The organism is Micromonospora sonchi (assembly GCF_014646235.1).
Classification (GTDB): Bacteria; Actinomycetota; Actinomycetes; order Mycobacteriales; family Micromonosporaceae; genus Micromonospora; species Micromonospora sonchi.
The window spans coordinates 220,263-266,098 of sequence record NZ_BMNB01000003.1; the positions used below are offsets into that span (position 1 = coordinate 220,263).

A 45,836-nucleotide genomic window follows, 5' to 3' on the forward strand; every position below is an offset into this window, starting at 1 on the left:
CCCGGGCCGCCCTCATCAGGGGCTACCGGTGGGAGTCCGGCGAAACCGAACTCACCCAAACCGTGGACGCCAACACCACCTCCGGCACCACCCGCCGGGATTTGATCGTGCTGCGGCTGACCCGAAACCCGTGGACCGTCGCCATCGCTGTCATCAAAGGCACCCCCGCAGCGTCGCCTACCACCCCGTCACCCACCTACGGCACCAACACCGCCACCGGCGTGTGGGAACTGCCGCTGGCGGTGGTCACCGTGCCGTTCAATACGGCGACGGTCGGGGCAGGGCAGTGCGTGCAGATCGCCTGGTATGTGGGCGAAGACGGGCAGATGGTGTCGCCGACCTCTTCGACGCTGCCGCCCGGCAATCCGGGTCGGCGCGTGTACGAAAACAGTACCGGCGTCATTCGGGTGCACAACGGCACGGCGTGGCGCAAATACGCCATCGACCTCGAAACGTGTCCCGGCACCATCACCGCCGACGGCACCACACTCGCCAACATCACCTCCACCACTTTCGTCCCGGGCAGTCCGGTGGTCGGCAGGGCTTTCGTGGCCCCACCGTCGGGCGGCATTTGGGTGACGGTGGGCGGGTCGATCGCCCAGTCCGTGGCCGGATCCAACACCCGCTTGAGTTGGGAGGTGCGGCAGGGCGGCACGGTCGGCGCCGGCACGGTGATTTGGAGCCCGTCGTCGGTGCGCGGTATCTCGTGCGGGCAGGCGGTCGTGTCGGGTGGCCCGTCGCAGCTGTCGGCATCGGACCGAGATTTGGCGGACACGCTGATTCCGGGAACCACCTACAACATCCGCACCATGCACACGGTCACGTCCGGCACCGGCGGCGTCACCTACCGCAAGTTGATGGTTGAGCCGGTGCTGTGACGGCACCCGAATCGAGATGAAAGGGAGACGGCATGTTCCGCATCGAGCAGTGGGAAGGCGAGGAGGTCGGCTGGGTTATCGGCCGCCACAGCGTGCCTGAGCGTGACCGTCAGGAGTTGCTGGACTACAACCTGGCGGACGGCAACGTGTACTCGCAGGACGATCCCACCCCCGACATCATTCCGGAGCCGCCGAAGGCGGTGTTCCGGTTCGTGCCGGGCACGCCGGAGCCGCCCGCCGAACCCGAACCCGACCCTGAGCCGGACCCCGAGCCGGACCCGGACCCGGACCCGGAGCCGTAGGCCATGTTCGAGGGTGCCTGTGTAGGTGGCCCGCTCGACGGCCAGCAGGCGGTCAGCCGCTGCCCCGACGGCCTGCTGGTGGCCGACAAGCCTGCCGGCGTGTGCTGGCTGTACGACTGGCGCGACGGCCGGTTCCAGGTCCGCGAAGAGGAACCCCGACAACTCGACACTGACCGGGCCGTGTCCGCCGCCCTCAGTGATGGCTGGGACGTGATCGCCCTACCGCAGGGGGTGCCCGATGGCGGCACGTAACCCCAACCCGGCCCGCATCTCCGACCCGCTGTGGCGGATGTGGACCGAATTCGACGCAGCCGAACCAACCGCCCTGCTGGGTGGGATCCTCGCACTCAAGCCCGGCTACCACTCATACCGGTCGCGGCTACCCGGCAGCGACTACTCCTCAGGCCGTGATGTGGCCGCCGACAAACGGGGATCGGCGGAGTTGGCGTCGGCAATCGACCTGACCATGTCAACGGCGGCGATGATCCGCTACACAAGGCGGCTCGATGTGGCTGCCCGCGCCCGGGATCCGCGTCTCTACACCGACCGTGGGCCGGTCCTGCGGGAGTTCATCGGCACCAAAGACGGCCGGACCGTCTACTGCTATGTGCTGGTGGGCGGCCGGGCACTCGGCGTCGGGGCAGACGCCGGCCCCGACCCGGGCCGCGACAAGTCACACCTGTGGCATCTGCACCTGTCTGTCATCCGCCGATTCGCAGCCGACGCCGCCGCCTTGGACGGGCTGCTGTCCGTGATGCACGGCGAAACACTGGACGCGTGGCGGCGACGCACCGCCCCTCCGACCGCACCCCCAACTGTGAAGGACGCCAGCATGCAGCTCACCGACAAGATTCGGCTCATCGCCGACCGGGATGTCACCTACTCGCAGCCCACCACCACTGTGGAAGGGGTGCTGGCGTCCACCAACTACTACGTCATCCAGGGCCGCGATGTGCTGCTGGCGCAGCTCGCCGCGAGCCGCCTGCGTGAGGAGGCGATCCTCGCTGCGGTCACCGGCGGTGACAGTGATGCGGTGCTGCGGGCGGTCGCCGAGCAGGGTGACCGGATTGTGGCGGAGGTGCGGGAAACGGCTACCGCCGACGCCGACCGTGACACCGCGCTGGCCGAGCGGTTGGAGGCGTACGCGTCGGGGCGGCTGACGGCCGAGCAGGTGCTGGCCGAACTGCGGGATCTGCTGCCGGCGAAGACGCCCGCTGAGGAACCTTCGCGGGGTTGCCGGCCTAGGCCGGCAACGGTCGGCCCCTGCGGGCCCTCAACCATTGAGGGCTGACGTACGTATCAACGATTGACGGGAAGCACGCATGGAGATTCCACCGGCGCTGCTCGGCACAGGCGGGCCGGTTGGAGTCCTGCTGTTTGGGGTCGTTCTCATCTTGACCGGCCGTCTCGTGTCCCGCAGCGTCTACGAGGACCGGATCAAAGACAAAGACGCCCAGATCGTCAGCCTGCAAGCCGCGTTGACGGCAAGAGACGAGCAGGTGAAGGTACGTGACGAGCAGACCCAAAAACTGCTCGCGCAGTCTGATCTGACGGTGCAACTGCTTCAATCCCTTGCTCGGGAGGCGGGCCGTAATGATCTGGCGTCGTAAGCGCAGGCCGTCGCCTGAGGCAGTGCGTGCCCGCGAGCAGGCTGCTGCGGCGCGGCAGGACTTGGCGGCGGCACGCGCTGACGACGACCAGGTTGATCAGGTGGCGCGGCGGTTGCGGGAGTTGCGGCGGAAGAACCATTACACACCCCTTGGGAGGGGTCATGACCCAAAACAAGATCTTCGGTAGGGAGCCGGCTCTCATCGTCGGCGCGGTCGGATCCATCCTGACCGTTCTCGCCGCTCTCAACACGCCGGGCATTGACGCCGGAGCGGCAGCGGCAATCACCGCGTTCATCGCGTCGGCCATCATCGCCCTCACTACCCGCCCCTGGGCGCCGGCCCTGTTCACCGGCGTCATCGCAGCCGCTGCGGCGTTGGTCGCCGAGTACGGCATGTCAGTGCCTGACGGTGTGACTGGTGCGGTGTCCGGTGCGGCGCTGGCCTGGTTCGCCCTGGCTGGGATCCGCCCGCAGGTGGAGCCGGCAGGTGACGTGCCGGCCGAGTCGGAGGCGTGACGGTGGGGCTGCTGGTCGCGCTGCTGTTGATCGCTGCCGTCGTGCTCGCTGCCGTCCACGCGTTCGGGGTGCCGTCGCGGGTCAACCTCGGCTGGCTCGCCATCGCCTGTGTGATCGCAGCCGTCTGGATGATCCCGGCGGTCGACCGCCTGTAGCTCCTCCCCGGAGGCGGGGCGCCCTCACCCCAGCGAGGGTCGCCCCATGCCGGCCACCCGTTCCGCGTTCTGCCGCCACAAAGCGGACGCGGGCGGGTGGCCGGCTTCTCGCTGTTTTCAGGCCGCCGCCGTGGTGGTGGGGTGCGGCCAGGTGCGGTCGCCCAGCTCGACGTCGGCGCGCAGGCGGAAAACGCATGGCCAGTAGGCGCCGCAGTCTCGGCAGCGGCGGGGCTCGTCATCGCATCGGCCGTGCCGTACCGCGAGCAGCCGCCAATGCTCCCGATCCACACCGGTACATGTACCCGTTGGCGGCGCACACGGAACCGGCCCCACCTCCCGTCTCGGCGGGCTGGTGGGGCCGGATTTCGTCGTGTCACGAGCAGACAGCCGACTTCCACGACCGGAAAGCGATCTCCACCCGCTGCAAGGCGCTCGCCGCTTTCGTCGCAGCCTCCGTGTCGATACCGCCGTGCAAGCCGAGCTGCAAGTTCACGAACGCGACCTCCATGTTGTAGGCGGCGATCGCCGACGCCAGTTCCTTCGACGGCTGGCTGTCATAGCCGGACACGTTGTCTAGGAACGTCTTGCCCCGGTCGGCTGCCATCTGGATCTGGCCTTCGTTGGCTTCCGCCCAGTCGTCGGCGGTCTTGGGCACAAACAGGTCGGTCTGCCACGCGTTGTAGGCGCGTTCAGCGCTGACGCATTCGACTTCGACGGCGGCTGGTCTGGTGCTGGCGGGTGCGCTGCTGGGTGTCGTGTCGGGCTCGCTGCTGCCGCATGCGGCGAGCGTGGCGGCTATGAGGGCGGTGAGGGTGAGCGCGGCTGCGCGGGGTAGGCGTGTCATGCGGGCACCGTATCGGTGGCCGTCGAGTGGAGTGTCAGCATCGGTCACATGCTTGACTGCGCGCCGGTCGGTTCGCGCCGCATCTCCCACCACTCGTGTTCGACGCCGGCCGCAGTGGATATCCCACGCACGCCGGTGCGGTACCAGCCGTCAGCCTCATGCAGCGGAATCGGCTGCGCGAACAGGTAGGTGATCGCAGGCAGGCGGCTCGGCGCGACGATGGTGGCGTGCCGGTGCCGGTAGGCCGCCGCGTACAGGCCATGGCCGCGCCAGCCGGGGTGTTCGTAGTTGTCGCAGCAGCGCAGCAGGCCGTCTTGCTCGATGCAGGCGGCCCATGCTGCCGGTATCCACCTGCCGTCATACAGCACGGTGGCGACCGTCCACGTCTTGCCGGGTGGCTCGTCCAAGCGGTGTTCCGCATCGGCCCACATGCGGGCAAGCAGGGCGGGATTGGCGCGGATCTGCCCGATCAACTCCTCGTAGCGGCGGTGGCCGGGCGCCACGTTCACCACCTCGTACCGCACCCTGCCACCTACGGCAGTCGCGCGATTTGCACGTCAACGCCAGCGCCGCGCATCGTTGCCGCCAAATCCTCTAGCCACACCAGCGCCGCCCGACGCGGATCCTCCCCCGCCGGATGCTCGTAGATCGTCCAGATCAGCGGGCCGGCGTACACGGTGTCGTCTTTCGCCCCGCGCCGCCACGTGGCGGCGACGCTGGCGAGTTGCGGGGCGCGGTCGAGGATGGATTGGATCTCGGCGTGTACTTGGGTGCGGTCGAGTTCACCGGGGCCGATCATCGGTTTGATCAGGGCATCGGCTGCGGCGATCTCGACCTGCATGAAGTTCCAGGGCATGGGCGTCTCCGATCTCATACCGTCTGCTCACGGTGCTCTACTGTCGCAGAGGGCCGACACGAGGTGCTTCCACCATCTCGTGCCGGCCCGTCTCGGGTCAGCGGTCAGGCGTCTCGGCGCTGTACGCGGCGGCCCCCTCCCGCACCATCTGCTCCACGGCCCTCTCAGCGAACTCCGAGAGCCCGAAGTCGTCCAGGTGTGTGCGCATGTACTCCTCGCGCACATCGCGCTGGGTGCCCATGATGGCAACGAGGGTTGCGTGTGCGGGGGGCGGCACTACCTCTGGGGCCCGCTCCTGGCTGATTTCGTGGTCGATGAGTTTTTGGATGGCGGCGAGGGTGTCGTCGGCGAGCATGCCGCGAATCGTGGCGGTGTCGGCGAGGTCGATCGGGCAGGTCATGGTGTCCATCCTGGATGGTGGTGGGGGCGGGTGGCGGGTCGTGTCAGTCGAGCATCTGCATCCGGTCGGTGAGCCGCTGCATGCGCTCCGCGTCCGTGGTCGGGTCGGTGGCGAGCACCATTTCCGGGGTCATGCCGGAGGCGATGAGGGGCAGCGCCTCCGCCGGCAGGCATCCGATGTTGGCCCACTGCGCGGCCACCTCGGCGGGCTGCCCGCTCTCCATCCACTCGCGGGCGGCGCGGGAGGTGCGCAGTTGGGTCGCGGCGGCGTAGTAGGTGCGGGTGTAGTGGCGCAACTGCTCCAACCTAGTCATCGGCTACCCCTTCACTCGCCGTCGCTGGCCTGGTCGATCCACGCGTACACGGTCTTGCGCTCCACTCCGATCTCCTTCGCGATCTGGCTGACTGCACCCCTGCCCTGCGCGCCTGACCGCACACGAGCGTGGAACTGGATTGCCTCCCTCACCTGCTCCACGTAGCGGGCTGCCGCGTGCCGCTCCACCCGCAGCGCCTCCGCCTGCGCTGACCAGTCGGTGATGCACTGGACCACCTGCATGCCGGAGCATCCGGCACCGACCGAGATCAGGGTGTGTACGTGCCCGGCCCGGGTTACGGCGTCGGTAACGGCCATGCGGGCGACCTCGTTGCGGCGGGTCACTTCGGCCGGGTCGGTGTTGGGGCCGGCGGCGAGCCGGTCCCGCATCGCTTCGATGGCCCGGTCGAGTAGGGCGGCCCGCTGCGCTTCGGTTAGCTGCATGTTCTTGCTCCTGTCTGGTTGGGGCCGGTCAGAGGCAGGCGGTGCAGACCCGCTCCGTGGATCCGATGGAGGTGGCGATGTTGCCGCAGGCGCAGGTGGGGCCGGCGAGGGCGCGGCGGGCGTAGTCGATGGCTTCTTCGGGGGTGGCCTTGTACAGTTCGCCGCCCTCTTCCAGTTGGGGTGCGTACCAGGTCCAGCGGTAGCCGTTGTTGCCCTTGCGGCGGGCGAGTACGACGGTGATGCCGTCGATGTCGATTTCGTCGCCGGGCTGGTGGGTGGGGGTGGTTTGCATGGTGGCCTCCTGTGCGGCGGCGAGTTTGGTGGCGCGGCACTTGCGGCGGGCGTAGGGGGTTTGGGCGTGGTCGCACTGGGCCTTGTGGGGGATCCGCTTGGCGATCATCTCTGCCTCCCTCGCTCAACTCCTGTTCCCTCACCATACACAAGACACATAGTTTTGTGTAGCAGGTAACCGGAATGGTGTGCGAGAGAAGCCCCGCCAGCCTCAGCCAACGGGGCATCCCAGCACTCACGGTCAGACTGAGGTCAGCTCACCTCGCGCCGCAGACCGCACGAACGCCGCGAACGCGTCGGGCGCGAACGCCAGCACCGGCCCGGACCGGTCCTTCGTGTCCCGCACGTCGACCACCTCACCGATCCGCACCTCGACGCAGTTGTCGCAGTTCGGTCCGCTCTTGCTGCTCTTGAACCACCCACGCTTCATGCTGTGCTCCTCTTGCTCCGCCCGACCCTCGCCGGGCATCCCATTGGGGTGGTCTACTCGCCAACCTGGCGGCGCGCCGGCCAGTCGGGCAACTGCTCGCGCGCCCACGCCTCCTGCCTGCACCCGCCCTTACCTGGGCAGGACACACAGCAACGCCGCTCCTCATCGTGGGCTCGCAACGTCAACGCCGCCGAGAACTCCACACTGCCTGCGTCGATGGGCTCATCCAGGCGGCTCATGGCTGCCCCATCTCGGCGCGGACGGCGGACACCAGCACACGGCCTTCCCAGCAGTGGTCACGCCCGCAATCCGGCCGGTGGTGGTTGCAGTCGTGGCCGTGCGCGGACACCAGCCCAGCCGACATTTCCTGACCGACAGCAACAACGTTGATCAGCACGTCTTCGGTGGCGGGATCACCACCGGGGGTGTACCACTCGCCTCGCCGCAGCATGAGCACAGTGCCGGCCGGCACACGGAGGTCGATCCTCACCGCGCCCACCTCCGGGCTGCGGGCCGATTGGCGGCGATCCGGTTGGGGCACGCCTGCCGTGTTCGGCCGGTGTTCCGTCGTCTGTCCACGTCGTTTCCCCCTCGCGTCTGTGGGTTGTGGTGGCCGTGCCGGGCGTCCTGGGGGGTGACGCCTCGGGTGGCGACGGCGCGGCCACCACAACCTCGCGGGCTCGCAGCCGCTCTAGCGACTCGACTGTCCACGTCGAGCGGCGCGGTCATGCCCGAAACACCCCGCCCGTACAGGGGGGCCTGAGTCCACGATCGCCGATACGCTGCCGTTATGGCAGGTGTGGCATGTGGCACCACACCGCAAGCCACACGCTGGGGGGCGTAATGGATGGTTTTGGGAGCACACTGAGACGGCACCGGACAGCAGCCGGACTCGGCCTACGAGGGCTAGCGAAACAGGTTCACGTCGACTACAGCCACCTAGCGCGAGTCGAACGCGGCGAATGCCGACCCACCGCAGACCTCGCGCAACGCTGCGACACCGCACTCAACGCCGCCGGTGCACTGATCGATGCGTACCACCGCGAGCAGGCGAGCCCAGACATGCACAGACGCACAATTCTCGGCGCAATGGGCGCCCTAGCCGTCGCACCGGTCGGCCCCCTCATCGGCCTGGAAGCACTGCGGCACAGTCTCGACCCCGGCCGGAAACAAGCAGACGAGTGGGACAGGATCGTCGCCGACTACGGGCGTGACTACTACACCCTGCCAGCCGCCGACCTGGCCGAGCAGTTGCGGGCCGATCTGACGGTCCTCGCCCACCAGATCGGAGCGAGCCCAGCCGACCGTGATCTCATGCGCGTCGCCGCGCACCTGTCGGCGATCATGGCCATGGGTTTGTCCGCCGCCGGCCAGCATGGGATGGCCCGCCGGTGGTGGCGAACAGCCCGGAACCACGCCGACCAGTCGCGGGATGCGGACTGCCGGGTGTGGGTGCGGGATTGGGAGGTGGTCAACGGCACCTACGAGCAGCGTCCAACCGCCGCCATCCTGGATCGGGCCGGCGAGGCGGTAGCTATCGCAGGTAGCCGGGTGTCGGTGGGGCATGTGGGAGTGCTGTCGGGGCGGGCGCAGGCGCTGGCGGTGGCCGGTCGAGTCGCTGAGGCGAGGGATGCGTTGGCGGCGACAGCGGCGATGACTGACCGAATGCCTGCCGCTGTGGCTGCTGACGCCGACAGCATGTTCGGCTGGCCGGAGGTGCGGTTGCGGCACACCGAATCGTTTGTGTACACCCACATCGGTGATGTGGTGGCGGCGGCTGAGGCGCAAGAGCGGGCACTTGACCTGTATCCGGCCGAGTTGGGCAGGGAGCGGGCGCAGATGCTGATGCACCGGGCGTCGTGCCTGATTCAGGGCGGGCATGTCGGGGATGGGCTGCGGTTCGCCGCTGACGTGCTGGATGCGCTGCCTGCGGCAGATCACACGGCGCTGCTGTATCAGGTGGCCCGCACGGTGGTGGCTGTTGTGCCGGAGAGGGAGCGGCGCCGTGTGGAGGCTGTCGAGTTGCGGGACCGTCTCACCGCCCTGCCGGCGGGTTAGGCTTTCCCGCCATGGCTGACCTTGTGTGGACGCTCGCCGACGCCGAAACCGCCACGCGGCACACCGACCAGATCCGTGACCTGTACGCGACCGTGTACGCCGAGCCCCCGTATTGCGAGGGGCCGGAGCATGTCGCACAGTTCGGGCGCTGGTGGAAGGGCCACCTCAAGCAGCCCGGGTTCGCGCTCGCCACGGCACGGGATGGGGAACGTCTGGTGGGCGCCGTGTACGGGTACACGATGCCCTCCGGCGAGTGGATGGAACCGGACGCGGACGAGCCGCCCGCCGAGCTGCGGGAGGCGGAGAAGTGTTTCGTGGTGGAGTGGATGGCGCTGCCCGGCTACCGCAGTAAGGGTGTGGGCCGGCACCTCCTGTCGATGCTGCTGCAACCCCGCCGGGAGCCGTGGGCGGTGCTGGCCGCCAACCCGGCGGCCCCGGCGCGCAGGCTGTATGAGCGGATGGGGTGGGTGCAGCACGGGCAGATCAGGCCGCGCGCGATCCCGGACATGGATGTGTTGGTGCTGCGGCTCAACCCGTAACCCAGGCGGTCGAACTATTGAGCGCGGGGAAATAGTTCACGCCCCCGAAGCGCGGAAGCCCCCGCCGGACCAACGTCCACGCGGGGGCTCACACGTCTCCGGCTACCTGCGGCGGCGGCGGCGTTTCCGGTTTGGCCACCACGCCAGCAGCCAACCCAGCGACCCAAGCACGGCGGCGTTACGGGGCTCCTCCCAACTGGCCCAGTAGCCGGAACCCAGCCACCACACCCCGCCGACAATCAACGCCCACACCGCCGTCCAGCCGATGACGCGGGCACGATGGCGACGCCACCACCGGGACAGCCACACCGGAGCGCGACGGCGAGTGCGCCGAGCCGGACGCCCTCCGGGGCGCGGGCCACGCTGGCGGGGCACACGCGGATTCTGCGGCTGCCAGCCCGGCTCCCGGGCCTGCCGGTGCTCCTTCGCCCGCCACACCTCAATGCGGTCCGGGTTGTCCAAGTTGAAGTCGTAGTTGTAGACGGGCCGCTGCGGCTTCTGACCCGGCACGAGCGCCACCCCGTTGCGGATCCACCACTCCTCCCGGCCCGCCAACTCGTCGGCAGTCCAGTAGCCTTCCTCGATCACCCACGACCCGCCGCAGATCGTGTCGGAGAACGGCTGATCGGCGCGGTGCTGCTCCTGGCGTTCCCAGACCGTCTGCACGCTCTTACCGATGTAGCCGACAATCGGCGGCCTGCCAGGGATGATCTGCCCGGTGGTCTTGTCGACGGGCAGAGTGGGGATGCCGTACACGACACTACGACGGCGCTCCCCCGCAGGACGCTGGCGAGGAACACGACGCGAACGCTGTACGGTCACTGCGCCGCCCCCGACGCCTGGTCGAACAGGGACGGCGAACCCTTGCCGGGCACCTCGTAGAAGCCGTTCTTGATGCGCCGGAGACGCCTGTCCGCCATCAGATCAGTGAGCGCCTTGTCTCGGGTGCTGTCCTTCATCTGCTCACCCATGCGAGCCAGTTGGGCGATCAACTCGTCTTTGGTGACCTGGCCTGCTTCGTTGGCGGCCTGAACGGCGGCGTCGAAGACCACCTCACGCGACACCCGACCCGAACCGGTCATCGGCGGCGCCGGCTGCTGCGGAGCCCGCAAGTGAGCAGGCGTGGCCTGCGTGACGGCGGCAGCCTCCAACAGTTCGATGGCCTTCCCACCCGACAGCAGGTCGGCGTCCGACCGGCCAGCAGCCAGCAGCAGTTCGGCCCGCTGCTTCCGGTCACCCCACAGCGGCCCCGACTCCTGCTGCGCCTCACGCCCGAACACCCCAGGGGTTAGCGTCGACTGGCCGTCGGCGTCGACCAGCCACACGCTCATGTCGTCGCCGGTGTAATCGGCCCGCCCGTACACGTCCCGACCGTTGATGCCCTGCATGTACATCAGCCCGGCCGTGGTCTCACCGGCCGCGCAGGTGTGCTTGCCCCACACGTCCGGCAGTTCCGTCGGATCGATGGGGCAGTCCCCGTCGACCGCCGACCGGCCCGCGACATCAGTCATCGCCCGGAAGATGATCGTCTGCCCGGCCTTCAACTGCTCCTTGATGTAGGTGGAGCCACCCAGGTTGTAGGCGGCCGGAATCTGCGTGATCAGCCGCATCTTGATCCCACACTTGCGGCCCATCCCCACCAGCTTCTCCACCATCTCCAAGATGGTCGGATCGTCAATGAACGACTGCACCTCATCCAAGGTGATCACCAGCAGCGGCATGCTCTTGGTGGGTCGCCACGTCTTGATGTCGTTCGCCGACAACACGTCGTTGCGCCGGTACATCTCCTTCAACGCGGCCAGCAACATCAGCGTGATCTCGGACTTGTCGCGGGCAAACCAGTCGACAGACTTCTTCAACGACCCGTACGACTGTCCGCCCTGCGGGTCACCCACCCAGTCCAACACGAGCCCGTTGGAGTGCAGCGACGCGAGCAGCAGTTGGGCGACCAGCTCAGACTTGCCGGAGCCGGTGCACCCGGAGATGAGGTCGTGGGCGGCGCCGGTTTTCGTCCACCACTGGTACCAGATGTCTTCGCCGTCGTCGTAGCGGCCGATGCGGGACCGGCCGTTCTTCCAGTCGTTGGCAACAGTGCCGGGCCACAGCTTCGTTTCGGCGAGCGGGTTGTCGGGCTGCACCCGCAGCCACCCGGTCGACAGGTCCGACGGGTCGGCGGAGAACGACACATCGGCGTACGTGCACTTGTAGGCGGCGGCGATACGGCCGAGCAGGTTGGGTCGCTGCTCCCGCATGTTGATGGAGCCGTCGACCTTCGCAACAACCTTCGCCTTCCAGTTGGGCAGGCGGGTGCGGATGCTGGCGCCCACCTCGCAGGCGGGTAGCTGCTCGTAGTCGACCAGTTCGGTACCCGCCAATGGGCCGCCTTGGCAGCCGATGAGCATGGCCCAGGTGGTGACGGCGCGGGTCCGCACCGGGTCGGGCGCTTCGACGGGCGGGGCAGTTTCCACAACAGCGGTGGTGTCGACCTGCGGCAAGTCAGCGAACATGCGGCGTTGCTCGCAGCGGTCCCACCACGGCTTCACACCAACCGCCCAGCGGATGATGGCGGCGGCGGCGATGATCCTGCCGGCCCACGTGTTGATGTCGGTGGCAGCGAGCGCGGCAGCCCACAGCCCGCCTTCCCCTGCTGCGAGGGCGGCGCGGGTGGCGCGGCGTTTGATGTGGACGACGCGGCGGCCGGTGCGCTGTCCCCGCTCGATGCGGTTGCGGGCGACAGCCCGGCGGGTGAGGGTCCGCTTCGTCATGTAATAGGTGAGCCCGGCGGCCGGAAGCGCCGCGATGCCCAGCTCGGCGGGCGCGACGTCGGCGAGGCCGGCGAGGGCTTCGGTGGTGAACGCGGCAGCGGGCAGGGCGAGCGTCTTCGCCGTGTCGCCGTACATGCGGCGCGTCTCCCGCAGTACCGCACCCAGCCGGTTGGGCTGCTTCGGCGGCACCAGCTGCTCGCCGTGGGCGCGGCAGTGCACCGCCGGATCGCCGGGCAGCAGCCACTCGAACTCGCCGCAGCGTTCCTTGCCGCCGCCGTTGACGTTGCGCATGCGCGGGCACTGGTAGCGCAGGTGTGCGGTGCGCTGGTTGTCGCCGTCCACGGGCACGTCGTAGGGCATGCGCTTGCGGCGGTCATCAGTCGGGTCGATGTACCAGTTCTGCATCTTGGCCGCCCCCACCGGGACCGGCGTGGGGGCGGGCTTGCGGGTGTGCCCGTCGATGTTCGGCTGGGTGTGCCGGGCGCGGGCGTCGCTGTTGGGCAGCGGCGCCGGCCGGTGCGTCGTCGTTGCCATGATCTGTCTCCTCTGGGTTAGCTGTTGACGCGGTCGAAGGCGCGGGCCACGTTGCCGAGCAGCGGCGTCACCTCAGCGGTGCACGCGCGGGCGTTCGCCACCGCCGCCGCCATCGCCTCAGCCGACGCCGCCGTGTTCGCCACCACGTGCGACCGGCCGGACATCTGCACGACCCCCATCGTCTGCTCGCCCAGGGAGGCGATCCGGCCACGCAGCCGGTTCAGGGTGGCCACATACTCCTGCGTGGCCTGGTCGACGGCGGCCTGGATGGCGCGGGCCTCGGCGGCACCGGACACGACACCGGTAACAGCGGTCTGGGTGGTTGCTACTGCGGTCATGGTTCCTCCTGCGGTGATCGCCGCCACGGGTGCGGCAGGCGTGGTGCTGGTTTCGGATCGGATGGGGTCGCCGACGGTGGCGTCCACCCTGATCGGTCCCCGGTCCTCGGCCGGGCTGGCGGGTGGCGGTCCGGGGTGAGGGCCGGGCCGGGTCGTGTAGGTGTCGTCGTCGTGGACGGTGGTCGACTCCCACCGCTCCCCGTCGTTGTCTGAGCCGGTGTTGTCTCCCCCGCCCGCCTCGGCGGCCTGCGGGGCGGGGTCGGTGGGCTTCGGGTCGGCCGTGTCGCCACCGGCCGGGTTCTCCGGCGTCTGCGGCTGACCGGCGCCGTCGCTGTCGGATGCGGGCGGATCCGCCGGGGCGGCCACCTTCCAGCCCTGCACCTTGCGGGCCGCCTCATCGTCCACGCGGCGGTTCAGACGCTCACGCCACGACAGCGCATCCTGCTCGGCCTCATCCGCAAGCCGCTCCGCACGATCCGACTGGCGCTTGCGGTCCCGGTCCGTCCAGTAGTCCCGCCACATGTTCGACAGGTGGCGGCGCATCGGCCCGCCCTCCACCGCTGGCTCCACACCCGCGTCGGTGAGCTTCTTCCGCAGCGCCTTCGCCGCGTCGGACTCCTCACCACGGCGGGCGGCCTGCCACTCTTGCAGCAGGCCACCCGACCAGTCCGGGTTGCGCTGCAACATCCCGTAGATCGCGAGGATGGTGACGCCGATGGAGATCGGGTCGATGACCACCGGTCAGCCCTTTCGCTCACGGCCGGGAAACACGGTCAACTCGTCCGCGCTGATAGCGGCACGGTCGACACACGCCCAGCAGAACGCCTCGCCTGCGACTGAGCAGCCCGCACAGCCGCTGGTCAGATAGGCGTCTGCGTTGGCCGCACCGCAGCCGACGCAACCGTCTCCTGACATCGGAGTCCAGGTGCCGCACACAACGCTGTGAGCGGCTGCCACCGCGTGGGCGTTCAACCGGCCCACCGGTCACATCCCCAGGAAGGCGCGCAGGCCGGTGATGATCCCGTCGATCGGCATCAGCAGCGCGTCGTACGCGCTCCCGAGACCACCGCCGGTGATCCGCATCAGCGTCGGCGCGAGCACGATCAGGATGAACGCCGGCCAGTCCGGGCGCCGGTCCGCGATGTCCACGACGATGAACATCAGCGCCGCCAGGGATGCGATGGCGGCCCCCCCGGACGAGATGCCGACGGCGTTACCGAACTCGCTGGACATGCCGACCCCGCCCAGCAGGGCGGCCCCCCACGCGATCCACGAAAACACCTTCGACACCTTCTGGTGCTTGAGGCGCTTCGCGATCAGGTACTGGGCGGTGATGCCGATGATGACCAGACCGAAGCCGATACCCACGTTGAACATGACAGGTCACCCCTTTCCGAGGGCGAAAGTGGCGGCGAAAGCCGCGAAGGCGAGGTAGAACAGCCACCGCCGCACCGGGCGGGCGGTGAGGTAGCGCAGCGGCCCCTGCAAAAACGTGGGAGCCACCAACAGCAGCAGAAGCATCAGGTACCGGTCGGTGTGGTTGGAGATCAACCAGGCGAGCCGCAAACCCTCCGACCGGGCGGGAACCCGGCGCACATCCACAGCCGTGGTGCGCCACGTGGCAGCCAGCGACAGGGGGCGGTCGGTCCACAACCACCACCGGCGGAAACCCCTCCGGACGTTGGCGACCAGCAGCGCCGGCCGAATCTTGCCAACACTCAACGTGACCGGTATCCTCGCGCCCGCGCGCGCGGGCGCAGGCGGGCTGTCCAACACCGGCACCCTGCCGTTTCGAGGGGATCGAATTTCACTCGGCGTAACCGTCGCGGTCATCGGGTGGCCTCCTTCCTGGCCTCAGTCAGCTCGGCGATCCGGGCCCGCACCAGGTCGGTGGTGGCCTGCAAATGGTCCGGTCCGGCGTGGAACGCCTCCGCCACCAGCCAGTGGCACAGCGCCCACAACACCTCCTTCGGGGTACGGGCCGCCTTCACCTTGTTCTCGTGCCACGTACGGCGGTTGACCTCGGGTTTCGTGCGCCTGCCGGCCATCACTCCCCCTCGCTGGCCGGCATCGCCCACCGCCACAACACCGGGCCACGGCCCTTCCCGTCGGTGTCGATGTCCCGCACTTCCAGGTGAAACTCGTGGGCCAGGTCGCGGCGGGCACCGGAGCGCAGCACCGCGCCGAGCAGATGCCGGTTCAGGTCCCTCTTCGTTTCGCTGGCGTCGTCCAGGTCGATGGCGGTCAGGAACGGGTTGATGTCCCGCACCGGCCTGCCGTTGTGGAAGACGTTGATCTCATAGATTTTCGATGCCATCGAATCCTCGAATTCCGTGGGTTTCCGCAGGTCAGGGCGTATTCGCCGGGTCGTTGGGGTGGGGCTCGTCGGTGTCGGCGTACACCCACTTGCGGCCTTCGCGGGCCACCTCGGCGACCAGCAGCATCGCGATGCCGACCAGCGCACCGGCGACGACGGCGGCGACCTTCGACAGGTCGATGAGGGTGTTGGTGGCGAACCCTCCGACGGCGGCAGCACCAGCGAACGCGGCGGCGAGGCCGACCCACTCGGAGGCGATCTGCCGCCAGTCACGGTGCTTGATGACCTTGGTGTGGTCGATGACCTCCCCGGTGGTGGGGACGGCCACGGCGGCGGCTCGGGTGACGGTGGCGGGCAGGGTGTCAGTGGTCATCGGTGGTGTCCTCCTCCGGCTCGGATGTCAGGTAGATGAAGGTCTTCGGGAAGCTCTGCCACACCTCTCGGAGGACGGCGGCAGCGTCGGCTTGGATGCGCCTCCGGAGGTCGTCCGGCAGCTCCGACAGGTCAAGCACTGGTCACCTCCGGCAGGCCGGTGGTGGTGTCATCGGTGGCGTCGGTGGCGTCCTCCGTCGTGGTGTCGGAGGTGGCAGCGGAGTGCCACCGCTGGATGGCCTCCAACAGTCGCGGAGCCCGCCCCCAACCGCAGCCGACGATCTTCACAATGTCGGCCTGCGACCACTGGTAGTTGGCCTCCGGATGTTCGGCGAGGCACTTCTGAACTGCCTCTTCGTCCGAAAGGGATACCCGCACGGGCGCGGCGGTGGTGGTCTTGTTGCGGCCTCCGGAGGTTTTGCGTCCGCCTCCGGTGCGGTAGTCGGAGATGTTGGTGGTGCGCGCCTCCGCCTTCGCGAGGGCGACAGCCTCCGCAGCCTTCGCACGAACCTCCGCCAGGGTGGCCCGGTGCTCGGCGGTGGCGTGCTCCGCTGCCGCCCGGAGGTTGGCGATGGTGGCCTCCGCGTCGGCGTTCCGCTGCCGGAGGATGCCCACCTCCGCTTCGGCTTCGGTGCGGATACGGTCGACCTCCGACTGTGCCTCCGCGCGGATGTCGGCGATCTGCCGTTCGGTGGTGGTGCGGATGGAGGCGGCCTCCGCCTCCGCGCGCTGCACCTTGGCGATGGCGTCTTCGGTGATCTGGTTGATGGTGGCGCGGGCCTCCGCGAGTTCGGCGGTGGCGGTGCGGAGTTGTTCGGTGGCGGTGCGGTGGCGGTCGTCGTCGGCCTTCTGGCTGGCTTCCTTGGCCCGGATGACGTCGGCGATCTTCCGCTGGAACTGTGCGGCGGCTTCGACGGCGAAGAACATGAGGAGCGGACCCCACGTGTGGGAAAGCACCCCACCAAGGTCGGGACCGCCTTCCTTGAACCACGAGCCGGCGGTGTTGAGCGCCCAGGTGGCGAATCCGGCGACCCAGCGGAGGGAGCCGACCCAGCCGGCTTTGACGCCGTACTGGGCGAGGATGGGGGTGGCGACCATGCCGACGGCGAGGGCCCCGTCTGCGATGAGGCTGAGCATCCAGGCGGTTTCTTTGGGGATGCCGTGGCTGATCAGGTAGCCGTAGACGATGGGTACGCCGTAGACCATGATGCCGACGACGACCGCCCAGGCGAGGCGGTTGACGATCCGCGCGGTCTTGCGCAGACGGTCGAGATCATCGTTCACGATCATCGTCCCCACCTCCTTGGTTGGCAGTCAATGCGCGCAGTCGCTCGCGTTTTCAGGGCCAAGCATGGCACACTCGGAACAGTTGGTACAAGCGACATGACCTGAACGGTTGGAACGATATCCGAGGATGGTGGCCGATGGCGGCGGTGGTGATCGCGAACCCTTGGAACGCTCGGTACGCTCACCACCAAATCGAGCGGCGGAGAGCAGGGGCGATGGGGGACGACAGCAAGGCGCGACGTCTGCAAGACGAGCGGGCCGAATTGGAACGCCGCGTACGGGCAGGCGAATGGTTGAAGATCGGCCTTGCTGCGAAGCTCCTCGAAATTGGCCGCACCACCGTGCATCGGATGCTCGACAACGAGAAGATCGGCTACCGGTGGACACCCAACCGGACGCAGCGGGAGTGCGACCCTGCGGACATCGTCCGGTTGCTGGATGAGCGCCGGGAGCGTCAGGTCGGCAAGTCCGCTACCCCACCGTCCGAATAGCCGTGTCATGCCTGCCAGCGTGTTGTTTGCGGCAGCGCACGGGAACGGCATCCGGTGAGCAGCCCGTGGGCGTCGATCACATGCTGCCCATACGCTGGTAGCTGCTTGTCGATGCGTTGACCATGTTGGGGCGGCAACCATGACCACCGTTGAGGCACCGAACCGACTCGCCGCGCTACGCGAGCGGGCGTCGTTGACTCAGCAGGAGGTGGCGGACCGGCTGGGGTCGCCGGTGACTGCCGGGCAGGTGTCTCGGTGGGAGCGGGGCGAGGTGGTTCCGGTCCCCCGCTATAGGCGGATGTTGGCGCAGGTGTTTGGGGTGTCGGTGGTCGAGCTTGGTCTGTCGTCTCCGGTGCCGCGCCCTCGTGTCGGGTCGAGCGCAGAGGACTGGTTTGTGGGAGATGCGCAGGATCAGCGGGTGGTCGAGTCGCAGAATCGTTGGCGGGCCACCCGGCAGGCGTTGAACGCGAACCGGCACGCCTTGGCGCAGACGGCGGCCGGGTTGTATCCGGAGCGCCGGCTGTCGGGCACGGGTCTGATCGCCGGTCCGGGCTGGATTCCGGACGGGCCGGTGGACTTGGGTGCGGTCGAGTTGGTGGAGCGGCCGGATGCGCCGCTGCCCGCACTGGACGGGTCGGAGCGTGAGGCGGCCCGCCTGCTGCCCGACCAGTCGTTGATGCGCCCGTTCCCGAGGTATACGACGGCGGTGCGGGATTTGGCGAGGCCGCGTCTGTTTGAGGACCGGCATGCGTGGCGGATGCTCGGCGTGGACTGGTCGCAGCCGTCGATGGCGTTCGGGGACACCACCTACTTTCAGTGCGCGGACGTGTTCGAGTCGCTGGCGCACGAGCTGGCGTACGCCGATTTGGATGCGGACGGGCGGCCGGCGTCGCATCCGACACTGCGGGACCTGCCGTTCCGCCGGCTGGTTGGCTCGCCGTTCGATCTGGGGCGCCGTCCGGTGATGCCGGCGGTGTCCACGCTGACGGTCCGCCGTGATGGGGACTCGGCCGAGTTTCTGATGCACCGCCGCGATCCGAGAGCGGTTGCCGCTGCTGGGGGCATGTTGCAGGTGATTCCGTCGGGCATTTTCCAGCCGTCGAGCCTGCTGCCGGCCGCGCGTGCCGCCGACTTCGACCTGTGGCGCAACATCCAACGAGAGCTGGCCGAAGAGTTGTTGGGGATGCCGGAGGCGGACGGGCACGGGCAGCCGGTCGACTACACGTCGGGACCGTTCGGGGTGCTCGATGCGGCGCGGGCCGACGGGACGGCGCGGGTGTGGTGCCTCGGTGTGGCCCTGGACGCGTTGACGCTGGTTGGGGAGGTGTTGACGGTGCTGGTGGTCGACGCCGACGTGTTCGATGCGCTCGCGTACGACTTTGTTGACCGCAACGATGAGGGCCAGGTCGTCGCCGAGCGGTTCCCGTTCACGGCCGAGGGTGTACGAGGGCTGCTCGACTCTGGGGCGGTTGCCCCCGCCGGGGCTGGCTGTCTTGAACTCGCGTGGCGGTGGCGGGACGGGCTGTTGGCGTGACCGTGCAGACGGTGAAGCCCCGGTCCGGGATTCCGGCCGGGGCTCACTCGTGCCCGCGTCGGATTGGTCAGTGCGCCCACTTACCCGGCAGCCATCGACCAACTACGCTACGCGGTCATGACGTTACCCACCCGAGCCATCCGCTGGCGGCTGGCCATCCCCGGCCTGGCGTGGATCTTCTTCACCTTCCTGGCCGCCCTCATCGCATGGACGTGGGCACCCCGCGACAGCACCGAAGGATGGCTAGCTCTGCTGGCGGCGCTGTTCGCCGTAGTGGTAGTGCCACCTGCTTTGGTCTACTTCCACCACGCCCGCAAAGAGTCTGGGCAGGCGCTCCCGTTTGAGGGTTGGGTGATCACAGCCGTGATGGCAGCGACGCTGGCCGCGTTCGGGTGGGTTGTTGCCGGCTGGCGCGTGGACGCCGGCAACATCAACTCGACATGGGGTCGCATCGAAGCGGCCATGTTCTTGGCGATCATCCCGGCTTTAGGTGCCGGATCGACTTCGGTCCTCTGGGATGCAGACGACCAGCTGCGCCGGCTGCGTACGGAGAAGGCGGCGGCGGGTCGAGATGGCGACCAGCGGCCCGTGATGTAGCCGCCGTAGGCGCACAAAGGAAGCGAGCCCCTGCCTGCGCGTTAGGCGGGGGCTCGCTCGTGTGCGACCCCTCCTACCGTGGCGGGAACGCACCTCTCGCCCTGTTCGGCGATTTCACCCGCTGGCGCTGCCTCAGCCGTGCGATTTCCTGGTAGTGAAAGCGGAGCCTGCCACCAGGATACGGACGCCAGCAACGCATCGACCCCCGCGAGCATGATCCGGACAGGCGGTAAGATAGGGGCACAAACGAAAATCGGGGCCGGCAGGAGTTGGCGCTCCTGTTACCCGGCCCCTTGATCGCCGCTAGGAGGCGACCCAAGATGAGGGTACGAGTGTATCCCGTCCGTACTGGTGTGCGGATGACAATCCCGTCCAGCCGTGACCCGCGCGACACGACGGCGGTGGCCCCATGAGCCGCCACACCGCAACCGCCAAACAGGCACAGGACACCATCAGCAGCCAGGTAGGCCCGTGGGGCATGGTCCCCGCGTGGGTGCTGCTCGTGAAAGACAGCAAGGGCAAAGGGCTCAGCGGCGCGGACCTGCGCGTGTACGTCGCGTTGCGGACGTTCGCTGACCGGTGGGGTGCCGCGTTCCCCCACGTGCCGACGATCGCCGCTCGGGCCGATGTCACTGCTCGCACCGCCGAGAAGAGCATCACCCGGCTACGCGACCTCGGGCTGTTGACGAGCAAGCGCCGGTATCGGGCCGACGGGTCGATCTCCGGCTGTGACTACGTGCTGCGGGACATCCCGCCGTCGCCGGATGAGGTTGAGAACGCGGAGGGGGTACCGTCCATTTCGACGGTACCCCCCGGCGAGGCGGACGGTACCCCCCGTCCAGATGGACGGAGCAATAACACCCCACCTGAACACACCAGGGAAACACCCCAGAGATCAGATCAGAGCAGCCCCACTTCCAGTCGCTCCGCTCCTTCCAGTGGCGGCGTGAACGACGAAGACGACTTCGAGGATCCGTGGGCAACACCAGCACCACCGCCACAGCGGCAGGCGAGCACCGCTGAAAAGCTCACCCGCAAACGGGCAGACGACCGCGAACTGTTCCTCAGCCTCGTCAACGCTGAGGGCCTACGCTCCGACGGCAGCCTCTTCGGCGAGGGCGTGTGGACCGTGGACGCCTTCTACGACGCGTTCCGCAGGATGAAGCGGAAGAAGCCGATCGGGTTCCCCGGTGCCTACGTGGAGCCGATGTACGCGGCGAACGAGGATCAGGGGGTGCGGGACTGGCTGCTGACGCTTGGCCTCGAACCCGTGTAGACACTCCCCGACCCACCCCTAACCCGAAGGAGACACCCCCATGGCAATGACCCCCGACCAGATCACCACCGACGACGACGGATGGGGCTATCGCACCGGCGCCCGCTTCGTAGACCCACCCACCTGGGAGAAGCACGCCGAGACTGTGATGGGCCGGCGGAACATCCACATCTGGCCGCTCGTTGAGGGCCTGATCCTCGCCGCCGACAACCAGGGGCAGATCATCGACTACCAGCCCCGCAAGTTCTATGAGGGGCCGCTGTCGGACGGCATGCGCAACGAGGACGACGCCCCTGATTGGCGGCTTGCCTACGACCGGTTCGCGGCGAGCGTGTTGCCGATGTTCCTGTTCCAGATGGTGGAGATGGGTCTGTTGGCGACGCGAGGCAACGGAAATTCGGTCGACTACCGGCTTGCCCTGCCGGGCGGTGAGGGGGCGTGAGCGAGGCTGTGGAGCCACCGAAGGTGCAGCCGGTACATCGGGTTGAGGTCGAACCCGGACACGGCCCGACGTTCGAGGTGCAGGCACGCGAGTTCGACGGGCTGAGCGAAAACCCGTACATCGACGTGACGTACCGGCTCGCGGATCAGGGCGAGGCGGAGGTGTCGCTGACGGCTCGGTACGGCCTGTCGCTGGCGGAGGTTGACGCGCTGATCGGGGCGCTGGCGGCGGCGCGGGCTGAGGCCGTGGCTGAGGCCGAGTTGTACGGCTGGTCGGAGGATGAGGGTGCGGTGGGCGGATAGCCATTCGCCGGTTGCCGGATTGCCTATCGGATAGCCATTCGACCTGGGCAAACGCTAGGGGCCGCCCACCCGTCAAGGTGAGCGGCCCCAAAGCCGGGCAGCGGTCAGCCGGACACGTCCTCGCGAGTGCCCACGAACTCGACACCCGACACCACATCCATGGACGTGACGGCACCCGTCGGCGCCCACCCCTCGGCCACGAACTTGGCCGCCACCTCACCCGGCACCCAATCCCGGCCACGCTCCGGATCCGACATCCACGACACCAAACCCTCCGAGGTGGGGAACACGGGCGAGATAGGGGAGCCTTCGCTGACCGTCTCCCACAACTGCCAGCCGTCGCCCATCGGCGGCTCGGTCGGCTCCCACGCCTCGTAGGCCGCCTTGTGGTCGCTGTCGCGCCACACGCTGGCCTCACCGGCGCAGGACCCACACACGTAGGGCAGGCTGTCCCGCTCGCAGCGGGCTTTGACGCACACTCCGGCGTTGAAGCCGTCGTGACCCAGGCTGAGGATGTGCCACTCGTTGACCTGCTCGGGGGTGGGAACCACGGGCGGGTCGGTGGGCTGCCAGCCGTTCTCCCGCGTCCAGGTGTGGGTGAGGTCGACCAGCCGTTCCTCAGCCAGCAGCGCGGCCACGTCGGCTTCGTTGAGGTGGTGCGACCACTGCCCGTTCCACAGGTCGGCCAGACGGCGGGCCTCCCGCCGGATCGCGTGCTCGCCGGTGCCGTAGTAGTCGGGGCTGCGGGTGACGTTGCGTTCGGCGAACTTCCGCACGGCGGGGCTGTCGGGGGTGAGCGGGGTGGAGCCGTTGTCTTCGGGCCGGAAGGGGGCGTTGCCGTACCACTGGTCGTGCAGGTGCTTGGCCTCGGTGGAGTAGCCGCTGCCGTTGCAGGTGTCGCATGCGGCCGGTTGCAGGTTGTCGGGCATGAGGTAGCCGGGCCACACCTTGCGGAGCGGGGTGTGGAAGTCGAGCGGTACGCGGACGATGCGGCGGCCCATCAGCGGTTCACCTCCGGTCGGTTGTCGTTGAGGTAGGTGCGCGCCCACTCGGGCACGTCCCGCTCACGGTCGAAGCGGCGGATCACGTGGTAGCCGTCCGGACCGCCAACGACCGGGCCGGCGATCTCCATCCGCACGAACCGTCCGTTGCGGTGCTCGACGGTGACCCGCTCGGGCCGAAACTGGACGGTGCCGGTGTTGCGGGTGACGTCCATGGGTGGGGCGCCGTCGGCGGGGTAGGTGTTGGTGGTTTCGGTGTCGCTGTGGCGAAACAGGCGGGACAGAATGTTCACGGCGTCTCCTCGGGGGTGTCGGCGGGCAGCGGGTAGCCGTAGCGGATAGCGTCCGGGCCGTCCCACAGCGCCTGGGCGGCGGCAGCGACCGCAGCGTCCAGCAATGGCCGAACCTGGGACCATTCGCTGGCGTCGACTGCTGCCAGCAGCCCGATTACAAGGGGTGCCCGAACCTTGGAGTCGAGTGCGTACTGCTTCATACCGGCCGGCGAGTTGAGGGTGTCCCACAGTTCGCAGACGGCGACGGTGATTCGGTTGGCGGTGTCGGCGATGTCGATGTGCCAGTGGGCGGCGAGGGTGTGGTAGGCGGCGATGGTGTTGTAGGCGGCATCGTAGGCCGACCGGTCGAATTGGGCGTCGCTCACGGCGTCTCCTCGGGGCTGTCGGTGCGGCGGGTGTTGTGGATGAGGGTGAGCAGTCCGTAGCCCACCCCCAGGGCGGCGAGGAACACGAACGGTCCGGGCAGGGCGTTGTCGACGGTGAGCTTGAGGATTAAGGCGGCCACGGCGGCGTACATGAAACGGTTGCCGGCGTAGGCGAGGCTGGCACGGGACACGGGGCGGGGCGCGGTCACGGCGTCACCTTCGGGTTGGGGCGTACACGGACGGTGCGGGTTTCTTCGATCAGCGGCTTGAACTTGCGTTGGGCGCTCTGCCGGCCGCCCAGACCCAGCGCCGCGCCGATCTCTTCCCAGGTGGCGTTGATGCTGCGCAGTTCGGCGACCAGGTCGATTTCTCGCTTGTCGAAGGCGGCGGCGGCCTGTGCCCGCTCGCCGGGGATGGCGGCGAGCTGGGCAAGCAGGTCCGTCTTGCCGGTCACTCCTGGCCCTCACCGGTGATGGACTTGCGGGCGGCGCGAACGGCCTGCTCGATCTCGTCCAGCATCGCGAGCACGTCACGACGCCGCCCGTTGCGGTGATCGCGGGCCAGGTCGTCGGCGAGGCGGGTGACCTCACGGAACCGTTCGGCGCTGTGCACTCGCACGATCTCGGGCGCGTCGAGCGGCTTGAGCATGGGGGCGCTCCACCCGCTGTTGCCGAGCATGGTCAGACGCTCACGGTTGAACCGCTGGTTGTTGTCGCAGACGATCTGCGTCTTGGTGAGTTTGATGATGGTGGTGGTCCGGTAGCTTCCTTCGCCGTGGTAGCTGTCGCGGTAGATGGCGACGGTGGCGCCTTCGCGGATCCAGTCGGTGTCGGTGTGCGCGGCCATGGTCACGACTCCTCGCTGCCGTCAGTGGGCACCCAGTCCTCAGCGCCGCAGCGGCTGCACACGCCCTGCCATCCGTCGGGGCCTTCATAGGTGGTCCGGTATGTGTGCTCCGGGTATCCGTCGCACTCCCAGTCGCGCTCGCTGTTGTCGTTCATGGCGTCCCCTCCGTCCGCTTGTCTCATCCATGATGACATGCCGCCACCATGATTACAACCCTGGTGGGGTAGACACGAAGAAGCCCGCCACCACCACGGCGACGGGCCCCCACCAACACAGATCAACGCGGCTCAGCGGCAACCTCAGCCATCAGCTCCGCAGCCCGCGCAGACCACAACTCCACATCCGCATCCGCCGCCTTCCCCCGATCCCACGCCTCCAACCGGTCCCCCACATGCGCCGGCCCGAGAGTGTTGCCGTACAGCCAGCGGGCCGCCCGATACTCGCCCTCGCTCGGGCCGGCATCGAACACGACCACCGTCTCCTTGCACACGCCCGCCGAATTCCAGCGCCGCACGATCAGCTTGTCCGTGGTCGACGGACCATCCCCCGGCAGCCCGCCCGAGATCCGAACCTCCGTCAGGTTCTCCCGCCGAGCGAACGGGTCACTGCTGATGCTCTCGGCGGCGTGGAACAGCTTCCGCGCCTCGCTCTCGGTGCGGTACCCGTCCGAGGCGAACGCCCCAAACCCGAACCCGGACGTCAGGCCGGGCCGCAGCAGCACCCCGAAATGGTGGCTGTGCTCGCGCACCGTCTCGGTGATACCGCCGTCGCGCGCGTCCTGGTCGACGGTCAAACCGGCGGTGACCTCCGGCGGGATGTCGACGTGGGTGAGGCGGGTTGCGACGGTGATGCGCCGCCCGTGGGAGAGCAGGTTGCGGACCCGCTGGGCGAGGTGCGGCATGGTGTCGAGCGCCGCCATCGCGGTGCAGTCCCGCTGGGTGAGTATCCGGGCCGGGTTCGCCATGTCAGTTCTCCGTTCCGTTGATGACGTTGAGGGCCGCATCAGCGTCGGCCAGAAACTCGCTGCGGATACTGTCGTCCACCTGCCGGTTGTCCCACCGGTCGGCGGCGTCGGGATAGTCGCCCCACGCGTTGAGGTACAGATGCCGCGCCAACCGGTCACGGGCGTCGCCGTCGACCAGCCTGCCGCCGGTGGCGAGCCGGACCGGCATCGCGTTGTGCGCGTACTCCATTGCCGCGTCCAGCCCGGCAGCGGCGGCGATGCTGTGGCAGGTTTCGGCCACATACTCACCAACCATGCGCCGCAGGTTGGGGTCGATGATGAGTACCCAGGGCCCGTTTTCGACGGCGCCGATGATGGTGTCTTCGGTGTCGGCGAGCCGATGCGTGCCGGTCGGGTCAGCCATGCAGATCCCCTCCTCCGGTCGCGCGCTCGGTGGCCCACTCGTGCCCAGCACGATGGTTGAGCGGCTTCGTGCAGCGGTGAACGGTGTCGAGCGGGTCGGCGCAGCGGGTGCGGCAGCGGGTGGGCTGGTCGCCGATCGGGGCGGGGTCGAGCCACCGCCACGGCGGCACAGTGGTCGGGTCAGCCACGTCGGTTGTCCTTCGCCTCAATCTCGTCTGCTGTAGGGGTGTAGCCCCACGTGTAGTCGCCGCCGGGAATTCTGGTGTGGTGGCGGTCGCCGTGGTGGTCGGCGTTCTTCTGGCAGCGGAAGAACCCTCGGGTGTCGGCTCGCTCGCCGCACACCGGACGGTCAACGGCCTGTTCAGCCACGGACCACCTGCCACACAATCACGGCGATGGTGGCCGACCAGCACACGATCAGGGTGACGGCGAACCGGCGGCGGCTGGCGACCACCCAGTTGCTGAAGGCGACCAGCCACGACAGGGGCGGGTACTGGTAGGGCCAGGCGAGGACACGCAGCACGGCAAGGGTGCGCGCATACGGCAGGCGACGCTCAGCCACGGTCGTCCTCCTTGGGTAGCAGCTCGTATTCCTCGCGGTCAGCCATGTCCCGGTAGACCGCTCCATCCGTGTATCCGGGGCGTCCGGCAGGCCACTCGAACGGCACGTACAGCGTCCGCTCGTCGTCGCCCATCCGCTGGGCGGGGCCGGTGGCGGTGCACACGGTGCCGTCGTGGATGTTGGTGGGCTGGCCGGGCTTCTGCCTCCATCGGAACTGGTCGCCTGTTTTTACGGTGGCGAAGAACAGATCGGCGTTGATGTAGGTCATGGCGGTCACTGCTCCTTCGGGTCGGTCGCGGCGGCGAGCACGGCCAGCGTGTTGTGGTCGACGTGCGGGTCGGCGGCAGCCAAACGCAGCAGGTCGGCGCCGGTGATGTCGCCCGGCTTCGACGCAATGTGGGAGATGAGCGCGTCCATCCCCTTCACGTCGGCGGCAGTCCGGCCGGTCGTCTTGAGGGTTTCCGTCCACAGGCCGCGCAGGTTGCGGGCCGGCACAGCCTCGGTGCGGTCACCGGTCCGCTCGTGCAAGGTGACGAGCACCGCGTTGCCGGTCGGATCCGGGTGCGACGACACGAGGTAGAACGGGCCGCTGCGGCGGCGGACGATGCGGTAGGGGCCGGGGTCCACGACGGTGGCGCGGGTGGGGTGGGTGGTGCGCCAGTCGGGGCCTTCGGCGACGTACACCTCGGCGCCGGGAACGATGTCGGCCTTGCGCATGGTGTGCTCCTCGGGTTGCGGGTCGGGTTGGGTGTGGTGCCTCCGGCCGGATCCGATCCGGCGCCCCTCACGGCAGAATGCGGAGGCTGACAGGGGTCAGCCGAGCTTGCGGTAGTTGCGGATGTGGGCCTTGATCTTCTTGATGGCCGGGGAGCCCATGTCGCTGCCCAAATCGAGGGTGGTGTCGTCGTCCAGCGGGATCTTCTCCATGCGCTCCAAGAAGTCGTCCCAGTCGATGCGGGAGCTGTCGGCGTACCAGCCGTCGAAGATGCTCTCGGCGATGTTGAGGATTTCTTCGGTGACCTGGTCGGCTTCGGTGACGGTCGTCCACTTGTCGCTCATAACGCTCCTTGCTGAGTTGGCTCTGGTCAGATGGCGTGGGTCATGCGCTGGAAGAACACCTCGCCCTGGCCGGCGTTGGTGACACCGGCGTCGACCATGCGGCCGAGGAACGCGGCGAACTGGTAGGGGCTCATCTCGGTGATGCGGCGACGCAGGACACCGTTGATGCGGTAGCCGCCGACGTGCTTGGTGTAGGCCAGCCACACGCCGAACCCGGCGCGCAGCGGCTTTTCGGTGCGCTCGCTGTAGTAGCCGGGGTACTGGCTGGCGAGTTGGAGCGCTTCGAGCATCTGCTCGTGAAGGTCGCTGCCGTTGCGGTAGCGGCGGGTGCGGGTGCCGACCTTGAAGTACCGGCGGAGCGTGTTGGCGAGTTCCTGTCCGGCGGTCTTCGTGGCGGTGGCCTGCATGTCAGCTCCCCTTGTGTTGACTTATCCAACAACCAAGAGATTACCCTAGAGTCATGGAAGGGTCAACACTCAAGAGTCATGACTTGCGGCGATCCCGCATCCCCGGATTCCGATGACGCGACACCGCCTTATTCACCGACGCCTCAGACGTCCCCAACTCCGCAGCCAACGCCTTGTACGTCATCGACTGCAACGCCTCCACCACCGCCTCATCCGCAGTCAGCGACAACACCCGCTTAGCCACATCCACAAGCTCGCGCGCCGCCTTCGCCCGCTGAACCGGCGGCATCTTAGGCAGCCGACCGACCAGACGAGCCAACTCCCGCGCATCAACACCCTCAGCGTCCATGACCGTAGGGTAAGCGAACGTTGGTTCGGTCACGGCGACCGCCTCTCCGCGACAACCTGCCGGTACCGGTCGAAGTTGACCGCGTCAGGTGACGCCAGCTCGGCCCGGTCGATCAGGGCGAGCGCGTCATCCCACCGGCCGTCCCGGTACGGCACCTCAGCCTCCGCCAACAGGGCACGGGCAGCCTCATCCCTGGCGGCCTGCTTCTCGGCCCGCTGCGTGTCGCTGAGCCGGCCTGCGGCCAGGATCTCCGGGTGCGCGTTCAGGTGCGCGGCGACGGCAGCCCACACGACTTTGAGCGTGTGCCGGTCGCACAGCTTCGAGAGCTGCCCTTCGGACACGTACCGCTCGCAGTCCGAGCGGCCGAACGTGAACCCGCCCTGCTGGCCGTACCAGTTGCCGGCCCAGTCTTCGCAGGCGTGTGCGACCTGCACCAACTCGACCGGGGTCAGAACGTCTGTCGTGGCGCTCATGGACGTCTCCTCTCACTCGATGGTGTCGTAACGGACGCGGCCCCAGCCTTGGTCCGGCTGGGGCCGCATGTGAGCGGCTAGTGCCACTCGACATCCGCGTCGTGCTCGACCGCCCACAGCGCCAGGTCGTGTAGTTGGGTGAGCCGTTCGGCGAGGTAGCCGGGGCGGCGCCCACCTTCGGTCCAGCGCCCGTCGACCACTTCGGGTCGACCCTCGACGTCGGTGGTGGTGTCGAGGAGGGCTAGGGCGAGCAGTACCCGGCCGAGGAAGTCCGGGCCGGTGGTGTTGCCCCAGTCGCCGTCGAATTCGAGGCCGAGCAGGTCGAACACCTGGGCGGCGTTGCCGTTGGCCATGTTGACCTCGGGCGATCCGGCGGCGTTGGGGGTGATGGTGATGGACATGGGGGCCTCCCTGGGTGGGTTGGGTGGTGCTTGCGTTTCCCTTCGCGCCCGTGGCGCTGGGGTGGCCCCGATGTCCCGCTCGCGCGGGTCCGCTGTGGAGTTGTGTTGGTGTCGTTTCCGACACCACGAACATTACCCTAGAGGCATGAAGTAGTGCAATACCCAAGAGTCATGGAATTTGGTGGGCAGGCTGGCAGGCGGCGCACAGGTCCCCCAGCCAGCCGTCCCGCTCCCCCGCCAACCACGCGTGCTCGCCGTCGGCGAAATGCTCCCCGCCCCCGAGCTGCTGCCCACACCGCTGGCAGGCCAGCACCAGGCACGGTTCGTCGTTGATCCACGCCTCAGGCGGGATGCGCTCCGGGTCGGCGGCGAACATCTCCCACCGCAGGGCGTCAATCTCGTACACGGATGCCCGACCGCTGACCGGCCAATGCACGTCGTCCAAATCGCCGAGCGGACCAGGCACGAGCATCAGCCAGCAGCAGCCGGGCATCCTCAACAACGGCACGGCAGCAGTGTCCTACCAGCCGACGTGGACGCTGCCGTGCGGCACCCGAGACAGGTCCCGGCCGTACCGGTACAGGTCGTAGCTGTCGGCGTGTACGGCGAGGATCGTCCAGCCGGAGCCGTGGCCGTCCACGTCCACGGTGAGCGGGTCGCCCACGCTGATGCCGAAGGCGGCTTCGCGGGGGTCGACATTGCGGCGGGCGGTGGCGGTGCTGACGGTCATCGGTTCTCCTCGCAGTCGTTGCAGTCGGCGGTTCGGTTGTCGCGGTGCGCGTCCCGGACGCAGCGCGGGCAGAGGTCGGGGACGGGTTCGAGCTGGACGGGGCGGCGGGTGGTGGTGGTGGTGGTGCGGGGGCGACCGTTGGTGGCCACCCCCGCCTTGAATTCGCCGCTGATCACTTGCCGGCCTTCGGCGTGCTGTCGTCCTTGTCGACGGTCCGCCCGTGGTGGGTGGTCCACTCGTCGCGGGCGCTGTCGTAGGTGACACGCTGCCCGGAGGCCCCGGCGGCGAGGGCGGCGGCAACCTTGCCGGCCCGGTCCAGGTCACGGAAACTCATCAACGCGGCCCGTTGATCTCGCGGTCCCACACGCTCTGCTGATGCGCCAGACCGGCGGTGGCCTGCCGCTGCCACGCAGCCTCCGGCGTCGCCTTGAGCGCCTGCCGCGCCTCTTCCAGCCGCCGCCGATTGCCGGGCGACGGGTTGCTCTTGGCGTCCTGCTGGGCGTGCAGGAACTCGTCTGCCTTCTGCTTGAATAGGCCCATGGTCGGCCCTCCTTGGGGGTGTGGTCGGCCAACCCCTGCGGCGCTCGAATCGCCTTGTGGGGGTCGGTCCTCTGACTGGGGATCGGGTGGGGGTGGCCGGCTTTCCAGGCGTGGGCCACCCCCACCGTCGTTGTCGTCGCGGGTCTGCGGCGACCCTGCGCAAGCTCGGACCACACGGCCCGAGCCGCGCAGGCTCACATCGCAGGCCGGCGGGCGTCGTTCGGGACGCGCATTCCGTGCTCGCCCCACCACGCATGCAGCACCGCAAGATCCCGGTCGCTGATCCGGTCCGGGACCGGCAAACCAAGCTCAACCCACCAGCCCACACACGTGCGGAACAGGCCGTCCGAGATCAGGCCGTGGTCGCGGGCCGCCACCGCCCGAAACACCAACTCGGCGCCCTCCCCCGCCAGGTTGTAGGCGGCGTCCATCCACGGCTTGACGGTGGTGACCGACCCGACGCAGCCGACGCTCTCGGCGATCGGATGCTGGCCCGGCCCATCCGGATGCAGAACCTCGTCCAATTTGCGCATCAGCCGGTACGCCCGATCGGGGTTGGCGCGAACCAGTTCGGTGCAGCGCGCCCGCACCATCGCCGTCTGGTGGTCGGTCAGGTTGACGATGGTGGTGTTGATGGCGGCGATCGCGGGCCCGAGTTCGACCGGTGGTGGGATGGCGCGCCACGCGGCGTGGTCGTCCAGGTCGGGCATGAGGCCGACGTCGGTCACTGGTCGGCTCCGATCAGCCAGGCGACCACCCGCACATCGTGGGCGTCGGCACCGAGCTGGGCGGCGATGCGGTCGAGCAGCATCCGATCGTCGGCGCCGGTGATGCTGCGGTGCACGGTGATCGAGTCGTACAGGGCGGCCTGGTTGTGGGTGAGGGTGAGCGGAATCCACCGCCGCAACACCCACCGCAGCCGCTGGTAGAGGCTCACCGGCCGCCTCCGGCCGCGAACACCTCGTGCCACGCCTGCTCGTCGCTGCGGGAGCGGATCTGGGTGCCGTCGTTGAAACGCCGCGTGTCGACCATCGCGGCGGTGCGGGCGAGGTTGGCGTGAAGGTGGGCGCGCATCAGCCACCGGTCCCGCTGGGCGTCGGTCGGCGTGTAGTAGCCGTTTCCGCCGGGCAGGGCGTGTTCCTTCTGGTCGGCGAGGTCGGCGAGGCGCAGCGCCTCCTTGACGTGTTCGGGGCCGGTCATCGGCTTCGGGTCGGTCATGGTGCCTCCTTGATCAGGCCGGGTACTCGTCAGAGCCGGCAGGGAAGGGCTGAAAGTTGAGGACGATCACCTTCGCCAGGTTGTCCATCCGAGCCAACTCAGTGGCAATCTGCTGCACATCCACGTAGGAGCTGATCGCCTGCGCTCGGCGCAGTTCGGTGTTTCCGTGTCCGCTGTTTCCGCTGGCGGTGGTGAAGGCGTAGGAGATGAAGTAGCGGTACATGTGGCCTCCAAGGTCCGTTGTGGTCCCTTCGTCTGCCACGTGCCGGGGCTCGCGGCAGACAGGCACCCAACGGGCGGTCAGCGGCTACAGGCGGTCCTGGTGCTGCCAGCGCAGATGCTCACGGGAATCGCTCATCACGCTGTTGCCGCCCGCCGACGACATCGGCTCGCAGCGGTTGTCGCTGCACGTGCCGGTTAGGCGTCCGGCGGGGCTGGTGGTGACCTCAACTGTCTTGTCGGTGTTCCAGCTGGTGACGGTGGCGTAGTGCTTGCCCATGCGGTTCTCCTATCGGCTGGTTGGCGGCTGGCCTGGATTGACCCCGCCGGGCCGGGAATACAAGGTCCAGCCCGGCAGGCTCACGTGCAGGTCAGCGGTCGGTGGTGTCGTCGGCGGGCGGGGTGCTGTACCGGTCGGCGAGGCTTCCCGCCGCCATCGCAGCCACCCCGAACAGCACGACCAGCACCACACCGAGCGGGGCGAGAGCCCCCCACACGCTGCCCGGCCGCACTGCGCGGATGACCATGCCGGCTGCCAGCGCGATCACTGCGGCGGTGGCGATCCAGCCGGCGATGGAGGCGACCCGCTCGGCGCGTGCGTGCCTGGCTGCGCGGTCGTCGGCGGCCATCAGCGGCCGTACCCGAGGGACGCGCGGATGGCGGCGCGGCGGCTGTTGGAGCGACCCGGGCGGACCCGAACGGTCTGCCGCTCCCCGTCGGCGCCCCGGATGGCGCGGGTGGGGCGGATCTCGGACGGGGCGTAGCCGATGGTGACGCTGGCGGAAGCGAACATGACAGTTCTCCCTGGTTGAGGGTGGTGCACGGTTTGGGTTGGGCGGTTCGTGGGCGGCCCCGACACGACGTGGGCGCGGGGACGCCCGGTGCTGCTACCTGCTGTTGTTCTTGCCGAGTCCGGCGCGGATGCGCTCCACCTCGGCGGCGTTGCGGTTGTCCTTGTCCCGCTGCTCCCGGTCACGCTGCGCGGCCAGACTGCGCACGTCGCCGGTCACCGGATCGGCTCCGTCCACCACAGGCCGGCGTCCGTCCGCCAACCCACCCGCGACTCGTAACGCCCGTTCACCGGAACGTTCACCCGGCGTCCGTCGGCGAGCGTGGTACGGGACTCCCTACGCCCGTCGCCGTGGATACGGGTGCGGCGACGACGGGACTCGGCGGGCAGCACAGCCGGACTGTTCACGTTGGGGCTCACGACGTCGCCTCCCCGGCGATCGCGTCCAGCCAGGCAGCCACATCGGTCGCGGCGGCCCGCCGATCCACCCGGAACCGCTGCCACCCGTCGGCCTCACGCGCGTGGAGCGTGACCGCGATCATCGTCCAGCCCCGGCCGGCGGCACCGGAGTAGTACCAGATGGTGCCCTGGTTTTCGGTGCACGCGATGACCGTGTGCCCGTTGGCGGTGTTGGGCTTGTCGGCCCACACGAGGGTCAGGTTGAAGTCGGCCATCACGCCACCGCCTTGGAGACGGCGGCCAGACCGCGACCGTTCAACACCAGCGACACGACCCGCTTGCGGCGACCCTCGAACGCGACCTTGCCGTAGCCCTTACGGTCCAGGCTGCGGAGGGTGGCGGCGGTGATGCCGTCGCCGACGAACACCACCCCATCGGTGTGGCTGTCGAGCGCCCGCTGCTGCGGACCGGACAGGGGGGCGAGGTGGGCGCCGGCCATCGTCGGGCGGACCTGACGGTGGGTGCCCTGCTTCGCCAGATCGGCGAGCGTGACCGGCGTGGTGTCGGCTTCCGCCTTGTACATGTGGGCGTAGCCGCGTGCGATCAGCCGAGCCTCACCCTCGGTGGGGTAGCTGCCGCAGTTGTCCTCCACCCGCAGGGTGCCCTGGTACACGGTGACCGTGTAGGCGCCGGCCCGGACGTATTGGAGGGTGATGGTGGCTCGTCCGGCGCGGTAGGTGATCGCGTCGCCGGGCACGCTGAGAACAGCGTTCGACATCTCGGGGTACCTCCCGATCGGGGCTCGCTCGGTGTTAGCCGCACCTCGCGTGCCGTGCTGTATTGCTAGGAACTACGGTAGTGCCGGGAACTACTCACGTCAACCCCGGCACTACAGCAGTTTTTGCGGTCAGGCCGGGCGGATGATCTGGACGTCGTCATTGCCGCCGAACTGGGTGAGCGAGCGCTTCGGAAACCCCTTGAGCCACGCGCCGACCGTGTGGCCGTCGGTCGCGACACGCGTGCGGGTGACGATGATGCCGGCCGGGTAGTTGCGGTGCGCGGTGCTGACGAGTCGGTCGTTCTTGCGCAGCTCGTGCGCCTTGACGGTGATGACCTGATCCCACATGGTGTTCCCCTTGCTTGCCTTGTTGCCGACACCCCTACTGTAGTCCCTGCCACTACGGTAACACAAGCCCCCCACTACACTTTTCCGCACCCACCCACTACACTGATCACATGACCGACCCCGCAACCGACCCAACCGCTGCCATAGCCGCAGCTAGAAGCCTCGCCGACCCCGCCGAACGAGCACGCGCTATCGGCGTAATCCTCGGCAAAGACGGCCTACCCAAAATCACCAGCGAACTACGCGCCGAACGACAAGCCGCAGTCCTCGAACTCCGCAGCCGCAACATGTCATGGACCGAAGTAGGCGAAGCCATCGGTCAGCACCGCAACCGCGCCCAGCAGATCGGCGAGGGACGCAGCGGCGGAAGGCCGGCGCGACCGGCAGCCAGCTGACCTCAACCCGCCCATGACGTGAAGGCGGGGGTGGCAGGTGCGGCTAACACCTGGGCTCCACCCCCTTGATCGGGAGGTACCCCGACCCATGGCCAAGATACTTGGCACTTCCACCCGTACGTCTGTACGGGTACCCGGCCATGCCATAGGCATCCCGATGGCCTATCCGGCGGACACCCCGTGAGCCGCCGGCTGCACGCCCCCGACGATGAAGACAAGCCGTTCATCGCCCGATGGAACGTGCTCGTCCGCATCCTGCTCGTGGAATCGTCAGTCAAAGCCGTGGCCCGGTCGGCGATGGACTTCGCCGACTTCGATGACGGCTCGTCCTGCCACCCCAGCAACGAACGCATCGAGCGGGAGACTGGGCTCAGTGAGCGGACCGTCCGCACCGCCTGGCAGGTGTTGCGCGGGCTGGGCATGGCCGAACGGGTCGGCTTCGGGTCGCCCCACCGCAAGCTCGCCGACGAATACCAGTTGGTGATCCCGCCGTGGTGGCAGAACCTGCCGATCTACGGGCCGCACGTCCGCAAGTTCACCTGCCTGTACTGCCAGAAGCTGATCACCCCGCAGGGCAACTGCACCGTGAAGGTCGACGGGGACCGACAGAAGGTCAGCTTCGAAGTGCACCGGATGGCGTTCTGCCCGACGCCACGGGCCACCAAGGGGCGGGTCGCCTTGGACTGCCTCACCGAGTGGAACGAGTCCCAGCGGCAGCGAGGCGACCCGGTGTGGCACGAGTTCGGCGACGACCGGTGGAAGCTGTTCCGGCAGGCGAGGGCAGACGAGTGGTGACGCTCGCCGAGATACCGGAAGTCACTTCCGGTACCGGAACTAGTTTCCGCGTATACCGGAACTCACTTCCGGCACATGGCGGAACTGGTTTCCGCCGATACCGGAAGTCACTTCCGCCCAACACTCATAGAACCACTCATCAGATCACTCATAAGACCTCTCCCCTTCGCTGGCGCGAAGGGCGGCGACGAAGCGAGGACGGCACATGACGAAACAGATCGACACGGACCAGCCGCTCATCCTCGGCTACGTGCCAGAACTGGACGCCAACCGCCCGGAGGGACGCGAGTGGCGACACAACGTTGAGCGCATCGCCCTGCGACTTCTGGTGGACGGCGGATCACCGCTGCTTGACGCTGCCGTCGATGACCTGGTTCCCGCACACTTCGACGGCGAACATCGCGTGATCTGCGAAACGCTGATCCGGATGCACGAGGCGGGCACCGACCTCACCGCCGAGACGCTGCGGCGTGAGCTGGCCGACTCCGTCAGCCAGGCGACGATTGACGATGTGCTTGCCCCCAGCAAGAGAGCCGAGCCGCACCAACTGGGACCGATCTGGATGGAGCGGCAGAACCTGATGAGCTTCCTGCGGGATCTACGCCGCGACGAACCCCTGTTCACCAAGGATGCAGCGGCGATGAAGGCGAGGCCGAGCAAGCTGCCGTTCGCTGACAACACCATCGCTGCCAGCACCAACGTTGGCAGCAAAGTCGGAGAGATCCCGCGCATCCCCAAAGACTTGGCGGAGGAATGGCTGATCGGCGCCATGCTCCTCGCCCGGCCCGTGATCATCCGCGCCTCGTGGATCGTCCGGCCAGCACACTTTTCGCCGGAACGTCAGGCGCTGGTTGCATCCATCTACCGACTCAACGGCGAGCGGCGCCACGTATCACCGAAGGTCGTTGCAGACGACCTCGCGGCCATCAACATGCTCGCCCAGGTCGGGGGCATTGAGCGCCTGAACCAGTACGTTGCGGACGTACCCGAGGCGGCGGACCCCATGCGGCAGATCGAAGAGTGGGCGACCGCCATTGCCGACGACGCTTTCGCTCGGCAGGTGCAGGAGGCGGCTACCGCCCTGCTTCGGGAGTGCCTGATCGGTGGGCGCCACCAGATTGCTCGGCGATACGCCTCTATCCACGCCCTACTTGTTGACAGCGTCGGCATGGATCACCGCGCTGACCTGGCATTCCTTGTGGCACGGAACCAGGGCACGGCGGTGGCTGCGCTGTACCGCTGGTTCGATGGTGATGACACGCTGCTGTACATCGGGATCACGAATGATCCGCATGTTCGGCAGTCGTCTCACGCGAAAAAGTCATCGTGGGCTGACTTCGCAGTCCGGGGCGCGATCGAGCGATTCGCCTCCCGGGAGAAGGCTGAGGCCGCCGAGAAGGCCGCGATCGAGGCGGAGCGCCCCCTGTTCAACCACATGCACAACGACACCCCGGAGGCCCGTCAGCGGCTGGTGGCGTATCTGGTCGAGCATGGCCGGATGGATTTGCTCGCCCCCGCCGTCTCACGCGGCTAACCGACCGGAGGACGCCATGACCGACACCAGCGAACTGGACACACTCCGCGCCGAGAACGCTCGCCTGCGGCAAACCGTCCTCAACTACCGGTGGGCGAACCTCGCCCGCGACCTGGTAATCGCCAACCGGACCCGCCACAACCGCAACCACACCACCCGCCTACTCGAAACCGTCATTCACGAAACCGGCTGCCGGCACGTGCCCGCAGCGCTCAGCGACGACCACATCGGCCGTATGGACGGCACCTACTGGCAGGTCAACAACGCCGATGGGGTGTCGCTGCGGACGGCGATGGCCGAGCCCCGGACGCGGGTGTGCGGCACGTGCCGACCCGACGTGGACCCGTCGACCGCCCTGGACGGGGCAGGAACGCTGCCCGTGCACCGCTGACGCCGACTGAACCGGAGGACACCATGACCATCAACCAGGAGCACACCCCGCTGCGAGAGTGGGAGCCCGAGCGCAACGAGCGCGTCGTCCACTGGCGCGACCCGAACACTGTCGGCACGGTGATCCGCTGCGACCGGTACGGGCATGTCGCCGACCCCTACTGGCGGGCGTCTGTCCGCTGGGACGGCGGGCGGGTGGAGGACGGCATCGAAACGTCGTCGCTGACCCGCGTGGACGGAACGCAGGGGCGCCGATGACCGGCCGCGACGACCCGAGCTGGGGCTGGGAGTTCGTAGTCGAAGACTTCGTGTACGCCCGCCTCGCCGAGGAGGATGCGACCGCGAGCCGACTTCCCGACGGCACCGACCGGGATGCTGCGGTCGCCCGGGTGGCTGCCCTTCGGGAACTGCTGGCCGAACACAGCATCTACGTCACACCACCCGACAGCCCTGAGCGGGCGAGCAGCCGGGAGGTTGAGGAGCAGTACGGCCTGCGATCCATGGCTGGTGGTGTGAGCGCGGGGCGTTGCTACACCTGCGAAGCAGTCTGTGGTGTTCCTTGTGTGACGGTGACCGCGCTGGCCCGCATCTGGGTTGGCCATCCCGACTTCCCGGCCGCCCATCGGGACCACAGAAACCGCAGTAACGCCGAGGTTGTGGCTGCTGGAACGTTTCGCCGCTTGCATTGGCCCGAAACGGTCGCCTGACCCGACAACCCACCGGAGGACACCATGACCGACCCGCAGCACCAGATCGTTGCTCTCACCGACGACGACACCACCTACTATCTGCTGCCCGGCAACCCGTTCGGCGACACCTATCGCCGCGTCGCCACCTGGACCACCAGCGCGGGCGACGCCCTCACCCCCGTCAACCCGGCCAGCAACCAGCACGGCGGCTGGCATAAGGCGCCCGGCGGTGTGCAGGATTTGACCGCCACCCAGCCCGGCCCGTCGCAGAAGACCGGCTACCGGCTGTGCGACCCCGGTATGGAGTCGGCGAAGCTCCCCGCCACGCTGCCTGTCGGCGGGTTGGGCGGGCTCGGCTTGGATGACGACACCGCAACCGCGCTCTACCGGGCCGTGTACGTGGACGGGCCGCCGGTCACCTGCCTGTTCCCGGCAGCCGCCATGATCGTGGCCGACGATGCGGGGGCGCCGCCGCCGGACGATGGTCTGCGGTGGGTGCCGAACCTGCGTGACGAGCTGCGACGCCATCGGGCGCTGCATCACCTGTTTCCCGGCCACCTGGAAGGGTTCCGGCAGGCTGTTGTGGACGCCGCTGGCGCGCTTCCGGTGGTTGGCTCCCGTTACCTGGACGGCGCGCGGGTTGACCGGGAGCGTCCGACGGTGGTTCGGGTGTCAACGGAGGTGCCGTACGAGCCGCACACCACCCGGTTTGTGCGCGACACCGGCCGTTCCGGTCGGAAGTTGCAGCGGGGTCGGACGGTGACGGAGACGAAGCGGCTTGAGGTGTCGGTGCAGGTGCCGGATGTGATCCCGGGCCGCAACCGGGCTGAGGCACGCGAGCGGTGGGATGCCGAGCTGGCGTCGATCCTGGACGCGATCGTGGGGGCGTTGACGCCAGCCCCGTGCTGGCACTGTCAGGGAACGGGGGTTGTTGCCCGTAAGGATGCCGCCGCCGCTGCCGTCTCGCGCGGCTAACCCCACCGACCACTAACAGGAGGACACCATGACCGACCCCGCCACCGCCGCCGCCAACGAGCCCGTCTGTCCCGGCTGCGACTGCTGCGGCATCCTCGGCTGCTACCCGTCCGACGGGGCCGACTGCCCCACCGACAGCATGGGCAACTGGACCTGCCCGTGCACCGCCGCCGCCGACTAGCCCGGAGGAACCATGACCGACCTCAGCCAGCAACTCTTCGACCAGCACCGCAACAACCTGATCGCCCAAATCGACGCCCTCACACCGCACATCGAGCGGGCAAAAGAACGCTACGAAACCCTCGAAAAAGAGGCACAAGCCGAGATCGACGCCATCGCCGCGAAAATCCCCGACGCGGTGGAGAACCCGAACGAACTGCAATACCTGACCCGGCGCGGCGCCCAACTCGATGTGGACTTGACGCAAGCGCAACGGTCGGTCGAACTCGCCGAGGCGTGGTTGACGTTGCAGCGCCTGAACGAGCAGGTCTGCGTGTTGGAGTTGCGGATCGCCTCCAACGATCACATGGCGGACAGCGGTGTGTGGGCGGCCGGTAATGATCCCTACCTGGCGCTTGCCGGGCTAGAGGTGAAGGAGACCGCAGCCGAGGTGGTGTCGGCGATGTCGGGTGTGGCGTTTGCGAAGGAGCGGCTGCGGTTGACGCGGCAGTTGCACAAGGAGATCCATGCTGCGCTGCGGAAGCTCCGACGCGCCGAGGCCAGCCGATGACCGCCGTCGAGTCGATGGCTGGTGTGTGGACTGCCATCGTCGTAGACCAGTGGGGCGAGGTGCACCCCGCGCCCGGCCCCGCCCCCGACCACCACCACCGCATCATGGTGGTTCGGGCTTTGCTCGACGCCACGCATGTGGACGACATCCAGTACGGGCAGGTGTTGTACGAGGCGCAAGGCTTCAAAGACACGGCGGTCGAGTGGCAGGAGGCACAAGCTGTCGCTGCCGCCCTCAACGCCGTACAGGAGGCGAACTGATGACCGACCAGACCGCAGCCCAGTTCAACGCCGAAGTAGCTGATGCGCTCGCCCGCCTGGATGGTACGACCCGCAGCGCGGTCGCTCTGCTGACCGGCATCCCGTCCGCCGACCTGGACGATCTGGGCGGGTTCGGCGACGACACCGGGCCAGCGGCCCGAACGGAGGCCGACCGGTGACCGACTTCGACCCGATGGACTGCGCGTTCTGCTGCGTGCGTGCCGGCCGTCGCATGCCGAACGGCGCCCTCGCCTCGTGCCCGCTGCACGGCGGACCCGCCGCCGCCGACGATCCGCACCTGCCGGCGATCCTCGCCGCCATCGACAACGCCCTGCGCAACGGCTCCCACATGACCGGCGCGAACCTGGCGTTCGAGCTGCTGTGTGAGCGGCTTGGGGTGGACCGCGACCGGCTGGTGTTTCAGTCTGGCTGGGCTGCAACCGTCCCTGACCTTCCCGCCGAGCGCGGCTGACCCGACCGGAGGAACCCATGCACTTCGACACCATTCGGGTCGACTACGAAGGCGGCCCACTCCACGGCGACAGCAACGACCAGGACTACACCGCCGACGACCTCCGACACGGGCTCGTCTTCGACTACCCCACCCGTGGACTCGGACGCGGCGGCGTTGGCGCCGACGACACCGTGGAACGGTACGTGCTGGAACGCCGCGCCTATGGCTGGGTGTTCGTGCACACCGGCCGCTTCGTCCAGCCTATTGAGGATCAGGCGTTCGAGGCTGTCGTGGTGGGCGGCCCACAACACGGCGAGGTTATCTACCTGCTCGGCACTGCCCGCCGCTGGGTGGGGCAGCGCGTCGACCATGTGGCGCGCGGCTGCGTGCTGCGCCACGTGGGCGGCGACCCGACTACTGGCTGGGATCTGCGTTTCCAGGCCGAGGTGACTCCGTGACCGCCACCCCGCCCCGCCCACATTCCGCTGCCGGGAACTCGGCCACGTCATCACCCCAAACTGAACGGAGACGACCATGACCGACCCTCACCCGACTGTTGGCCGCTGCGGCGACCACGCCCCCACCATCCCCGGCCTCACCCCCGGCGGTTCCCCCGTGTGTGCCCTGCCGCACGGGCACGCAGGCTGGCACCGCGACGACAACGGCACCGAATGGAACATCGCCACACCGGCGGACAGCGCCGAGCCGCCTGCCGTGGATTTGCGGCACCTGGCGGTCATCCTCACCTACGGCAAGCAGGCCGCCGACCGCATGGGTGACGCCGCGTTGACGGCGGCGCTCGGCGCGATGGCTGAGGTTGCCGCCAGCATGCACCTTGACCCGAACGGCCTGTTCGACATCGAGCGCGAATTCGCGGCGCTCGCCGACCGGCTCCGCTGACGGAAGGACATGACCATGACCCATACCCTGACCGCCGTCGACCTGGACGCCGCTGCCGCCGCGCTGCGCGGCTACGGCGCCCCCGACCTCCCGCACCACGCGATCGCCGATGCTGTCGCCTCCGACCCCGACATTGCCGCCCTCGCGCGTGAGCACGGCTGGGCTGACGGTGAGGTGGTCGACAAGCTTTGGGCCGTTGTCTGCGTCAACGTGCTGGGCATCAGCTTCACGGAGCAGGTGGGCCGATACTTGTCCCGTCCGCAGGAGTTGGCCGACGACGTGGAGGCTGCCGTGTCGGCCCGGCAGGTGGCCCGGTGAGACTGCACGCACGCACCATGCCCGTCCAGCGGGCCAGCAACGCGATCCGCGCCGAGTTGGGCCGGCTGCAAGACGAATACGACCTGACTGACGTTGAGATGCTGCGGGTCCTGATCGAACACCAGCAGAGCATCACCAAATACATGCTGCGGGCCGAGCGGCACCCCGACGACCCCGACCGGAAGGCCGACAAAAAATGACCGCACCGCCGATCCCCGCATCCTGCGCGCACAGGCCGATAGTCGGCGGGCTCGCAGCCCCATTCGTGAACATTCGCCTCCGCGACGGCGGCGTGGACTTCCGCACCCCCCACCAAGGCACATACGAGCGGTGCTGGCAAGAAAACCTGTGCCAGACGTGCGGCAACCCGCTCGGCCACCTGTCGGTGCTATTCGGCGGACCCAACCAGGTTGCCTCCCGCGCCTTCGATGAGCCGCCGCTGTGCCCGCCGTGCGCCGTGTACGCGTCGCAGGCATGCCCGATGGTGGCGGGCAGGCAGGAACGGTACGCGGACCGGCAGCGCGTCTCCGAGGGCCGACGCGGGCATGTCTGCCCCGACGCGGGCTGCGACTGCGGCGGTTTCGTCGCCGCCGACCCGAATGCGGCCGACGCCTCCGGGGATCCCGCCCACCCCTGGTATGCCCTGTACGTGCAGACGGGCGGCTGGCAGTTGACCGGGAACCGGGTGCGGGTTGCCTGCTCGGATCGGGGGTGTCTGCACGATCGCACTCTCATCAACGGGTGCATGCTGGGGGTGGAGCCGCGCAAGGTGATGCTTGTGTCTTCGCCTGGTGAGGGTCGGGTTTGGCGTCGTCTAGATGCCGTCGAGGTTGCCGCTATCAGGTCTGCGGAGGAGGTGGAGGGGTGACGGATTCGCCGGTTGAGCGGCTGATTGAGGTGTCGTCGTTGGGCGACCCCGACGTCCGTGCCCTGCGCAGCACGGTGTCGGATGAGACGGCCCGCCGGATCGTGGCCAGAGCGGCGCAGCTCGCCGACGCCGGGGCGGTGCCGTGCACCCCCTACTACTGCCCCACCTCCCGCAGTGTCGAATGCTGCCCCGACCATTCCGGCTGGGATGTGTGCTGCGCCAAGCCGCACCGTCACCGCCCGCTGCCACGTGAAGGCGAACCACGGCGCATATCCGGCATCAAGACGAGGCTGTTGCGGGTGACCTGCCGTGTCGGCCTGCACTTCCTCACCTGGAACCACCAGTACGACGGCTACCGTTGCGGCTGCGGTCGAAACTTTCTGTGGGCCGAACACATCCGCTGACACACCTTGTGCACTTGGCCGCCTGCTGGCGCATAAGACCTTCGCACCCCTCCCCAACCCGCAGGAGTCCGCCATGACCGACCGCGAAAACCTGCCCCGCTGCTGCGAATACCGGGGCCTCTTCTACCCCGGCCACATCAAACGCTGCCGCCAGCACGCCACCCCCGAGCAGCGTGCCCTCGCCGCCGAAACCGAGGACCGGGCTGCTGCGCTGGGTGTGCTCGCCGGGCAAGGCTGGCCGTACGGCCCCAACATCGACGTCGAGTCGCGCCTGCGGCTACTCGACTGGGCCGACGCGAACGGGCTGCGGTTGGCGAACACCCGATGCCAAGGCTTGCACTGGTTGACGAGAGGCCGCTGCGCGGTGCGGATCTGCAACCGGCTCGGCCACTGGATGGATCATGTCACCCGGTGGAACTGGGGTGGGAGGCCAGCGCTGATTCTCGCCCAGCCCTACCACCTCACCGGTGACTGTGAGGCGCAGCTTGGTCAACTGGCGGCCGATGGTCTGCGCGTGTCGGTGGGGGATGACGGCTGGTATGGGTGGGGGACGGTGGCGGTTGAGGTGTGGGACGCCGACGTCTACCGGCGGCATCTGCTGGCAGGATGAGGAGTATGAGCGGTAGCCCGAGAATCATCCGCGTTGATTCTGCCCGCGCCGTCGTTGGCGGTGTCGTCCACGAAGCGCCCCCGATCGCCACCCCCGGTGTCACCGTCGACCCGGACGGCACTGTGCGCGACACCGACGGGACGCCCCTCGCCCGCCTCACCGCAGCCAACCCCGATACTCCGCCAGCCCTCGGCGTGTTCCGCTCCGAATCCGGCCGCACCGAACTGACCGTCACCGAAGACGGGCGCCTCGACATTCGGCTCCGCCTCCGCCAGGACGTGCTCACCGACAAGGATGTTGCCGGGCTGCGGTGGGCACTCGACCGATACGAGCAGGTGGCATCCGAGCGGAGGGGTGCCGGCGCATGAACAACGACACCGGGGAGCGTCTGCGAGCCAGCCTCGGCATTGACGGCACCGCAGGTGACGCCCAGGACGTCGACCACGACTACCGCACGTCCGCCACCGAGCCGGACGGGCCATGCCTCGTGTGCGGGCTCGCGCAACCGTATCGGCGGCACACCGGCTATCAGGAAATCGCGGCTGACCTGCAACGCTGACCGGAATCAATAGACATGTGACGTAACGTGATCGCATAATGGGCGCATGGCTACCGCGAGCGACGCCGACGAATTCAGCTACCTCGTTCCCGGCTGGTACTGGGACAAGCAGCGCGACACCGCCATCCGTAACGCCCGCGCCGCAGCCCGCCGCAAGCGCAAGCAGGCCAGGGGTGAGCCGCAGGTGCATGTGGTGCTGGTCTGGCCCCAGGACGATGCCGGAACTGTCGCAGCCGCCGGCTAGCCCGGAGCGCGCAGGCGACATCGCAGGCCGCCTCGCAGTGGTGCCACGATCGACTGAAACCCGCCCCACCAGTACTGTCTAGCCGCTTGACAGTTGTCTAGCGGCTTTACTAGCGTGTAGCGTATGAAGGCGCGGGAAGTCAACCGACGAATCGAACACCTCGGCGGCAAACACACCCGCCAACGCGGCTCCCACCGCATGTACGAAGCGTCAACCACCCACAACGGGGAAAACGTGACCGCCCGCACCACCGTCGCCCAACACCCCGGCGACATACCCAACGGCACCCTACGAGCCATCGAACGCGACATGGAACCGGTCTTCGGGAAAGGCTGGCTACGATGAACCAACACCACACCTACCGGGTCGTCGTCACCCGCGAATACAACGCATGGCTCGCCGACGTGCCCGAACTCGACGGCGCACACACCTACGCCCGCAACCTGCCCGGCCTAGACCAAGCCGTCCGCGAAACCATCGCCATGCTCGAAGACATGCCCGACGGCGCCGAACCCGGCATCCGCCTGGCGTACGAATACCGCACCGGCGACCCCCACCTAGACGAAGCAGCCGCCCAGGTGCGCGCTGCCCGCAGCCGGGTGGCGGTCGAAAAACAGCAGGTGGAACGGCAGACAGTCGAGTTGGCCCGGCAGATGCTGTCGCGGCATTCCCTGTCGGTGCGGGACGCGGCAACGCTGCTGGATGTGACCCCGCAGCGCATTTCGCAGGTGGCGCCGTCGGAGCGGCGTGCACGGAAGGCAGGTCGGGCTGCGGTGACCGGCCGGAACACTGCTGACGGCGCGCAGGTGAAGGGCGTGGCGTGAAGATCCGATACTGCGAGGGTTGGCTTGCTGCGCTGCTGGCGTTTCAGCCGTGGGCGGGCGAGGTGGTCCGCTGGTCTGTGGAGGGCGGCCCGAAACCGGTCGGTCTGACGTTTGCTGGCCGCATCCGGCTACAGCTCGCGCTGGGCGGCACCACCGACGCATCCCACGACGGGCAGCCGCGTGATTGGGACGGCGGCCCCGTGCGGTCGCCGGCCGTGGACGCATCCCCGCGCACACCGGTCGAGTGGGCTGACGCGCTCGCCCAGGCCGCCACCGGCGCCGCGCATCCGGGCGTCAAGAGCGTGGAAACCTACGCCCAGTGGGGTGGCTCGACCAAGCCGGGCGGGCTGCGGATCGTGTGCGCAGACGGCGCGGAGATTTTCGGGTCGCTGATCTAACCGAGCCCGGTCCGGGCCGCGAACTCCCGCAACCCCGACAGTTGCGGCCCCGGTGTCGACAGCAACCCCGACGCCAGATCGCGTGCCCACGGCCGGTATCGCACCTCCTGCGGCGCCACCCGCTCCGCTTCCCGCAGCGCCTCCCACGCCTCGCGTCGCCGGCCTCGCCCCCACCACGCCAACGCCGCGTCCTGCCAGAAGCGGGCCCGCCGCTCCGTCGTCGGCAACAGATCGACACGCACCCGGCCGGCGTGGTCAACCGCCTGTCCGAAGTCGCCGAGCAGCCTCGCAATGCCCGACCGGAACAACTCCAACTCGTTGACGCCGAACCCTGGACCTGGTGGTGCTGCGGCCAGCGCCGCGCCTGCCTCGCCCGCGCACGTCCACGCCTCATCGCGCCGATCCCCGGCCGCAGCCGTGTACGCGGCAGTCGCCAGCATCTCCGCGTACAGGCTG

The 45,836-nt window shown here is 68.4% G+C and carries 97 protein-coding genes (2 of these 97 cut by a window edge); 41 read left to right on the plus strand and 56 right to left on the minus strand.

The window, feature by feature from the left end; genetic code table 11:
* The 8 genes in view from IEY61_RS05010 to IEY61_RS05040 are tightly spaced (at most 32 nt apart) and all read left to right on the plus strand, a layout consistent with a single transcriptional unit that may run on beyond the window.
* Positions 1–878, plus strand: the 3' portion of a protein-coding gene (locus tag IEY61_RS05010) for a hypothetical protein (protein WP_189041047.1). It extends 169 nt beyond the left edge of the window; 878 of the gene's 1,047 nt are visible here — the last part of the coding sequence; the start codon falls outside the window, past its left edge; the stop codon is at positions 876–878.
* A gap of 32 nt (positions 879–910) precedes the next feature.
* Entirely contained in the window at positions 911–1,180 is a 270-nt protein-coding gene (locus tag IEY61_RS05015) for a hypothetical protein (protein ID WP_189041048.1), read from the plus strand.
* Between the two features lie 3 nt (positions 1,181–1,183).
* Complete coding sequence (locus IEY61_RS05020) at positions 1,184–1,432, plus strand: hypothetical protein (protein ID WP_189041049.1); 249 nt, start codon at positions 1,184–1,186, stop codon at positions 1,430–1,432.
* Positions 1,419–2,471: a hypothetical protein gene (locus IEY61_RS05025; protein ID WP_189041050.1), complete on the plus strand. Its 1,053-nt coding sequence runs from the start codon at positions 1,419–1,421 to the stop codon at positions 2,469–2,471. The genes IEY61_RS05020 and IEY61_RS05025 overlap by 14 nt, the downstream gene beginning before the upstream one ends.
* 31 nt (positions 2,472–2,502) lie before the next feature.
* Positions 2,503–2,790 (plus strand): hypothetical protein, encoded by a 288-nt coding sequence (locus IEY61_RS05030; RefSeq protein ID WP_189041051.1) that lies wholly within the window; start codon positions 2,503–2,505, stop codon positions 2,788–2,790.
* Positions 2,774–2,977: a DUF7620 family protein gene (locus IEY61_RS32275; protein ID WP_444543340.1), complete on the plus strand. Its 204-nt coding sequence runs from the start codon at positions 2,774–2,776 to the stop codon at positions 2,975–2,977. Before IEY61_RS05030 ends, IEY61_RS32275 begins: the two co-directional genes overlap by 17 nt.
* A complete protein-coding gene (locus IEY61_RS05035) occupies positions 2,952–3,305 on the plus strand; it encodes a hypothetical protein (RefSeq protein ID WP_189041052.1) in 354 nt (117 codons plus the stop codon). The genes IEY61_RS32275 and IEY61_RS05035 overlap by 26 nt, the downstream gene beginning before the upstream one ends.
* Positions 3,306–3,307: 2 nt before the next feature.
* On the plus strand, positions 3,308–3,460 hold the full coding sequence (locus IEY61_RS05040; RefSeq protein ID WP_189041053.1) for a hypothetical protein: 153 nt from the start codon (positions 3,308–3,310) through the stop codon (positions 3,458–3,460).
* Between the two features lie 373 nt (positions 3,461–3,833).
* Here IEY61_RS05040 and IEY61_RS05045 read toward each other — a convergent pair whose 3' ends face one another.
* The 9 genes from IEY61_RS05045 to IEY61_RS05085 all read right to left on the minus strand — a co-directional run bounded on the left by IEY61_RS05045 (position 3,834) and on the right by IEY61_RS05085 (position 7,527).
* Positions 3,834–4,304, minus strand: a complete 471-nt coding sequence (locus tag IEY61_RS05045; RefSeq protein WP_189041054.1) for a hypothetical protein — start codon at positions 4,302–4,304, stop codon at positions 3,834–3,836.
* Between the two features lie 44 nt (positions 4,305–4,348).
* Positions 4,349–4,828, minus strand: coding sequence for a hypothetical protein (locus tag IEY61_RS05050; protein ID WP_189041055.1), 480 nt, complete (start codon positions 4,826–4,828; stop codon positions 4,349–4,351).
* 8 nt (positions 4,829–4,836) lie between these two features.
* A complete protein-coding gene (locus IEY61_RS05055; protein ID WP_229705690.1) occupies positions 4,837–5,160 on the minus strand; it encodes a hypothetical protein in 324 nt (107 codons plus the stop codon).
* Between the two features lie 97 nt (positions 5,161–5,257).
* Positions 5,258–5,569: a hypothetical protein gene (locus tag IEY61_RS05060; RefSeq protein ID WP_189041056.1), complete on the minus strand. Its 312-nt coding sequence runs from the start codon at positions 5,567–5,569 to the stop codon at positions 5,258–5,260.
* A 34-nt stretch (positions 5,570–5,603) separates the two neighbouring features.
* On the minus strand, positions 5,604–5,873 hold the full coding sequence (locus IEY61_RS05065; RefSeq protein WP_189041057.1) for a hypothetical protein: 270 nt from the start codon (positions 5,871–5,873) through the stop codon (positions 5,604–5,606).
* A gap of 11 nt (positions 5,874–5,884) precedes the next feature.
* Positions 5,885–6,316, minus strand: a complete 432-nt coding sequence (locus IEY61_RS05070) for a hypothetical protein (RefSeq protein ID WP_189041058.1) — start codon at positions 6,314–6,316, stop codon at positions 5,885–5,887.
* Positions 6,317–6,344: 28 nt separating this feature from the next.
* The gene (locus IEY61_RS05075) at positions 6,345–6,716 is read right to left on the minus strand and encodes a hypothetical protein (protein WP_189041059.1); all 372 of its coding nucleotides are present in this window, start codon (positions 6,714–6,716) and stop codon (positions 6,345–6,347) included.
* Between the two features lie 132 nt (positions 6,717–6,848).
* The gene (locus IEY61_RS05080; RefSeq protein ID WP_189041060.1) at positions 6,849–7,037 is read right to left on the minus strand and encodes a DUF397 domain-containing protein; all 189 of its coding nucleotides are present in this window, start codon (positions 7,035–7,037) and stop codon (positions 6,849–6,851) included.
* Between the two features lie 235 nt (positions 7,038–7,272).
* A complete protein-coding gene (locus tag IEY61_RS05085) occupies positions 7,273–7,527 on the minus strand; it encodes a hypothetical protein (RefSeq protein WP_189041061.1) in 255 nt (84 codons plus the stop codon).
* Positions 7,528–7,841: 314 nt separating this feature from the next.
* On the opposite strand from IEY61_RS05085, the gene IEY61_RS05090 reads away from it, so the two are divergent.
* Both IEY61_RS05090 and IEY61_RS05095 read left to right on the plus strand, forming a co-directional pair.
* Positions 7,842–9,095, plus strand: a complete 1,254-nt coding sequence (locus tag IEY61_RS05090) for a helix-turn-helix domain-containing protein (protein ID WP_189041062.1) — start codon at positions 7,842–7,844, stop codon at positions 9,093–9,095.
* A gap of 11 nt (positions 9,096–9,106) precedes the next feature.
* Positions 9,107–9,634, plus strand: coding sequence for a GNAT family N-acetyltransferase (locus IEY61_RS05095; protein ID WP_189041063.1), 528 nt, complete (start codon positions 9,107–9,109; stop codon positions 9,632–9,634).
* A gap of 102 nt (positions 9,635–9,736) precedes the next feature.
* On the opposite strand, the gene IEY61_RS05100 is transcribed toward IEY61_RS05095, so the two are convergent.
* The 10 genes from IEY61_RS05100 to IEY61_RS05145 all read right to left on the minus strand — a co-directional run bounded on the left by IEY61_RS05100 (position 9,737) and on the right by IEY61_RS05145 (position 17,250).
* On the minus strand, positions 9,737–10,390 hold the full coding sequence (locus IEY61_RS05100; RefSeq protein ID WP_189041064.1) for a hypothetical protein: 654 nt from the start codon (positions 10,388–10,390) through the stop codon (positions 9,737–9,739).
* A gap of 62 nt (positions 10,391–10,452) precedes the next feature.
* The gene (locus IEY61_RS05105) at positions 10,453–12,933 is read right to left on the minus strand and encodes a hypothetical protein (RefSeq protein WP_229705691.1); all 2,481 of its coding nucleotides are present in this window, start codon (positions 12,931–12,933) and stop codon (positions 10,453–10,455) included.
* 17 nt (positions 12,934–12,950) lie between these two features.
* A complete protein-coding gene (locus IEY61_RS05110) occupies positions 12,951–14,009 on the minus strand; it encodes a hypothetical protein (RefSeq protein WP_189041065.1) in 1,059 nt (352 codons plus the stop codon).
* Positions 14,010–14,255: 246 nt separating this feature from the next.
* Positions 14,256–14,648: a hypothetical protein gene (locus IEY61_RS05115; RefSeq protein WP_189041066.1), complete on the minus strand. Its 393-nt coding sequence runs from the start codon at positions 14,646–14,648 to the stop codon at positions 14,256–14,258.
* A 6-nt stretch (positions 14,649–14,654) separates the two neighbouring features.
* A complete protein-coding gene (locus IEY61_RS05120; RefSeq protein ID WP_229705692.1) occupies positions 14,655–15,104 on the minus strand; it encodes a hypothetical protein in 450 nt (149 codons plus the stop codon).
* Complete coding sequence (locus IEY61_RS05125; RefSeq protein ID WP_189041067.1) at positions 15,101–15,319, minus strand: hypothetical protein; 219 nt, start codon at positions 15,317–15,319, stop codon at positions 15,101–15,103. Before IEY61_RS05125 ends, IEY61_RS05120 begins: the two co-directional genes overlap by 4 nt.
* On the minus strand, positions 15,319–15,588 hold the full coding sequence (locus IEY61_RS05130; RefSeq protein WP_189041068.1) for a hypothetical protein: 270 nt from the start codon (positions 15,586–15,588) through the stop codon (positions 15,319–15,321). Before IEY61_RS05130 ends, IEY61_RS05125 begins: the two co-directional genes overlap by 1 nt.
* A gap of 31 nt (positions 15,589–15,619) precedes the next feature.
* Positions 15,620–15,961, minus strand: a complete 342-nt coding sequence (locus IEY61_RS05135; protein WP_229705693.1) for a hypothetical protein — start codon at positions 15,959–15,961, stop codon at positions 15,620–15,622.
* The gene (locus IEY61_RS05140; protein WP_189041069.1) at positions 15,951–16,100 is read right to left on the minus strand and encodes a hypothetical protein; all 150 of its coding nucleotides are present in this window, start codon (positions 16,098–16,100) and stop codon (positions 15,951–15,953) included. The genes IEY61_RS05135 and IEY61_RS05140 overlap by 11 nt, the downstream gene beginning before the upstream one ends.
* Complete coding sequence (locus IEY61_RS05145) at positions 16,093–17,250, minus strand: F0F1 ATP synthase subunit B family protein (RefSeq protein WP_189041070.1); 1,158 nt, start codon at positions 17,248–17,250, stop codon at positions 16,093–16,095. The genes IEY61_RS05140 and IEY61_RS05145 overlap by 8 nt, the downstream gene beginning before the upstream one ends.
* Before the next feature lie 212 nt (positions 17,251–17,462).
* Here IEY61_RS05145 and IEY61_RS05150 point away from each other — a divergent pair, with 212 nt between their 5' ends.
* The 6 genes from IEY61_RS05150 (at position 17,463) to IEY61_RS05175 (ending at position 21,889) form a co-directional block, all read left to right on the plus strand.
* The gene (locus IEY61_RS05150; RefSeq protein WP_189041071.1) at positions 17,463–17,738 is read left to right on the plus strand and encodes a hypothetical protein; all 276 of its coding nucleotides are present in this window, start codon (positions 17,463–17,465) and stop codon (positions 17,736–17,738) included.
* 139 nt (positions 17,739–17,877) lie between these two features.
* Positions 17,878–19,272: a helix-turn-helix transcriptional regulator gene (locus tag IEY61_RS05155; RefSeq protein WP_189041072.1), complete on the plus strand. Its 1,395-nt coding sequence runs from the start codon at positions 17,878–17,880 to the stop codon at positions 19,270–19,272.
* Positions 19,273–19,389: 117 nt separating this feature from the next.
* Complete coding sequence (locus IEY61_RS05160; RefSeq protein WP_189041073.1) at positions 19,390–19,869, plus strand: hypothetical protein; 480 nt, start codon at positions 19,390–19,392, stop codon at positions 19,867–19,869.
* Between the two features lie 409 nt (positions 19,870–20,278).
* Positions 20,279–21,145, plus strand: a complete 867-nt coding sequence (locus tag IEY61_RS05165; RefSeq protein WP_189041074.1) for a helix-turn-helix domain-containing protein — start codon at positions 20,279–20,281, stop codon at positions 21,143–21,145.
* Between the two features lie 46 nt (positions 21,146–21,191).
* Positions 21,192–21,587, plus strand: a complete 396-nt coding sequence (locus IEY61_RS05170) for a hypothetical protein (RefSeq protein WP_189041075.1) — start codon at positions 21,192–21,194, stop codon at positions 21,585–21,587.
* Positions 21,584–21,889, plus strand: coding sequence for a hypothetical protein (locus tag IEY61_RS05175; protein WP_189041076.1), 306 nt, complete (start codon positions 21,584–21,586; stop codon positions 21,887–21,889). The genes IEY61_RS05170 and IEY61_RS05175 overlap by 4 nt, the downstream gene beginning before the upstream one ends.
* A gap of 104 nt (positions 21,890–21,993) precedes the next feature.
* On the opposite strand, the gene IEY61_RS05180 is transcribed toward IEY61_RS05175, so the two are convergent.
* From IEY61_RS05180 to IEY61_RS05350, 36 genes are all read right to left on the minus strand, one after another.
* The gene (locus tag IEY61_RS05180) at positions 21,994–22,890 is read right to left on the minus strand and encodes a hypothetical protein (protein ID WP_189041077.1); all 897 of its coding nucleotides are present in this window, start codon (positions 22,888–22,890) and stop codon (positions 21,994–21,996) included.
* A complete protein-coding gene (locus tag IEY61_RS05185) occupies positions 22,890–23,183 on the minus strand; it encodes a hypothetical protein (RefSeq protein ID WP_189041078.1) in 294 nt (97 codons plus the stop codon). Before IEY61_RS05185 ends, IEY61_RS05180 begins: the two co-directional genes overlap by 1 nt.
* On the minus strand, positions 23,180–23,548 hold the full coding sequence (locus IEY61_RS05190) for a hypothetical protein (protein WP_189041079.1): 369 nt from the start codon (positions 23,546–23,548) through the stop codon (positions 23,180–23,182). Before IEY61_RS05190 ends, IEY61_RS05185 begins: the two co-directional genes overlap by 4 nt.
* Positions 23,545–23,757, minus strand: coding sequence for a hypothetical protein (locus tag IEY61_RS05195; RefSeq protein WP_189041080.1), 213 nt, complete (start codon positions 23,755–23,757; stop codon positions 23,545–23,547). Before IEY61_RS05195 ends, IEY61_RS05190 begins: the two co-directional genes overlap by 4 nt.
* Positions 23,754–24,002 (minus strand): hypothetical protein, encoded by a 249-nt coding sequence (locus tag IEY61_RS05200; protein ID WP_189041081.1) that lies wholly within the window; start codon positions 24,000–24,002, stop codon positions 23,754–23,756. The genes IEY61_RS05195 and IEY61_RS05200 overlap by 4 nt, the downstream gene beginning before the upstream one ends.
* Positions 23,999–24,394, minus strand: a complete 396-nt coding sequence (locus IEY61_RS05205; RefSeq protein WP_189041082.1) for a hypothetical protein — start codon at positions 24,392–24,394, stop codon at positions 23,999–24,001. The genes IEY61_RS05200 and IEY61_RS05205 overlap by 4 nt, the downstream gene beginning before the upstream one ends.
* 2 nt (positions 24,395–24,396) lie before the next feature.
* The gene (locus IEY61_RS05210) at positions 24,397–24,549 is read right to left on the minus strand and encodes a hypothetical protein (protein ID WP_189041083.1); all 153 of its coding nucleotides are present in this window, start codon (positions 24,547–24,549) and stop codon (positions 24,397–24,399) included.
* Between the two features lie 122 nt (positions 24,550–24,671).
* Positions 24,672–25,358 (minus strand): hypothetical protein, encoded by a 687-nt coding sequence (locus IEY61_RS05215; protein WP_189041084.1) that lies wholly within the window; start codon positions 25,356–25,358, stop codon positions 24,672–24,674.
* Between the two features lies 1 nt (position 25,359).
* The gene (locus tag IEY61_RS05220) at positions 25,360–25,761 is read right to left on the minus strand and encodes a hypothetical protein (protein ID WP_189041085.1); all 402 of its coding nucleotides are present in this window, start codon (positions 25,759–25,761) and stop codon (positions 25,360–25,362) included.
* The gene (locus IEY61_RS05225) at positions 25,754–25,948 is read right to left on the minus strand and encodes a hypothetical protein (protein WP_189041086.1); all 195 of its coding nucleotides are present in this window, start codon (positions 25,946–25,948) and stop codon (positions 25,754–25,756) included. Before IEY61_RS05225 ends, IEY61_RS05220 begins: the two co-directional genes overlap by 8 nt.
* Positions 25,941–26,129 (minus strand): hypothetical protein, encoded by a 189-nt coding sequence (locus IEY61_RS05230; RefSeq protein ID WP_189041087.1) that lies wholly within the window; start codon positions 26,127–26,129, stop codon positions 25,941–25,943. The genes IEY61_RS05225 and IEY61_RS05230 overlap by 8 nt, the downstream gene beginning before the upstream one ends.
* Positions 26,122–26,322 carry a hypothetical protein gene (locus IEY61_RS05235; RefSeq protein ID WP_189041088.1) on the minus strand — a complete coding sequence of 67 codons (201 nt, stop codon included), beginning with the start codon at positions 26,320–26,322 and terminating at the stop codon, positions 26,122–26,124. The genes IEY61_RS05230 and IEY61_RS05235 overlap by 8 nt, the downstream gene beginning before the upstream one ends.
* Complete coding sequence (locus IEY61_RS05240) at positions 26,315–26,590, minus strand: hypothetical protein (RefSeq protein WP_189041089.1); 276 nt, start codon at positions 26,588–26,590, stop codon at positions 26,315–26,317. The genes IEY61_RS05235 and IEY61_RS05240 overlap by 8 nt, the downstream gene beginning before the upstream one ends.
* A gap of 5 nt (positions 26,591–26,595) precedes the next feature.
* Complete coding sequence (locus IEY61_RS05245; RefSeq protein ID WP_189041090.1) at positions 26,596–27,039, minus strand: hypothetical protein; 444 nt, start codon at positions 27,037–27,039, stop codon at positions 26,596–26,598.
* 96 nt (positions 27,040–27,135) lie between these two features.
* Positions 27,136–27,381: a hypothetical protein gene (locus IEY61_RS05250; protein ID WP_189041091.1), complete on the minus strand. Its 246-nt coding sequence runs from the start codon at positions 27,379–27,381 to the stop codon at positions 27,136–27,138.
* Positions 27,382–27,407: 26 nt separating this feature from the next.
* Entirely contained in the window at positions 27,408–27,788 is a 381-nt protein-coding gene (locus IEY61_RS05255) for a hypothetical protein (RefSeq protein ID WP_189041092.1), read from the minus strand.
* A gap of 76 nt (positions 27,789–27,864) precedes the next feature.
* The gene (locus IEY61_RS05260) at positions 27,865–28,137 is read right to left on the minus strand and encodes a hypothetical protein (protein ID WP_189041093.1); all 273 of its coding nucleotides are present in this window, start codon (positions 28,135–28,137) and stop codon (positions 27,865–27,867) included.
* 29 nt (positions 28,138–28,166) lie between these two features.
* Positions 28,167–28,610, minus strand: coding sequence for a hypothetical protein (locus IEY61_RS05265; protein WP_189041094.1), 444 nt, complete (start codon positions 28,608–28,610; stop codon positions 28,167–28,169).
* A 77-nt stretch (positions 28,611–28,687) separates the two neighbouring features.
* Positions 28,688–29,011 (minus strand): hypothetical protein, encoded by a 324-nt coding sequence (locus tag IEY61_RS05270; protein ID WP_189041095.1) that lies wholly within the window; start codon positions 29,009–29,011, stop codon positions 28,688–28,690.
* Between the two features lie 169 nt (positions 29,012–29,180).
* Positions 29,181–29,519, minus strand: coding sequence for a hypothetical protein (locus IEY61_RS05275; protein ID WP_189041096.1), 339 nt, complete (start codon positions 29,517–29,519; stop codon positions 29,181–29,183).
* A 12-nt stretch (positions 29,520–29,531) separates the two neighbouring features.
* Positions 29,532–29,741, minus strand: coding sequence for a hypothetical protein (locus IEY61_RS05280; protein ID WP_189041097.1), 210 nt, complete (start codon positions 29,739–29,741; stop codon positions 29,532–29,534).
* On the minus strand, positions 29,738–29,917 hold the full coding sequence (locus IEY61_RS05285) for a hypothetical protein (RefSeq protein ID WP_189041098.1): 180 nt from the start codon (positions 29,915–29,917) through the stop codon (positions 29,738–29,740). The genes IEY61_RS05280 and IEY61_RS05285 overlap by 4 nt, the downstream gene beginning before the upstream one ends.
* The gene (locus tag IEY61_RS05290) at positions 29,914–30,075 is read right to left on the minus strand and encodes a hypothetical protein (RefSeq protein WP_189041099.1); all 162 of its coding nucleotides are present in this window, start codon (positions 30,073–30,075) and stop codon (positions 29,914–29,916) included. Before IEY61_RS05290 ends, IEY61_RS05285 begins: the two co-directional genes overlap by 4 nt.
* The gene (locus tag IEY61_RS05295; protein WP_189041100.1) at positions 30,075–30,281 is read right to left on the minus strand and encodes a hypothetical protein; all 207 of its coding nucleotides are present in this window, start codon (positions 30,279–30,281) and stop codon (positions 30,075–30,077) included. Before IEY61_RS05295 ends, IEY61_RS05290 begins: the two co-directional genes overlap by 1 nt.
* Positions 30,282–30,475: 194 nt before the next feature.
* Complete coding sequence (locus tag IEY61_RS05300) at positions 30,476–31,009, minus strand: hypothetical protein (protein ID WP_189041101.1); 534 nt, start codon at positions 31,007–31,009, stop codon at positions 30,476–30,478.
* Positions 31,006–31,218 (minus strand): hypothetical protein, encoded by a 213-nt coding sequence (locus IEY61_RS05305; RefSeq protein ID WP_189041102.1) that lies wholly within the window; start codon positions 31,216–31,218, stop codon positions 31,006–31,008. The genes IEY61_RS05300 and IEY61_RS05305 overlap by 4 nt, the downstream gene beginning before the upstream one ends.
* A complete protein-coding gene (locus IEY61_RS05310; RefSeq protein WP_189041103.1) occupies positions 31,215–31,499 on the minus strand; it encodes a hypothetical protein in 285 nt (94 codons plus the stop codon). Before IEY61_RS05310 ends, IEY61_RS05305 begins: the two co-directional genes overlap by 4 nt.
* 13 nt (positions 31,500–31,512) lie before the next feature.
* Positions 31,513–31,722, minus strand: coding sequence for a hypothetical protein (locus IEY61_RS05315; RefSeq protein WP_189041104.1), 210 nt, complete (start codon positions 31,720–31,722; stop codon positions 31,513–31,515).
* A gap of 84 nt (positions 31,723–31,806) precedes the next feature.
* A complete protein-coding gene (locus IEY61_RS05320; protein WP_189041105.1) occupies positions 31,807–31,998 on the minus strand; it encodes a hypothetical protein in 192 nt (63 codons plus the stop codon).
* 91 nt (positions 31,999–32,089) lie between these two features.
* Positions 32,090–32,347 carry a hypothetical protein gene (locus IEY61_RS05325; protein WP_189041106.1) on the minus strand — a complete coding sequence of 86 codons (258 nt, stop codon included), beginning with the start codon at positions 32,345–32,347 and terminating at the stop codon, positions 32,090–32,092.
* Entirely contained in the window at positions 32,347–32,511 is a 165-nt protein-coding gene (locus IEY61_RS05330) for a hypothetical protein (protein ID WP_189041107.1), read from the minus strand. The genes IEY61_RS05325 and IEY61_RS05330 overlap by 1 nt, the downstream gene beginning before the upstream one ends.
* A 94-nt stretch (positions 32,512–32,605) precedes the next feature.
* On the minus strand, positions 32,606–32,728 hold the full coding sequence (locus IEY61_RS31755) for a hypothetical protein (protein ID WP_268240627.1): 123 nt from the start codon (positions 32,726–32,728) through the stop codon (positions 32,606–32,608).
* A complete protein-coding gene (locus IEY61_RS05335) occupies positions 32,725–32,928 on the minus strand; it encodes a hypothetical protein (protein WP_189041108.1) in 204 nt (67 codons plus the stop codon). The genes IEY61_RS31755 and IEY61_RS05335 overlap by 4 nt, the downstream gene beginning before the upstream one ends.
* Positions 32,925–33,182, minus strand: coding sequence for a hypothetical protein (locus IEY61_RS05340; protein ID WP_189041109.1), 258 nt, complete (start codon positions 33,180–33,182; stop codon positions 32,925–32,927). The genes IEY61_RS05335 and IEY61_RS05340 overlap by 4 nt, the downstream gene beginning before the upstream one ends.
* Complete coding sequence (locus IEY61_RS05345; protein WP_189041110.1) at positions 33,182–33,685, minus strand: hypothetical protein; 504 nt, start codon at positions 33,683–33,685, stop codon at positions 33,182–33,184. The genes IEY61_RS05340 and IEY61_RS05345 overlap by 1 nt, the downstream gene beginning before the upstream one ends.
* A 129-nt stretch (positions 33,686–33,814) precedes the next feature.
* Positions 33,815–34,033, minus strand: coding sequence for a hypothetical protein (locus IEY61_RS05350; RefSeq protein WP_189041111.1), 219 nt, complete (start codon positions 34,031–34,033; stop codon positions 33,815–33,817).
* Between the two features lie 110 nt (positions 34,034–34,143).
* On the opposite strand from IEY61_RS05350, the gene IEY61_RS05355 reads away from it, so the two are divergent.
* The 25 genes from IEY61_RS05355 to IEY61_RS05475 all read left to right on the plus strand — a co-directional run bounded on the left by IEY61_RS05355 (position 34,144) and on the right by IEY61_RS05475 (position 45,380).
* Positions 34,144–34,428 carry a hypothetical protein gene (locus IEY61_RS05355; RefSeq protein WP_189041112.1) on the plus strand — a complete coding sequence of 95 codons (285 nt, stop codon included), beginning with the start codon at positions 34,144–34,146 and terminating at the stop codon, positions 34,426–34,428.
* 180 nt (positions 34,429–34,608) lie between these two features.
* Positions 34,609–35,223 carry a helix-turn-helix domain-containing protein gene (locus IEY61_RS05360; protein ID WP_189041113.1) on the plus strand — a complete coding sequence of 205 codons (615 nt, stop codon included), beginning with the start codon at positions 34,609–34,611 and terminating at the stop codon, positions 35,221–35,223.
* Between the two features lie 205 nt (positions 35,224–35,428).
* Entirely contained in the window at positions 35,429–36,757 is a 1,329-nt protein-coding gene (locus IEY61_RS05365) for a DnaB-like helicase N-terminal domain-containing protein (RefSeq protein WP_189041114.1), read from the plus strand.
* A 16-nt stretch (positions 36,758–36,773) separates the two neighbouring features.
* Positions 36,774–37,148, plus strand: coding sequence for a hypothetical protein (locus IEY61_RS05370; RefSeq protein WP_189041115.1), 375 nt, complete (start codon positions 36,774–36,776; stop codon positions 37,146–37,148).
* A gap of 23 nt (positions 37,149–37,171) precedes the next feature.
* Positions 37,172–37,405: a hypothetical protein gene (locus tag IEY61_RS05375; protein WP_189041116.1), complete on the plus strand. Its 234-nt coding sequence runs from the start codon at positions 37,172–37,174 to the stop codon at positions 37,403–37,405.
* A complete protein-coding gene (locus IEY61_RS05380) occupies positions 37,402–37,854 on the plus strand; it encodes a hypothetical protein (protein ID WP_189041117.1) in 453 nt (150 codons plus the stop codon). Before IEY61_RS05375 ends, IEY61_RS05380 begins: the two co-directional genes overlap by 4 nt.
* 24 nt (positions 37,855–37,878) lie before the next feature.
* Positions 37,879–38,811 carry a hypothetical protein gene (locus tag IEY61_RS05385; protein ID WP_189041118.1) on the plus strand — a complete coding sequence of 311 codons (933 nt, stop codon included), beginning with the start codon at positions 37,879–37,881 and terminating at the stop codon, positions 38,809–38,811.
* Between the two features lie 28 nt (positions 38,812–38,839).
* Positions 38,840–38,992, plus strand: coding sequence for a hypothetical protein (locus IEY61_RS05390; RefSeq protein WP_189041119.1), 153 nt, complete (start codon positions 38,840–38,842; stop codon positions 38,990–38,992).
* 12 nt (positions 38,993–39,004) lie between these two features.
* On the plus strand, positions 39,005–39,541 hold the full coding sequence (locus IEY61_RS05395) for a hypothetical protein (RefSeq protein WP_189041120.1): 537 nt from the start codon (positions 39,005–39,007) through the stop codon (positions 39,539–39,541).
* The gene (locus IEY61_RS05400; protein ID WP_189041121.1) at positions 39,538–39,801 is read left to right on the plus strand and encodes a hypothetical protein; all 264 of its coding nucleotides are present in this window, start codon (positions 39,538–39,540) and stop codon (positions 39,799–39,801) included. The genes IEY61_RS05395 and IEY61_RS05400 overlap by 4 nt, the downstream gene beginning before the upstream one ends.
* A complete protein-coding gene (locus tag IEY61_RS05405) occupies positions 39,801–39,980 on the plus strand; it encodes a hypothetical protein (protein ID WP_189041122.1) in 180 nt (59 codons plus the stop codon). Before IEY61_RS05400 ends, IEY61_RS05405 begins: the two co-directional genes overlap by 1 nt.
* A complete protein-coding gene (locus tag IEY61_RS05410; RefSeq protein ID WP_189041123.1) occupies positions 39,977–40,273 on the plus strand; it encodes a hypothetical protein in 297 nt (98 codons plus the stop codon). Before IEY61_RS05405 ends, IEY61_RS05410 begins: the two co-directional genes overlap by 4 nt.
* A gap of 17 nt (positions 40,274–40,290) precedes the next feature.
* Entirely contained in the window at positions 40,291–40,713 is a 423-nt protein-coding gene (locus tag IEY61_RS05415; RefSeq protein ID WP_189041124.1) for a hypothetical protein, read from the plus strand.
* A gap of 76 nt (positions 40,714–40,789) precedes the next feature.
* Entirely contained in the window at positions 40,790–41,155 is a 366-nt protein-coding gene (locus IEY61_RS05420) for a hypothetical protein (RefSeq protein ID WP_189041125.1), read from the plus strand.
* A 15-nt stretch (positions 41,156–41,170) separates the two neighbouring features.
* On the plus strand, positions 41,171–41,473 hold the full coding sequence (locus IEY61_RS05425) for a hypothetical protein (protein WP_189041126.1): 303 nt from the start codon (positions 41,171–41,173) through the stop codon (positions 41,471–41,473).
* Positions 41,470–41,673 carry a hypothetical protein gene (locus IEY61_RS05430; RefSeq protein ID WP_189041127.1) on the plus strand — a complete coding sequence of 68 codons (204 nt, stop codon included), beginning with the start codon at positions 41,470–41,472 and terminating at the stop codon, positions 41,671–41,673. Before IEY61_RS05425 ends, IEY61_RS05430 begins: the two co-directional genes overlap by 4 nt.
* Before the next feature lie 65 nt (positions 41,674–41,738).
* On the plus strand, positions 41,739–42,341 hold the full coding sequence (locus IEY61_RS05435; RefSeq protein ID WP_189041128.1) for a hypothetical protein: 603 nt from the start codon (positions 41,739–41,741) through the stop codon (positions 42,339–42,341).
* Positions 42,338–42,745 (plus strand): hypothetical protein, encoded by a 408-nt coding sequence (locus tag IEY61_RS05440; protein WP_189041129.1) that lies wholly within the window; start codon positions 42,338–42,340, stop codon positions 42,743–42,745. The genes IEY61_RS05435 and IEY61_RS05440 overlap by 4 nt, the downstream gene beginning before the upstream one ends.
* 73 nt (positions 42,746–42,818) lie before the next feature.
* Positions 42,819–43,355 (plus strand): hypothetical protein, encoded by a 537-nt coding sequence (locus IEY61_RS05445; RefSeq protein WP_189041130.1) that lies wholly within the window; start codon positions 42,819–42,821, stop codon positions 43,353–43,355.
* A 5-nt stretch (positions 43,356–43,360) separates the two neighbouring features.
* Positions 43,361–43,723, plus strand: coding sequence for a hypothetical protein (locus IEY61_RS05450; protein WP_189041131.1), 363 nt, complete (start codon positions 43,361–43,363; stop codon positions 43,721–43,723).
* On the plus strand, positions 43,720–43,914 hold the full coding sequence (locus tag IEY61_RS05455) for a hypothetical protein (RefSeq protein ID WP_189041132.1): 195 nt from the start codon (positions 43,720–43,722) through the stop codon (positions 43,912–43,914). Before IEY61_RS05450 ends, IEY61_RS05455 begins: the two co-directional genes overlap by 4 nt.
* A gap of 46 nt (positions 43,915–43,960) precedes the next feature.
* Positions 43,961–44,158 (plus strand): hypothetical protein, encoded by a 198-nt coding sequence (locus tag IEY61_RS05460; RefSeq protein WP_189041133.1) that lies wholly within the window; start codon positions 43,961–43,963, stop codon positions 44,156–44,158.
* Between the two features lie 123 nt (positions 44,159–44,281).
* Positions 44,282–44,503, plus strand: a complete 222-nt coding sequence (locus IEY61_RS05465; RefSeq protein ID WP_189041134.1) for a type II toxin-antitoxin system HicA family toxin — start codon at positions 44,282–44,284, stop codon at positions 44,501–44,503.
* Complete coding sequence (locus IEY61_RS05470; protein ID WP_189041135.1) at positions 44,500–44,982, plus strand: type II toxin-antitoxin system HicB family antitoxin; 483 nt, start codon at positions 44,500–44,502, stop codon at positions 44,980–44,982. The genes IEY61_RS05465 and IEY61_RS05470 overlap by 4 nt, the downstream gene beginning before the upstream one ends.
* On the plus strand, positions 44,979–45,380 hold the full coding sequence (locus IEY61_RS05475; protein ID WP_189041136.1) for a hypothetical protein: 402 nt from the start codon (positions 44,979–44,981) through the stop codon (positions 45,378–45,380). The genes IEY61_RS05470 and IEY61_RS05475 overlap by 4 nt, the downstream gene beginning before the upstream one ends.
* On the opposite strand, the gene IEY61_RS31030 is transcribed toward IEY61_RS05475, so the two are convergent.
* Positions 45,377–45,836: the 3' portion of a hypothetical protein gene (locus IEY61_RS31030; RefSeq protein WP_229705694.1), read on the minus strand. It continues 254 nt past the right edge of the window; only the last 460 of its 714 coding nucleotides appear in the window; the start codon falls outside the window, past its right edge; its stop codon occupies positions 45,377–45,379. The two genes, IEY61_RS05475 and IEY61_RS31030, sit on opposite strands and share 4 nt — an antisense overlap.

Excerpts from the sequence above, each read along its gene's own strand:
- IEY61_RS05015 (WP_189041048.1), top strand. The coding sequence starts at position 911 with ATGTTCCGCATCGAGCAGTGGGAAGGCGAGGAGGTCGGCTGGGTTATC.
- IEY61_RS05020 (WP_189041049.1), top strand. The coding sequence starts at position 1,184 with ATGTTCGAGGGTGCCTGTGTAGGTGGCCCGCTCGACGGCCAGCAGGCG.
- IEY61_RS05025 (WP_189041050.1), top strand. The coding sequence starts at position 1,419 with ATGGCGGCACGTAACCCCAACCCGGCCCGCATCTCCGACCCGCTGTGG.
- IEY61_RS05030 (WP_189041051.1), top strand. The coding sequence starts at position 2,503 with ATGGAGATTCCACCGGCGCTGCTCGGCACAGGCGGGCCGGTTGGAGTC.
- IEY61_RS32275 (WP_444543340.1), top strand. The coding sequence starts at position 2,774 with ATGATCTGGCGTCGTAAGCGCAGGCCGTCGCCTGAGGCAGTGCGTGCC.
- IEY61_RS05035 (WP_189041052.1), top strand. The coding sequence starts at position 2,952 with ATGACCCAAAACAAGATCTTCGGTAGGGAGCCGGCTCTCATCGTCGGC.
- IEY61_RS05045 (WP_189041054.1), bottom strand. The coding sequence starts at position 4,304 with ATGACACGCCTACCCCGCGCAGCCGCGCTCACCCTCACCGCCCTCATA.
- IEY61_RS05055 (WP_229705690.1), bottom strand. The coding sequence starts at position 5,160 with ATGCCCTGGAACTTCATGCAGGTCGAGATCGCCGCAGCCGATGCCCTG.
- IEY61_RS05060 (WP_189041056.1), bottom strand. The coding sequence starts at position 5,569 with ATGGACACCATGACCTGCCCGATCGACCTCGCCGACACCGCCACGATT.
- IEY61_RS05065 (WP_189041057.1), bottom strand. The coding sequence starts at position 5,873 with ATGACTAGGTTGGAGCAGTTGCGCCACTACACCCGCACCTACTACGCC.
- IEY61_RS05070 (WP_189041058.1), bottom strand. The coding sequence starts at position 6,316 with ATGCAGCTAACCGAAGCGCAGCGGGCCGCCCTACTCGACCGGGCCATC.
- IEY61_RS05075 (WP_189041059.1), bottom strand. The coding sequence starts at position 6,716 with ATGATCGCCAAGCGGATCCCCCACAAGGCCCAGTGCGACCACGCCCAA.
- IEY61_RS05080 (WP_189041060.1), bottom strand. The coding sequence starts at position 7,037 with ATGAAGCGTGGGTGGTTCAAGAGCAGCAAGAGCGGACCGAACTGCGAC.
- IEY61_RS05090 (WP_189041062.1), top strand. The coding sequence starts at position 7,842 with ATGTGGCACCACACCGCAAGCCACACGCTGGGGGGCGTAATGGATGGT.
- IEY61_RS05095 (WP_189041063.1), top strand. The coding sequence starts at position 9,107 with ATGGCTGACCTTGTGTGGACGCTCGCCGACGCCGAAACCGCCACGCGG.
- IEY61_RS05105 (WP_229705691.1), bottom strand. The coding sequence starts at position 12,933 with ATGGCAACGACGACGCACCGGCCGGCGCCGCTGCCCAACAGCGACGCC.
- IEY61_RS05115 (WP_189041066.1), bottom strand. The coding sequence starts at position 14,648 with ATGTTCAACGTGGGTATCGGCTTCGGTCTGGTCATCATCGGCATCACC.
- IEY61_RS05120 (WP_229705692.1), bottom strand. The coding sequence starts at position 15,104 with ATGACCGCGACGGTTACGCCGAGTGAAATTCGATCCCCTCGAAACGGC.
- IEY61_RS05125 (WP_189041067.1), bottom strand. The coding sequence starts at position 15,319 with ATGGCCGGCAGGCGCACGAAACCCGAGGTCAACCGCCGTACGTGGCAC.
- IEY61_RS05130 (WP_189041068.1), bottom strand. The coding sequence starts at position 15,588 with ATGGCATCGAAAATCTATGAGATCAACGTCTTCCACAACGGCAGGCCG.
- IEY61_RS05135 (WP_229705693.1), bottom strand. The coding sequence starts at position 15,961 with ATGACCACTGACACCCTGCCCGCCACCGTCACCCGAGCCGCCGCCGTG.
- IEY61_RS05145 (WP_189041070.1), bottom strand. The coding sequence starts at position 17,250 with ATGATCGTGAACGATGATCTCGACCGTCTGCGCAAGACCGCGCGGATC.
- IEY61_RS05150 (WP_189041071.1), top strand. The coding sequence starts at position 17,463 with ATGGGGGACGACAGCAAGGCGCGACGTCTGCAAGACGAGCGGGCCGAA.
- IEY61_RS05155 (WP_189041072.1), top strand. The coding sequence starts at position 17,878 with ATGACCACCGTTGAGGCACCGAACCGACTCGCCGCGCTACGCGAGCGG.
- IEY61_RS05160 (WP_189041073.1), top strand. The coding sequence starts at position 19,390 with ATGACGTTACCCACCCGAGCCATCCGCTGGCGGCTGGCCATCCCCGGC.
- IEY61_RS05165 (WP_189041074.1), top strand. The coding sequence starts at position 20,279 with ATGAGCCGCCACACCGCAACCGCCAAACAGGCACAGGACACCATCAGC.
- IEY61_RS05170 (WP_189041075.1), top strand. The coding sequence starts at position 21,192 with ATGACCCCCGACCAGATCACCACCGACGACGACGGATGGGGCTATCGC.
- IEY61_RS05180 (WP_189041077.1), bottom strand. The coding sequence starts at position 22,890 with ATGGGCCGCCGCATCGTCCGCGTACCGCTCGACTTCCACACCCCGCTC.
- IEY61_RS05205 (WP_189041082.1), bottom strand. The coding sequence starts at position 24,394 with ATGGCCGCGCACACCGACACCGACTGGATCCGCGAAGGCGCCACCGTC.
- IEY61_RS05210 (WP_189041083.1), bottom strand. The coding sequence starts at position 24,549 with ATGAACGACAACAGCGAGCGCGACTGGGAGTGCGACGGATACCCGGAG.
- IEY61_RS05215 (WP_189041084.1), bottom strand. The coding sequence starts at position 25,358 with ATGGCGAACCCGGCCCGGATACTCACCCAGCGGGACTGCACCGCGATG.
- IEY61_RS05220 (WP_189041085.1), bottom strand. The coding sequence starts at position 25,761 with ATGGCTGACCCGACCGGCACGCATCGGCTCGCCGACACCGAAGACACC.
- IEY61_RS05240 (WP_189041089.1), bottom strand. The coding sequence starts at position 26,590 with ATGACCTACATCAACGCCGATCTGTTCTTCGCCACCGTAAAAACAGGC.
- IEY61_RS05245 (WP_189041090.1), bottom strand. The coding sequence starts at position 27,039 with ATGCGCAAGGCCGACATCGTTCCCGGCGCCGAGGTGTACGTCGCCGAA.
- IEY61_RS05250 (WP_189041091.1), bottom strand. The coding sequence starts at position 27,381 with ATGAGCGACAAGTGGACGACCGTCACCGAAGCCGACCAGGTCACCGAA.
- IEY61_RS05255 (WP_189041092.1), bottom strand. The coding sequence starts at position 27,788 with ATGCAGGCCACCGCCACGAAGACCGCCGGACAGGAACTCGCCAACACG.
- IEY61_RS05260 (WP_189041093.1), bottom strand. The coding sequence starts at position 28,137 with ATGGACGCTGAGGGTGTTGATGCGCGGGAGTTGGCTCGTCTGGTCGGT.
- IEY61_RS05265 (WP_189041094.1), bottom strand. The coding sequence starts at position 28,610 with ATGAGCGCCACGACAGACGTTCTGACCCCGGTCGAGTTGGTGCAGGTC.
- IEY61_RS05270 (WP_189041095.1), bottom strand. The coding sequence starts at position 29,011 with ATGTCCATCACCATCACCCCCAACGCCGCCGGATCGCCCGAGGTCAAC.
- IEY61_RS05280 (WP_189041097.1), bottom strand. The coding sequence starts at position 29,741 with ATGACCGTCAGCACCGCCACCGCCCGCCGCAATGTCGACCCCCGCGAA.
- IEY61_RS05290 (WP_189041099.1), bottom strand. The coding sequence starts at position 30,075 with ATGAGTTTCCGTGACCTGGACCGGGCCGGCAAGGTTGCCGCCGCCCTC.
- IEY61_RS05295 (WP_189041100.1), bottom strand. The coding sequence starts at position 30,281 with ATGGGCCTATTCAAGCAGAAGGCAGACGAGTTCCTGCACGCCCAGCAG.
- IEY61_RS05310 (WP_189041103.1), bottom strand. The coding sequence starts at position 31,499 with ATGACCGACCCGAAGCCGATGACCGGCCCCGAACACGTCAAGGAGGCG.
- IEY61_RS05315 (WP_189041104.1), bottom strand. The coding sequence starts at position 31,722 with ATGTACCGCTACTTCATCTCCTACGCCTTCACCACCGCCAGCGGAAAC.
- IEY61_RS05320 (WP_189041105.1), bottom strand. The coding sequence starts at position 31,998 with ATGGGCAAGCACTACGCCACCGTCACCAGCTGGAACACCGACAAGACA.
- IEY61_RS05325 (WP_189041106.1), bottom strand. The coding sequence starts at position 32,347 with ATGGCCGCCGACGACCGCGCAGCCAGGCACGCACGCGCCGAGCGGGTC.
- IEY61_RS05330 (WP_189041107.1), bottom strand. The coding sequence starts at position 32,511 with ATGTTCGCTTCCGCCAGCGTCACCATCGGCTACGCCCCGTCCGAGATC.
- IEY61_RS05340 (WP_189041109.1), bottom strand. The coding sequence starts at position 33,182 with ATGGCCGACTTCAACCTGACCCTCGTGTGGGCCGACAAGCCCAACACC.
- IEY61_RS05345 (WP_189041110.1), bottom strand. The coding sequence starts at position 33,685 with ATGTCGAACGCTGTTCTCAGCGTGCCCGGCGACGCGATCACCTACCGC.
- IEY61_RS05350 (WP_189041111.1), bottom strand. The coding sequence starts at position 34,033 with ATGTGGGATCAGGTCATCACCGTCAAGGCGCACGAGCTGCGCAAGAAC.
- IEY61_RS05355 (WP_189041112.1), top strand. The coding sequence starts at position 34,144 with ATGACCGACCCCGCAACCGACCCAACCGCTGCCATAGCCGCAGCTAGA.
- IEY61_RS05365 (WP_189041114.1), top strand. The coding sequence starts at position 35,429 with ATGACGAAACAGATCGACACGGACCAGCCGCTCATCCTCGGCTACGTG.
- IEY61_RS05370 (WP_189041115.1), top strand. The coding sequence starts at position 36,774 with ATGACCGACACCAGCGAACTGGACACACTCCGCGCCGAGAACGCTCGC.
- IEY61_RS05375 (WP_189041116.1), top strand. The coding sequence starts at position 37,172 with ATGACCATCAACCAGGAGCACACCCCGCTGCGAGAGTGGGAGCCCGAG.
- IEY61_RS05380 (WP_189041117.1), top strand. The coding sequence starts at position 37,402 with ATGACCGGCCGCGACGACCCGAGCTGGGGCTGGGAGTTCGTAGTCGAA.
- IEY61_RS05385 (WP_189041118.1), top strand. The coding sequence starts at position 37,879 with ATGACCGACCCGCAGCACCAGATCGTTGCTCTCACCGACGACGACACC.
- IEY61_RS05390 (WP_189041119.1), top strand. The coding sequence starts at position 38,840 with ATGACCGACCCCGCCACCGCCGCCGCCAACGAGCCCGTCTGTCCCGGC.
- IEY61_RS05395 (WP_189041120.1), top strand. The coding sequence starts at position 39,005 with ATGACCGACCTCAGCCAGCAACTCTTCGACCAGCACCGCAACAACCTG.
- IEY61_RS05400 (WP_189041121.1), top strand. The coding sequence starts at position 39,538 with ATGACCGCCGTCGAGTCGATGGCTGGTGTGTGGACTGCCATCGTCGTA.
- IEY61_RS05405 (WP_189041122.1), top strand. The coding sequence starts at position 39,801 with ATGACCGACCAGACCGCAGCCCAGTTCAACGCCGAAGTAGCTGATGCG.
- IEY61_RS05415 (WP_189041124.1), top strand. The coding sequence starts at position 40,291 with ATGCACTTCGACACCATTCGGGTCGACTACGAAGGCGGCCCACTCCAC.
- IEY61_RS05420 (WP_189041125.1), top strand. The coding sequence starts at position 40,790 with ATGACCGACCCTCACCCGACTGTTGGCCGCTGCGGCGACCACGCCCCC.
- IEY61_RS05425 (WP_189041126.1), top strand. The coding sequence starts at position 41,171 with ATGACCCATACCCTGACCGCCGTCGACCTGGACGCCGCTGCCGCCGCG.
- IEY61_RS05445 (WP_189041130.1), top strand. The coding sequence starts at position 42,819 with ATGACCGACCGCGAAAACCTGCCCCGCTGCTGCGAATACCGGGGCCTC.
- IEY61_RS05450 (WP_189041131.1), top strand. The coding sequence starts at position 43,361 with ATGAGCGGTAGCCCGAGAATCATCCGCGTTGATTCTGCCCGCGCCGTC.
- IEY61_RS05455 (WP_189041132.1), top strand. The coding sequence starts at position 43,720 with ATGAACAACGACACCGGGGAGCGTCTGCGAGCCAGCCTCGGCATTGAC.
- IEY61_RS05460 (WP_189041133.1), top strand. The coding sequence starts at position 43,961 with ATGGCTACCGCGAGCGACGCCGACGAATTCAGCTACCTCGTTCCCGGC.
- IEY61_RS05465 (WP_189041134.1), top strand. The coding sequence starts at position 44,282 with ATGAAGGCGCGGGAAGTCAACCGACGAATCGAACACCTCGGCGGCAAA.
- IEY61_RS05470 (WP_189041135.1), top strand. The coding sequence starts at position 44,500 with ATGAACCAACACCACACCTACCGGGTCGTCGTCACCCGCGAATACAAC.